General features: G+C 62.8%; 45 protein-coding genes (1 of these 45 cut by a window edge). 23 read left to right on the forward strand and 22 right to left on the reverse strand.

Annotation, left to right across the window (positions count from 1 at the left end; translation table 11 throughout):
- The 6 genes from AC3WLP_RS09210 to AC3WLP_RS09235 form a co-directional block, all read right to left on the reverse strand.
- On the reverse strand, positions 1–571 hold the 5' end (the start) of the coding sequence (locus AC3WLP_RS09210; RefSeq protein ID WP_012053390.1) for an EAL domain-containing protein. 1,886 nt of this gene lie to the left of the window's left edge; 571 of the gene's 2,457 nt are visible here — the first part of the coding sequence; its start codon is at positions 569–571; the stop codon falls past the left edge of the window.
- Between the two features lie 288 nt (positions 572–859).
- On the reverse strand, positions 860–2,692 hold the full coding sequence (locus AC3WLP_RS09215) for an ABC transporter ATP-binding protein (protein ID WP_003252650.1): 1,833 nt from the start codon (positions 2,690–2,692) through the stop codon (positions 860–862).
- Positions 2,685–3,317, reverse strand: a complete 633-nt coding sequence (locus tag AC3WLP_RS09220; protein ID WP_003252648.1) for a DsbA family protein — start codon at positions 3,315–3,317, stop codon at positions 2,685–2,687. Before AC3WLP_RS09220 ends, AC3WLP_RS09215 begins: the two co-directional genes overlap by 8 nt.
- A 3-nt stretch (positions 3,318–3,320) precedes the next feature.
- Positions 3,321–4,253: an oxygen-dependent tRNA uridine(34) hydroxylase TrhO gene (trhO, locus tag AC3WLP_RS09225; protein WP_088513603.1), complete on the reverse strand. Its 933-nt coding sequence runs from the start codon at positions 4,251–4,253 to the stop codon at positions 3,321–3,323.
- Positions 4,254–4,479: 226 nt separating this feature from the next.
- Positions 4,480–4,776, reverse strand: a complete 297-nt coding sequence (locus tag AC3WLP_RS09230) for a BolA family protein (RefSeq protein ID WP_010952797.1) — start codon at positions 4,774–4,776, stop codon at positions 4,480–4,482.
- Positions 4,777–4,786: 10 nt separating this feature from the next.
- A complete protein-coding gene (locus AC3WLP_RS09235; RefSeq protein ID WP_010952796.1) occupies positions 4,787–5,311 on the reverse strand; it encodes a DUF2059 domain-containing protein in 525 nt (174 codons plus the stop codon).
- 154 nt (positions 5,312–5,465) lie between these two features.
- Between AC3WLP_RS09235 and AC3WLP_RS09240 the strand changes: the two genes are divergently transcribed.
- On the forward strand, positions 5,466–6,860 hold the full coding sequence (locus AC3WLP_RS09240) for a class II fumarate hydratase (protein WP_012053394.1): 1,395 nt from the start codon (positions 5,466–5,468) through the stop codon (positions 6,858–6,860).
- Positions 6,861–7,046: 186 nt separating this feature from the next.
- On the opposite strand, the gene AC3WLP_RS09245 is transcribed toward AC3WLP_RS09240, so the two are convergent.
- Together AC3WLP_RS09245 and pap are read right to left on the reverse strand one after the other, a co-directional pair.
- The gene (locus AC3WLP_RS09245; RefSeq protein ID WP_088513602.1) at positions 7,047–8,000 is read right to left on the reverse strand and encodes a DMT family transporter; all 954 of its coding nucleotides are present in this window, start codon (positions 7,998–8,000) and stop codon (positions 7,047–7,049) included.
- 236 nt (positions 8,001–8,236) lie between these two features.
- On the reverse strand, positions 8,237–9,730 hold the full coding sequence (gene pap / locus AC3WLP_RS09250) for a polyphosphate:AMP phosphotransferase (RefSeq protein WP_014754195.1): 1,494 nt from the start codon (positions 9,728–9,730) through the stop codon (positions 8,237–8,239).
- A gap of 136 nt (positions 9,731–9,866) precedes the next feature.
- Between pap and mnmC the strand changes: the two genes are divergently transcribed.
- The 5 genes from mnmC (at position 9,867) to AC3WLP_RS09275 (ending at position 17,164) form a co-directional block, all read left to right on the forward strand.
- Positions 9,867–11,831, forward strand: coding sequence for a bifunctional tRNA (5-methylaminomethyl-2-thiouridine)(34)-methyltransferase MnmC2/FAD-dependent 5-carboxymethylaminomethyl-2-thiouridine(34) oxidoreductase MnmC1 (mnmC, locus tag AC3WLP_RS09255; RefSeq protein WP_088513601.1), 1,965 nt, complete (start codon positions 9,867–9,869; stop codon positions 11,829–11,831).
- Between the two features lie 130 nt (positions 11,832–11,961).
- Positions 11,962–13,749: an N-acetylglutaminylglutamine amidotransferase gene (locus AC3WLP_RS09260; RefSeq protein ID WP_088513600.1), complete on the forward strand. Its 1,788-nt coding sequence runs from the start codon at positions 11,962–11,964 to the stop codon at positions 13,747–13,749.
- A gap of 3 nt (positions 13,750–13,752) precedes the next feature.
- The gene (gene ngg, locus AC3WLP_RS09265) at positions 13,753–15,498 is read left to right on the forward strand and encodes an N-acetylglutaminylglutamine synthetase (protein WP_088513599.1); all 1,746 of its coding nucleotides are present in this window, start codon (positions 13,753–13,755) and stop codon (positions 15,496–15,498) included.
- Between the two features lie 170 nt (positions 15,499–15,668).
- Positions 15,669–16,853 (forward strand): osmoprotectant NAGGN system M42 family peptidase, encoded by a 1,185-nt coding sequence (locus AC3WLP_RS09270; protein ID WP_088513598.1) that lies wholly within the window; start codon positions 15,669–15,671, stop codon positions 16,851–16,853.
- Positions 16,854–16,936: 83 nt separating this feature from the next.
- Complete coding sequence (locus AC3WLP_RS09275; RefSeq protein WP_004575803.1) at positions 16,937–17,164, forward strand: YheU family protein; 228 nt, start codon at positions 16,937–16,939, stop codon at positions 17,162–17,164.
- 14 nt (positions 17,165–17,178) lie between these two features.
- On the opposite strand, the gene csrA is transcribed toward AC3WLP_RS09275, so the two are convergent.
- Together csrA and AC3WLP_RS09285 are read right to left on the reverse strand one after the other, a co-directional pair.
- On the reverse strand, positions 17,179–17,358 hold the full coding sequence (gene csrA / locus AC3WLP_RS09280) for a carbon storage regulator CsrA (protein ID WP_004575804.1): 180 nt from the start codon (positions 17,356–17,358) through the stop codon (positions 17,179–17,181).
- A gap of 120 nt (positions 17,359–17,478) precedes the next feature.
- On the reverse strand, positions 17,479–18,288 hold the full coding sequence (locus tag AC3WLP_RS09285; RefSeq protein ID WP_004575805.1) for an SDR family oxidoreductase: 810 nt from the start codon (positions 18,286–18,288) through the stop codon (positions 17,479–17,481).
- A 206-nt stretch (positions 18,289–18,494) separates the two neighbouring features.
- Between AC3WLP_RS09285 and AC3WLP_RS09290 the strand changes: the two genes are divergently transcribed.
- Complete coding sequence (locus AC3WLP_RS09290; protein WP_003252624.1) at positions 18,495–18,647, forward strand: DUF3309 family protein; 153 nt, start codon at positions 18,495–18,497, stop codon at positions 18,645–18,647.
- Positions 18,648–18,720: 73 nt separating this feature from the next.
- Here the strand turns inward: AC3WLP_RS09290 and AC3WLP_RS09295 are convergent, their stop codons facing one another.
- From AC3WLP_RS09295 to AC3WLP_RS09330, 8 genes are all read right to left on the reverse strand, one after another.
- Positions 18,721–19,884, reverse strand: a complete 1,164-nt coding sequence (locus AC3WLP_RS09295) for a hypothetical protein (protein ID WP_012053402.1) — start codon at positions 19,882–19,884, stop codon at positions 18,721–18,723.
- Positions 19,885–19,895: 11 nt separating this feature from the next.
- Complete coding sequence (locus AC3WLP_RS09300; protein ID WP_492576143.1) at positions 19,896–20,645, reverse strand: fimbrial biogenesis chaperone; 750 nt, start codon at positions 20,643–20,645, stop codon at positions 19,896–19,898.
- Positions 20,646–20,723: 78 nt separating this feature from the next.
- Entirely contained in the window at positions 20,724–23,192 is a 2,469-nt protein-coding gene (locus AC3WLP_RS09305) for a CS1-pili formation C-terminal domain-containing protein (RefSeq protein ID WP_012053404.1), read from the reverse strand.
- Between the two features lie 74 nt (positions 23,193–23,266).
- Positions 23,267–23,758 carry a CS1 type fimbrial major subunit gene (locus AC3WLP_RS09310; protein ID WP_004575809.1) on the reverse strand — a complete coding sequence of 164 codons (492 nt, stop codon included), beginning with the start codon at positions 23,756–23,758 and terminating at the stop codon, positions 23,267–23,269.
- 68 nt (positions 23,759–23,826) lie between these two features.
- Positions 23,827–24,312: a CS1 type fimbrial major subunit gene (locus tag AC3WLP_RS09315; RefSeq protein ID WP_004575810.1), complete on the reverse strand. Its 486-nt coding sequence runs from the start codon at positions 24,310–24,312 to the stop codon at positions 23,827–23,829.
- 153 nt (positions 24,313–24,465) lie between these two features.
- A complete protein-coding gene (locus AC3WLP_RS09320; RefSeq protein ID WP_003252593.1) occupies positions 24,466–26,130 on the reverse strand; it encodes a cation acetate symporter in 1,665 nt (554 codons plus the stop codon).
- Entirely contained in the window at positions 26,127–26,438 is a 312-nt protein-coding gene (locus AC3WLP_RS09325; RefSeq protein WP_010952786.1) for a DUF485 domain-containing protein, read from the reverse strand. The genes AC3WLP_RS09320 and AC3WLP_RS09325 overlap by 4 nt, the downstream gene beginning before the upstream one ends.
- 204 nt (positions 26,439–26,642) lie before the next feature.
- Positions 26,643–27,503 (reverse strand): glycine betaine ABC transporter substrate-binding protein, encoded by an 861-nt coding sequence (locus tag AC3WLP_RS09330; protein ID WP_003252589.1) that lies wholly within the window; start codon positions 27,501–27,503, stop codon positions 26,643–26,645.
- A gap of 197 nt (positions 27,504–27,700) precedes the next feature.
- On the opposite strand from AC3WLP_RS09330, the gene AC3WLP_RS09335 reads away from it, so the two are divergent.
- On the forward strand, positions 27,701–29,266 hold the full coding sequence (locus tag AC3WLP_RS09335; RefSeq protein ID WP_088513597.1) for a glycoside hydrolase family 17 protein: 1,566 nt from the start codon (positions 27,701–27,703) through the stop codon (positions 29,264–29,266).
- A 75-nt stretch (positions 29,267–29,341) separates the two neighbouring features.
- On the opposite strand, the gene AC3WLP_RS09340 is transcribed toward AC3WLP_RS09335, so the two are convergent.
- Positions 29,342–29,707: a hypothetical protein gene (locus AC3WLP_RS09340; protein ID WP_054888726.1), complete on the reverse strand. Its 366-nt coding sequence runs from the start codon at positions 29,705–29,707 to the stop codon at positions 29,342–29,344.
- 190 nt (positions 29,708–29,897) lie between these two features.
- Here AC3WLP_RS09340 and AC3WLP_RS09345 point away from each other — a divergent pair, with 190 nt between their 5' ends.
- Together AC3WLP_RS09345 and AC3WLP_RS09350 are read left to right on the forward strand one after the other, a co-directional pair.
- The gene (locus AC3WLP_RS09345; RefSeq protein ID WP_003252583.1) at positions 29,898–31,196 is read left to right on the forward strand and encodes a serine protein kinase PrkA; all 1,299 of its coding nucleotides are present in this window, start codon (positions 29,898–29,900) and stop codon (positions 31,194–31,196) included.
- A 73-nt stretch (positions 31,197–31,269) separates the two neighbouring features.
- Positions 31,270–32,016 carry an MlaA family lipoprotein gene (locus tag AC3WLP_RS09350; protein WP_049806385.1) on the forward strand — a complete coding sequence of 249 codons (747 nt, stop codon included), beginning with the start codon at positions 31,270–31,272 and terminating at the stop codon, positions 32,014–32,016.
- Between the two features lie 89 nt (positions 32,017–32,105).
- Here the strand turns inward: AC3WLP_RS09350 and AC3WLP_RS09355 are convergent, their stop codons facing one another.
- Together AC3WLP_RS09355 and AC3WLP_RS09360 are read right to left on the reverse strand one after the other, a co-directional pair.
- Positions 32,106–33,254: a patatin-like phospholipase family protein gene (locus AC3WLP_RS09355; RefSeq protein WP_014754205.1), complete on the reverse strand. Its 1,149-nt coding sequence runs from the start codon at positions 33,252–33,254 to the stop codon at positions 32,106–32,108.
- Positions 33,255–33,399: 145 nt separating this feature from the next.
- Positions 33,400–34,335, reverse strand: a complete 936-nt coding sequence (locus tag AC3WLP_RS09360; protein WP_088513596.1) for a lipid A biosynthesis lauroyl acyltransferase — start codon at positions 34,333–34,335, stop codon at positions 33,400–33,402.
- A gap of 111 nt (positions 34,336–34,446) precedes the next feature.
- On the opposite strand from AC3WLP_RS09360, the gene minC reads away from it, so the two are divergent.
- The 7 genes from minC to AC3WLP_RS09395 all read left to right on the forward strand — a co-directional run bounded on the left by minC (position 34,447) and on the right by AC3WLP_RS09395 (position 41,130).
- On the forward strand, positions 34,447–35,208 hold the full coding sequence (minC, locus tag AC3WLP_RS09365; RefSeq protein ID WP_088513595.1) for a septum site-determining protein MinC: 762 nt from the start codon (positions 34,447–34,449) through the stop codon (positions 35,206–35,208).
- A 109-nt stretch (positions 35,209–35,317) separates the two neighbouring features.
- Positions 35,318–36,130: a septum site-determining protein MinD gene (gene minD / locus AC3WLP_RS09370; RefSeq protein WP_003252574.1), complete on the forward strand. Its 813-nt coding sequence runs from the start codon at positions 35,318–35,320 to the stop codon at positions 36,128–36,130.
- 3 nt (positions 36,131–36,133) lie between these two features.
- A complete protein-coding gene (gene minE, locus AC3WLP_RS09375; RefSeq protein WP_003252572.1) occupies positions 36,134–36,388 on the forward strand; it encodes a cell division topological specificity factor MinE in 255 nt (84 codons plus the stop codon).
- Between the two features lie 151 nt (positions 36,389–36,539).
- Positions 36,540–37,175 (forward strand): RluA family pseudouridine synthase, encoded by a 636-nt coding sequence (locus AC3WLP_RS09380; RefSeq protein WP_019436776.1) that lies wholly within the window; start codon positions 36,540–36,542, stop codon positions 37,173–37,175.
- Between the two features lie 168 nt (positions 37,176–37,343).
- Positions 37,344–38,633, forward strand: coding sequence for a M18 family aminopeptidase (locus AC3WLP_RS09385; RefSeq protein ID WP_012053413.1), 1,290 nt, complete (start codon positions 37,344–37,346; stop codon positions 38,631–38,633).
- Between the two features lie 137 nt (positions 38,634–38,770).
- The gene (locus tag AC3WLP_RS09390; protein WP_003252566.1) at positions 38,771–38,938 is read left to right on the forward strand and encodes a hypothetical protein; all 168 of its coding nucleotides are present in this window, start codon (positions 38,771–38,773) and stop codon (positions 38,936–38,938) included.
- Between the two features lie 44 nt (positions 38,939–38,982).
- Positions 38,983–41,130, forward strand: coding sequence for a mechanosensitive ion channel family protein (locus tag AC3WLP_RS09395; RefSeq protein ID WP_088513594.1), 2,148 nt, complete (start codon positions 38,983–38,985; stop codon positions 41,128–41,130).
- Positions 41,131–41,161: 31 nt separating this feature from the next.
- Here AC3WLP_RS09395 and AC3WLP_RS09400 read toward each other — a convergent pair whose 3' ends face one another.
- Positions 41,162–41,875, reverse strand: coding sequence for a UTRA domain-containing protein (locus AC3WLP_RS09400; protein ID WP_003252562.1), 714 nt, complete (start codon positions 41,873–41,875; stop codon positions 41,162–41,164).
- A 327-nt stretch (positions 41,876–42,202) separates the two neighbouring features.
- Here AC3WLP_RS09400 and AC3WLP_RS09405 point away from each other — a divergent pair, with 327 nt between their 5' ends.
- From AC3WLP_RS09405 to AC3WLP_RS09430, 6 genes are all read left to right on the forward strand, one after another.
- Positions 42,203–43,267 (forward strand): ABC transporter substrate-binding protein, encoded by a 1,065-nt coding sequence (locus AC3WLP_RS09405; protein ID WP_003252561.1) that lies wholly within the window; start codon positions 42,203–42,205, stop codon positions 43,265–43,267.
- Between the two features lie 129 nt (positions 43,268–43,396).
- Positions 43,397–44,203, forward strand: coding sequence for an alkaline phosphatase family protein (locus AC3WLP_RS09410; RefSeq protein WP_003252558.1), 807 nt, complete (start codon positions 43,397–43,399; stop codon positions 44,201–44,203).
- 8 nt (positions 44,204–44,211) lie between these two features.
- Positions 44,212–45,039, forward strand: coding sequence for an ABC transporter permease (locus AC3WLP_RS09415; protein ID WP_178085895.1), 828 nt, complete (start codon positions 44,212–44,214; stop codon positions 45,037–45,039).
- Positions 45,029–45,823 (forward strand): ABC transporter permease, encoded by a 795-nt coding sequence (locus AC3WLP_RS09420; RefSeq protein ID WP_003252553.1) that lies wholly within the window; start codon positions 45,029–45,031, stop codon positions 45,821–45,823. The genes AC3WLP_RS09415 and AC3WLP_RS09420 overlap by 11 nt, the downstream gene beginning before the upstream one ends.
- 1 nt (position 45,824) lies before the next feature.
- Entirely contained in the window at positions 45,825–46,814 is a 990-nt protein-coding gene (locus AC3WLP_RS09425; RefSeq protein ID WP_088513592.1) for an ABC transporter ATP-binding protein, read from the forward strand.
- A 14-nt stretch (positions 46,815–46,828) separates the two neighbouring features.
- Positions 46,829–47,482, forward strand: a complete 654-nt coding sequence (locus AC3WLP_RS09430; RefSeq protein ID WP_003252546.1) for an HAD family hydrolase — start codon at positions 46,829–46,831, stop codon at positions 47,480–47,482.
- Positions 47,483–47,517 lie beyond the last annotated feature (35 nt).

A 47,517-nucleotide genomic window follows, 5' to 3' on the forward strand; every position in this document is an offset into this window, starting at 1 on the left:
CCTTGGCGGCCGGGGTCACGCCTTCGTTGATGGCGACAATGCGGGCCTTCCAGTCGCTGACGGTGTCGGCATCCACCGGGCCATCGGCAAAACGCTGACGCATTTCACCGGCCAGTACATCCAGCTTGGCCAGATAGTCGTCACCGATGTCCCAGTAATCGATGGCTGTCTGCATATAGCTGACATGGCGAAAGTTGCGGTAGAACCAGATGATCCGCTCGACATCGTCAGGGTGGTTGCCACCTTGCAGAACCGCCTGTCGTGCGGCGTCCAGATCAGGGCTGGGGTGGTCGAGCACTTCGCGCAGACGATAGTCACCCTGCGGTACGGTAATGGCCTGGCGATAGCGTTGGTAGGTGCTGTCGTCGCGCGTCTCGCCGTACAGACTCAGGTAGTAGATGGCATCTTTCTGCGCCTTGGACCACAGGCTTTCGCCCGCGACATAGGCGCGCACGGCCGAGAGCGTATAAAGGCTGAGGCTGCCCAACGCCACCTGAAGGACCACAACGGCGATGAAAGGCCATGTGATGCCGAGCAACTTTGGCGCTTCGAGTGTGCGATTTCCCTTCATGGAGTCCCTGTCACAGAGCAGATAAGGCGTAAATCGACCCAGACAAGCACAGCGTAGGCCATTTGCCATCGCTGTGGAGGGGATTTTTATGACAAGGAATCGGGGAATTTGTACAGCGTATGCGCTGGCCATTGTAGGAGCGGGTTTACCCGCGAAGAAGACACCGCGGTGGATGGCACGGGCTTCGCCCGTGTTCGCGGGCAAGCCCGCTCCCACAGGGATCGCACCAGCTTTTAGAAATTGAGCAAGACAGTTGCTCCCACAAGCCCGGTGAAGGCAGCCAGATAATCAGCTCTGCTGCAGATGCCCGTAAAGCTTGGCGTATAACCCACCCTCGGCAATCAGCTGCTGATGGTCGCCGTCTTCGGCCACGTGCCCGCCATCGAACACCAGCACCCGGTCGGCCTGTTTCACCGCCGACAACCGATGGGCGATGATCAGCGTGGTGCGGCCGCTGAGGAAGCACGCCAAGGCCTGATGCAGGTTGTACTCGGTGGCGGCATCCAGGGCTGAGGTGGCCTCGTCGAGGATCACTACCTTGGGCTCAGCCAGTACCATGCGGGCAATGGCCAGGCGCTGGCGCTGGCCACCGGACAAGCGCACGCCTGAACGCCCCACCACACTGTCCAGGCCTTGCGGCAAGGCGGCGATGGTGGCATCCAGCTGAGCGATGCGCAGCGCCTGCCAGCACGCATCATCGCTGCAGTCGCGGCCCATGGTCAGGTTGGCACGCACGCTGTCGTTGAACAGCGACGGGTGCTGCAACACCACCGCGACGTTCTCGCGCAGGGTTTCCAGGCCGATTTCCTGCAGGCTGGCCCCGCCAAAGCGGATGGTCCCGGCCTGGGCGCTGTATAGGCCCAGCAGTAGCTGCACCAGCGTGCTCTTGCCGCCGCCGCTGGCACCGACAATCGCCACCTTCTCACCCGCGGCGATCGACAGGTCGAGGTGGTCGAGCACCGGCTCGTCGGCATAGGCAAAGCGCAGGTCGCGCACGTCAATGCCCACCGTTTCGCGGCCGGCGAACGGGTCGCTGGCGGCCGGGTATTGCGGCTCGTCGGCACGCGCCAGCAGCTCGTTGAGGCGACTCAGCGCACCGCCGGCGGCGTAGTAGGCATATTGCAGATTAAGCAGTTGCTCCACCGGACCGATCATGAACCACAGGTAGCTGAACACCGCCAGCATCTGGCCGATCGACAGGTCAGAAAACAGCACGGTCAGCATGGCCGCCGCGCGGAAGATGTCGATGCCGAACTGGAACAGCAAGCCGCTGGCACGGCCACTGGCATCGCTTTTCCATTGCGAGTCCACGGCGTAATCGCGCACCTCGCGGGCACGCAGGCCAAGGCGGCCAAGGAAGTAGCCCTGGCGGTTGCCAGCGCGGATTTCCTGGATGGCATCGAGGGTTTCCGCCAGCGCCTGGGTAAAGCGCGCGGTGCTGTCGTTTTCGAGCTTTTTCAGGTGTTTGACCCGCTTGCCCAACTGCACGGTGAAGTAGATCACCAGCGGGTTGAACAGCAAGATCAGCAAGGCCAGCTGCCAGTGCATCCAGATCAGGATGGCCGCCGTGCCGGTCAGTGTCAGCATGGCCACCAGGAAGCGGCTGAGGGTTTCGCCAACGAACTTGTCGAGGGTGTCCAGGTCGGTGACCAGGTGGGTGGTCACCGTACCGCTGCCCAAACTTTCGTATTCTTTCAGCGAAATACGTTTGAGGCGCTCGATCAGGCGGATGCGCAGGCGGTATACGATGTCCTTGGCCAGCCCGGCGAACAGCTTGGACTGGATCACGTTGAAGGCCAGCGCAGCCAGGCGCAGGCACAGGGTGAGCGCCAGCATCAGGCCGATGTAGCCTGCTGCTACCTGCCAGTTGGACGGCAGCAGGTGGTTCATCCACTTCAGCGCGGCATCACCATGGCCGAGCAGTACTTCGTCCACCAACAGCGGCAGCAGCAGCGGAATGGGCACACTGCAACACGCCGCCAGTAACGCAATGAGGTTGGCGGACCAGAGGTTTTTCTTGTGATGCAGGGCCAGGCGGCGGATTTCCGCCCAGCTCAGTCGATCGCCCGCAGTGTATGGCTTGCCCGGTACCGGGTCGGGTGACCCTGGTACATCAAGCACAGGCGGCCTGCTGCAGCCAGCGGCCGAGCAAGGGTTGCAGGCGCTCCAGCGGCTGGTAGCCGTTGGTCAGCAAAGCCAGTTGGCCATTGCGCTCGGCCAGCAAGGTCGGGAAACCGGCAATACCCAGATCCTGGGCCCAGGCGAAGTCGGCCGCGGTGGCGGCGCGGGTATCGGCACGGGCGAAGGTTTCGGCGAACGCGGCACGGTCGAAGCCACTCTGGGAGGCCAGCTCGACCAGCTGCGGCGCGGTGGTCACATCGGTACCCTGCTCGTAGAACGAACGCTGGATCAACGCCAGCAGCGGCCAGACGCGCTCGGCATCCAGCTCGCGTGCCGCGACCAGGGCGCGACAGGCCGGCTCGGTGTCGTAGACGAAGCCGTCAGGCATGGCCCCCTCGAAGCGGAACGGCTGGCCGGTAGCATCAGCCACCGCCTGCCAGTGTTCCAGGATGTACTTGCGAGTGGAGCTGTCCAGGGCGCTGCCGCCCGTACGCAGCCCGCCCGTTACCAAGCGGGCAGGCACGCCTGCCTCACGCGCCTGGGCGATCAGGGCCGCGGCCACTGGCGCAAACCCCCAGCACCAGGAGCACATCGGGTCCATCACATAGATCAGGCGTGCAGACATGCTTCAAGCCTCGGCTTTGTAGTTGTAACCGATCGGGTGCGGCAGGTTGCGGGCCTTGGCCAGCTCGATCTGCTTCTGCCGGTCGATGGCACTGCGCCGGGTCTTCTCGCTCAGGCTGTCCCAGCAATGCGGGCAGCTGACACCTGGCGAATAGTGCTCGGACGCGCGCTCCTCTGCATTGATCGGATGGCGGCAGGCGTGGCACTGGTCGTACTCGCCTTCGCTCAGGTCATGGCGCACCGTAACCCGGTTGTCGAAGACGAAGCAGTCGCCGTCCCACAGGCTTTCTTCCTGAGGCACTTCCTCGAAGTATTTCAGGATGCCGCCCTTAAGATGATAGACCGACTCGAAGCCTTCACCGAGCATGTAGCTGGAGGCCTTTTCGCAACGGATGCCGCCGGTGCAGAACATGGCGACCTTCTTGTGCTTGCTCGGGTCGAAATTGGCCTTGATGTACTCCGGGAACTCACGGAACGTTTCGGTCTTCGGGTCGATGGCGCCCTTGAACGTACCGATGGCCACTTCGTAGTCGTTGCGGGTGTCGATCAACAGCACTTCCGGGTCGCTGATCAGGGCGTTCCAGTCCTTGGGCTCGACATAGGTGCCAACGGCCTGGTTGGGGTCTACGCCCGGCACGCCGAGGGTGACGATCTCTTTCTTGAGCTTGACCTTGGTGCGGTAGAACGGCTGTTCGTCGCAGTACGACTCTTTATGGTCGACATCGACCAGGCGCTGGTCGCTGCGCAGCCAGGCCAGCAGGCCATCAATGCCTTCGCGGGTGCCCGACACGGTGCCGTTGATGCCCTCCTGGGCCAGCAGCAGGGTGCCTTTGACGTTGTTGTCGAGCATGGTCTTGAGCAGCGGCTCGCGCAGCTCGACGTAGTCTTCCAGGGTGACGAACTTGTACAGCGCCGCGACGACGATGGCTTGAGACATGTAACGGAATCTCCAGGTGGCTGCCCTCGTAAGGGGCGGACCGGGTTTGACGGTATAGAAAAGCATGGGGGCGCTTTGCGCCCCTTTCGCGACACAAGGCCGCTCCCACAGGGGACCGCGTAACCTGATGGCTAGTGCGGTTTTTGTGGGAGCGGCCTTGTGTCGCGAAAGGGCCGCAAAGCGGCCCCCGGATTTTGCAGGATTCTACCAGAACAACAGAAAGGTTTCAGTGCCCGCCGCCCGCACACACGGGCGAGGCCGGTGCAACGCCGACCTTGGCCCACTCTTCGGCGGTGTAGGTGTGGATGGCCAGGGCGTGGATCTCGCCCATCAGCTCACCCATGGTGGCGTACACCTTCTGGTGGCGCTTGACGCTGTTCAACCCGGCGAACTGCTCGCTGACGATCACGGCCTTGTAGTGGGTCTCCTGACCACGACTGTGCATGTGACTTTCGTTGAGCACTTCCAGGTGTTGCGGCGCCAGCGCGGCCAGTTGCTGTTCGATACGTTGTTGCATGGTCATTGCTGCGTACTCACTTCTTCGCTGGGGCGGCGGCCTTGCCTGCGTTCGGGTCCAGCTCTTTGGTCATGTCTTCCAGCAGCTTGTTCACCACCGGTACTGCGGGCTCCAGGCTCTGCTGGGTCAGCTGTGCCGACTGCTGGGTGACCTTGGGCATTTCACGTAGCACTTTCTTGCCCAGCGGCGATTCGTAGAACTTGACCAGGTCCTTCAGCTCCTGCTCGGTAAAGGTCCGGGTGTACAGGTCGACCATCTTCGGCTTCAGCTTGTTCCAGCCGATGGCGTTGTCCAGCGCGGCATTGGCCTTAGCCTGGTAGCTTTCCAGCACCGGCTGCTTGGCGGCCGGGGCCTTGGTCTGGGCGAAACGCTGGGCGAACATCTGCTGCACTTGCATGTACACCGGGGTGCCCAGCTTGTCGGCGTTGGCCAGGGTCAGGAATTTCTCGGCAGCAGCGTTGTGGCTGGCGGTGGCAGCGAGTACCTGGCCGCTGGCGCAAACCAGGGCAACGGCGGCACAAAGGACACGGAGACGGGTCATTGCATTTCCTTCAAAGAGAGGGAGGCGGGCACCTCAGAGTAGAGCATTCTGCGCCGTGGTGGCGATGTGCTCAAGTGGCACGACGAGCGACGGAACCGCTCGGTCGAATCAGGGCCTAAACTGCGATTTCGAACTACACAGGAGTGAGTACAGAATGAGCCGTATCGAGACAGACAGCCTGGGCCCGGTCGAAGTTCCGGAGAACGCCTACTGGGGTGCGCAGACCCAGCGTTCGCTGATCAACTTCGCCATTGGCAAGGAACGCATGCCCCTCGCGGTGTTGCACGCCCTGGCACTGATCAAGAAGGCCGCGGCGCGCGTCAACGACCGCAATGGCGACCTGCCGGCCGATATCGCTCGGCTGATCGAACAGGCTGCCGATGAAGTGCTGGCTGGCCAGCACGACGATCAGTTCCCGCTCGTCGTCTGGCAGACGGGCAGTGGCACCCAGAGCAACATGAACGTCAACGAGGTGATTGCCGGACGCGCCAACGAACTGGCCGGCAAAGGCCGTGGCGGCAAGGCGCCGGTGCACCCCAATGACCACGTCAACCGCTCGCAGAGCTCCAACGACTGCTTCCCCACCGCCATGCACATTGCGGCAGCCCAGGCGGTGCAGGAAAAGCTGTTGCCGGCCGTCACCGAACTGTCTTCAGGGCTGGCCGAGCTGTCGATGCGTCACCACCAGCTGGTGAAAACCGGTCGCACACACATGATGGACGCCACGCCGATTACCTTCGGCCAGGAAGTGTCGGCCTTCGTCGCCCAGCTCGATTACGCCCAGCGCGCCATCCGCGCTACCCTGCCGGCGGTGTGCGAACTGGCCCAAGGCGGCACTGCCGTGGGTACCGGGCTGAACGCCCCGCAGGGGTTTGCCGAGGCCATCGCTGCCGAGCTGGCGGCGCTGTCCGGCCTGCCGTTCATCACCGCGCCGAACAAGTTCGCCGCCCTCGCCGGCCACGAACCGCTGACCAGCCTGGCGGGCGCCCTGAAAACCCTGGCCGTGGCCTTGATGAAAATTGCCAACGACCTGCGCCTGCTGGGTTCCGGCCCGCGCGCCGGCCTGGCCGAGGTGCGCCTGCCGGCCAACGAGCCCGGCAGCTCGATCATGCCGGGCAAGGTCAACCCCACCCAGTGCGAGGCGCTGTCGATGCTGGCCTGCCAGGTGCTGGGCAATGACGCGGCCATCGGCTTTGCCGCCAGCCAGGGGCACTTGCAGCTGAATGTGTTCAAGCCGGTGATCATCCATAACCTGCTGCAATCCATCGAGTTGCTGGCCGATGGTTGCCGCAACTTCCAGCAGCATTGCGTGGCGGGTATCGAGCCGGATGCCGAGCAGATGGCCGCGCACCTGGAGCGCGGGTTGATGCTGGTGACGGCGCTGAACCCGCATATTGGCTATGACAAGGCGGCGGAAATTGCCAAGAAGGCTTACAGCGAGGGCACGACCTTGCGCGAGGCGGCCTTGGCGTTGAAGTACCTGACCAATGAGCAGTTCGACCAGTGGGTGCGGCCGGAGAACATGCTGGCGCCGGGCGGCAAGGGCTGACTGCTCTGTAGCCTGTACCGGCCCTTTCGCGGGTGAACCCGCGCCTACGACGAGCGGCCATCCATGGTAGGAGCGGGTTCACCCGCGAAAGGGCCGGTACAGGCAATCGACAGACCTAGTGTGGTGTTTTGCAAATACGGCCAATAACTCGCCGCGCGTTATGGTCGTTATTTGTGAAACACCACACTAGGCCAACCGCGCCCGGCGGGCCCGCCAACCCGCCACCAGCGACGGCCCAAGCGCCACCAGCGCCGAACCGAACACCACCGTGACCGCCCCCAAATAGCCCAGGGCATTGATGTCCTCGGCATGCACATACTCAGGCCAAACCAACGCCGCCAGCGCCACCGCAACGAAGGTTACCAGCGGGGTAAGCGCCAGCGTGGCACTTACCCGTGAGGCCTCCCAGTGCGCCAGTGCTTCGGCAAACGCGCCGTATGCCACCAGGGTATTCAGGCAACAGGCCAGCAGCAGCCAGCCTTGCACAGGGGTCAGTTGCAAGGCCTCCAGCGGGTGCACCCAAGGTGTCAGCAACGCAGCGCAGCTGAGGTAGATCACCATCATCACCTGCTGCGAGTGCCACACGGTCAGCAACTGCTTCTGGCTCAGGGCGTAGAACACCCAGATGCTGGTCGCCAGCAAAATGGTCAACACGCCGGTGGTGTAGGTACCCAGCGAAGTCAGCAGCTCTTCCAGGCGCTGGTTGAAGAACAGGCCAAACCCTGCCAGCAGCACCAACAGGCCCACGCCCTGCCCCACACTGAAGCGCTCGCGGAACACGAACACGCTGGCCACCAGCAACAGCACCGGGCCGATCTGTACCACCAGTTGTGCGGTGCCTGGGCTAAGCAGTTTGAGACCGATCAGGTAGAGCACGTAGTTGCCCATCAGGCCGAGCACGGCCACCAGCACCAGGCCCTTGCCCTTGGGCGCCAGTTTACGCATGGACGGCAAACGCCGCTGAGCCGCCAGCCAGGCGAACAGCAGGCTGCCGGAGACCAGCAGGCGGTACCAGGTGACAGTGATCGGGTCGACCACTTGCAATACCTGCTTGAGCTTGATCGGCAAGATGCCCCAGAGCAGCGCCGTCAGAAGTGCCAGGAACAGCCCATAGCCCCAGCGGCCAGAAGTGGTGTGCATAAAATCCTCGATCAAGCCCGTGGTGGGGGTTGTTGAATTCTACGGGGTTGGAGGACGGGGACGGTGGAGAGTGCCGAGAAAAGAATTCATCAGGTCATTCTTTTGGGGCATGGCTGGGGGGAGGTGTTGCCTGTTCTGGCCCTTTCGCGGGTAAACCCGCTCCTACAAGGGATCGCGTACCCCTGTAGGAGCGGGTTCACCCGCGAAAGGGCCAGAACAGGCAACATCACCGTCGGCTATTTTTTGTGCTTGGCAAACGCCGCTTCCAGCGCTTGATTGATGGTGCGCACCACCTTCACCCGCGCCCAGCGCTTGTCATTGGCCTCCACCAGCGTCCAAGGGGCAATCTCGCTGCTGGTGCGGTCGACCATGTCGCCCACCGCCTGGGAGTATTCGTCCCACTTGTCGCGGTTGCGCCAGTCATCCTCGGTGATCTTGTAGCGTTTGAACGGAATTTGCTCACGCTCTTCGAAGCGCTCCAGTTGGGTCTGCTGGTCGATCGCCAGCCAGAACTTGACCACCACCACGCCGGCATCCACCAACTGCTCTTCAAAGTCGTTGATCTCGCTGTAGGCACGCATCCAGTCAGCGGGGCTGCAGAAGCCTTCCACCCGCTCCACCAGCACCCGGCCATACCAGGAACGGTCGAAGATGGTGAACTTGCCCCGTGCCGGGATGTGCCGCCAGAACCGCCACAGGTACGGCTGGGCGCGCTCTTCTTCGGTCGGCGCGGCAATCGGCACGATACGGTACTGCCGCGGGTCCAGCGCTGCCGCCACGCGGCGGATGGCGCCCCCCTTGCCGGCGGCGTCGTTACCTTCGAACACCGCCACCAGGGCGTGCCGGCGCATGCGCTTGTCACGCAGCAGGCCGGCCAGACGGGCCTGTTCGGTGATCAACTGTTCCTGATAGTCGGCCTTGTCCAGGCGCAAGGTCATGTCCAGGGCGCCCAGCAGGCTGCGGTCGTCGATGCTGTGGCCCAGCGGGGCCACGTTGCCCTGGTGCTTGCCCTTGGGATTATTGGCCAGCGCGGCTTGCAGGCTTTCCAGCAGAATGCGCCCCACCGCCAGGCTGCGGTAATTCGGGTCTACCCCTTCGATGATGTGCCATGGCGCGTAGTCGCGGCTGGTGCGACGCAGCACGCGCTCACCAAAGCGCACGAAGCGGTCGTAGGTTTGCGACTGCTGCCAATCCAGCGGGCTGATCTTCCAGCTGTGCAGCGGGTCGTCCTTGAGCGATTTCAGCCGTGCCTTCATCTGCTTCTTGGACAGGTGGAACCAGAACTTGATGATCAGCGCACCTTCATCGCACAGCATCTCCTCCAGGCGCTCGGCACCGGTAATGGCCTGATCGAGCACGGCATCCTTGAACACCCCGTGCACCCGTCCCTGCAGCATCTGGCTGTACCAGTTGCCAAAGAACACACCCATCCGCCCCTTGGGTGGCAAGGCCCGCCAATAGCGCCAGGCGGGGGGGCGGGCCAGCTCTTCGTCGGTCTGCTGGTCGAAGGTGAGCACATCGATCATGCGCGGGTCCATCCACTCGTTGAGCAGTTTTACCGTCTCACCCTTGCCGGCGCCTTCAATGCCGTTGATCAGCACGATCACCGGAAACCGCGCCTGCTGCTTGAGTTCGTACTGGGCTTCGAGCAGGGCCTCGCGTAAAGCGGGTACCTCGGCGTCGTAAGCCTCCTTGTCGATGCTGTGGCCGATTTCGGCAGATTCGAACATGCACTGGCTCCTTCAATGGATAAACAAGACTAGCGGATTTCATTTCGGGCTGTGCGGGCCTCTTCACCAATGAACGCGCTCCCACAGCTCAGCCGGATGGCATAAAATCCCGCCATCCGCTGCAACCGAGCCCACCATGCCCACCCTCCTCCAGCACGCCCAGATCGACTGGGACGACCAGGGCCGCCCCCATTCGCGGCACTATGACGACGTCTATTTCGCAGTCAACGAAGGCATCGAAGAAACCAAGCACGTGTTCCTCGGCCAGACCCGCCTGGCCGAACGTTTTGCCCACCTGGCGCCGCATGCCTGCACGGTGATCGGCGAAACCGGTTTTGGCACCGGCATGAATTTTTTCTGCGCCTGGCAGCTGTTCGACCAGCACGCACACAGCGACGCGCGCCTGCACTTCGTCAGCGTCGAGAAGTACCCCCTCGACCAGGCCGACATGGCCCGCGCAGTGCGCCTGTGGCCTGAACTGGCCGCCTATACCGAGCCACTGCTGGAGCAATACGTGGCGGTGCACCCGGGTTTTCAGCAGTTCACCTTCGCCGGTGGCAGGGTCACCCTGACCCTGTTGATAGGCGATGTGCTGGAACAGCTGCCGCAACTCGATGCGCAGATCGATGTGTGGTTCCTCGACGGCTTCGCCCCCGCCAAGAACCCCGACATGTGGACCCCGGAGCTGTTTGCGCAACTGGCGCGGCTATCGCATCCGGGCACGGTGCTGGGCACCTTCACCACCACCGGCTGGGTACGCCGCAGCCTGGTGGAAGCCGGCTTCGCCATGAAGAAGGTGCCAGGCATCGGCAAGAAGTGGGAGGTGATGAGCGGCGCCTACGTCGGCCCCCTGTCCGGCCCATGCGCGCCTTGGTACGCGCGCCCCGCGGTGACACAGGGGCCGCGCGAGGCGCTGGTGATCGGTGCCGGACTTGCCGGCAGCAGCAGCGCCGCCAGCCTGGCCCGGCGCGGCTGGCAGGTTACCGTGCTGGAGCGCCACGAAGCCCCCGCCCAGGAGGCTTCGGGCAACCCGCAAGGGGTGCTGTACCTCAAGCTGTCTGCCCATGGCACCGCGCTCTCGCAGATGATCCTGTCCGGGTTCGGCTACACCCGGCGTCAGCTGCAGCGCTTGCAGCGTGGCCGTGACTGGGATGCCTGCGGGGTGCTGCAACTGGCCTTCGACAGCAAGGAGGCCGAACGCCAGGGCAAGCTGGCTGCCGCCTTCGACCCCGGCTTGCTGCACTGCCTGGCGCGCGCCGAGGCCGAAGCCATCGCCGGCGTGGCGTTGCCTGGCGGCGGGTTGTTCTACCCCGAAGGTGGCTGGGTGCACCCGCCAGCGCTGTGCCAACAGCAGTTGCAGCACCCTGGTATTCGCGTGGTGACCCACCAGGACGTGCTCGAACTGCGCAAAGTGGATGAGCATTGGCAAGCCTGGGCTGGCGACCAGCTGTTAGCCCGCGCTCCAGTGGTGGTCCTGGCCGGTGCGGCGGATGTGCTGCGCTTCGAACCTTGCGCGCAGTTACCACTCAAGCGCATCCGTGGGCAGATCACCCGCTTGCCGGCCACCGCCAGCAGCCAGGCACTGCGCACCGTGGTGTGCGCGGAAGGCTATGTGGCACCGCCACGCGAGGGTGAACATACACTGGGCGCCAGTTTTGACTTCCATAGCGAAGACCTTGCACCGACGGTGGCCGAGCACCAGGGCAACCTGGCGCTGCTGGACGAAATTTCCGTCGATCTGGCGCAACGGCTGGCTGTGGCTGAACTGGACCCCGAGCAATTGCAGGGACGTGCTGCGTTCCGTTGCACCAGCCCGGATTACCTGCCGATCGTCGGGCCCATCGCCGACGCGCAGGCGTTTGCCGAAGCCTATGCAGTACTGGGCCGGGATGCGCGGCAAGTACCGGATGTGCCCTGCCCTTGGCTGGGCGGGTTGTATGTGAACAGCGGGCATGGCTCACGCGGGTTGATAACAGCGCCCTTGAGCGGCGAGCTGGTGGCGGCCTGGGTATGTGGCGAACCGCTGCCATTGCCGCGGGCAGTGGCGCAGGCGTGTCATCCGAACCGGTTTGGATTGCGCCGGTTGATCCGGGGGAAATGATTGCATCGGGTTGCCTGCCCGTCCACATATAACCAAACATTCTAAAACTCTCGAAAAGCACATAGGTCAGTTCCTTAAGGTGCCCTAATCCGGGGCATCACCTCCCCAACGGAAAAACCGGTAAGGACTTATGTGCGGATTAGCAGGAGAGTTACGTTTCACCCCCATCGACCAAGCCCCTCGCCCAGCCGACCTGGCTGCGGTAGAGCGCATTACCCATCACCTGGCCCCGCGTGGCCCGGATGCCTGGGGCTTCCATAGCCAGGGGCCGATTGCCCTTGGCCACCGGCGGTTGAAGATCATGGACCTGTCCGACGGCTCGGCGCAGCCGATGGTCGACAATACGCTGGGCCTGTCGCTGGCCTTCAACGGTGCCATCTACAACTTCCCCGAACTGCGCGAGGAATTGCAGGCGCTGGGCTACAGCTTCTGGTCCGACGGCGACACTGAGGTGCTGCTCAAGGGCTACCACGCCTGGGGCGCGGCGCTGCTGCCCAAGCTCAACGGCATGTTTGCCCTGGCCATCTGGGAGCGCGACAACCAGCGCCTGTTCCTGGCCCGCGACCGCCTGGGCGTCAAACCCCTGTACCTGTCGCGCAACGGCGAGCGCCTGCGCTTTGCCTCGACCCTGCCGGCACTGCTCAAGGGCGGCGACATCGACCCGATGCTCGACCCCGTGGCCCTCAACCACTACCTGAACTTCCACGCCGTGGTACCGGCACCGCGCACCCTGCTGGCCAACGTGCAGAAGCTGGAGCCCGGCACCTGGATGCGCATCGACCGCCATGGCGAAGTGGAACGCCAGACCTGGTGGCAGCTGAAGTACGGCCCCCACCCCGACGAGCGTGAACTTGATCTGGAAGGCTGGACCACCCGCGTACTCGACGCCACCCGCGACGCCGTAGCCATCCGCCAGCGGGCAGCCGTCGATGTGGGTGTGTTGCTGTCCGGCGGTGTCGATTCCAGCCTGCTGGTCGGCTTGCTGCGCGAAGTGGGCGTTGACGACCTGTCGACCTTCTCCATCGGCTTTGAAGATGCCGGCGGCGAGCGTGGCGACGAGTTCCAGTATTCGGACCTGATCGCCAAACACTACGGCACCCGTCACCACCAGTTGCGCATTGCCGAACACGAAATCATCGACCAACTGCCGGCCGCCTTCCGCGCCATGAGCGAGCCGATGGTCAGCCACGACTGCATCGCGTTCTACCTGCTGTCGCGGGAAGTGGCCAAACACTGCAAAGGCGTACAGAGCGGCCAGGGTGCCGATGAGCTGTTCGCCGGTTACCACTGGTACCCGCAGGTGGACGGCGCCGACGATGCCTATGCGGCCTACCGTGACGCCTTCTTCGACCGCAGCCATGCCGAATACCGCGAAACCGTGCAGGCGCCCTGGCTGCTGGAAACCGACGCTGCCGGCGACTTCGTGCGCGAACACTTCGCGCGCCCCGGCGCACCGGCTGCCGTGGACAAGGCGCTGCGCCTGGACAGCACCGTGATGCTGGTCGACGACCCGGTCAAGCGGGTGGACAACATGACCATGGCCTGGGGCCTGGAGGCGCGTACGCCGTTCCTTGATTACCGCCTGGTGGAACTGTCGGCACGCATTCCCGCACGCTTCAAGCTGCCCGACGGCGGCAAGCAGGTGCTCAAGCAGGCAGCGCGACGGGTGATCCCGCATGAGGTGATTGACCGCAAGAAGGGTTACTTCCCGGTACCGGGCCTGAAGCATCTGGAAGGTGCCACCTTGGGCTGGGTACGCGAACTGTTGACCGACCCCAGCCAGGACCGAGGGTTGTTCAACCCGGCCATGCTCGACCGCCTGCTGAGCAACCCACACGGCCAGCTGACGCCATTGCGCGGTTCCAAGCTGTGGCAACTGGCGGCGCTGAACCTGTGGCTGAGCGAACAAGGAATCTGACCGATGAAAGCCCATGAAATCGCTTATGGTCAGCGCCTGCTGCGCGGCCAAGCGCCGTCCTACGAGCGCCTGCAAGCGCGCCTGGCCGGCGACGGCAGCCAGCCCCACGACCAGCCGCGTGCCGTGCACTGCGGCTGGGGCCGGCTGTTGATAGGCCACACCTACCCCGACCCGGCTTCCCTGGCCGAGGATCTGCTCGACGAGCACCCGGGCGAACGCGACATCGCCCTGTACGTGGCCGCACCGCAGCAGGTGCTGGCCCAGGCCCCCCAGCAGCTGTTCCTCGACCCGTCCGACACCCTGCGCCTGTGGTTCACCGACTACCGCCCGGCGCAGCGGGTATTTCGCGGCTTCCGCGTGCGCCGGGCACAGAACCCCGCCGACTGGCAGGCGATCAACACGCTGTACCAGGCGCGCGGGATGCTCCCCGTCGACGCCGCGCTGCTTACCCCCCGGCACTTGGGTGGCCCGGTGTACTGGCTGGCAGAGGACGAAGACAGCGGCGCGATTATCGGCAGCGTCATGGGCCTGAACCACACCAAGGCGTTCGATGACCCCGAGCATGGCAGCAGCCTGTGGTGCCTGGCGGTGGACCCACACTGCACCCGCCCCGGCGTGGGTGAAGTGCTGGTGCGCCACCTGATCGAACACTTCATGAGCCGTGGCCTGGCCTACCTGGACCTGTCGGTGCTGCACGACAACCGCCAGGCCAAGCGCCTTTACCAGAAACTGGGTTTTCGCAACCTGCCCACCTTCGCAGTCAAGCGCAAGAACGGTATCAACGAGCAACTGTTCCTCGGGCCTGGCCCGCAAGCCGACCTCAACCCCTACGCTCGCATCATCGTCGACGAGGCGCTACGCCGGGGCATCGAAGTACAGGTCGATGACGCCGCTGGCGGCCTGTTCACCCTGAGCCTGGGCGGACGGCGCATTCGCTGCCGGGAATCGCTCAGCGACCTGACCAGTGCCGTGACCATGACCCTGTGCCAGGACAAACGCCTGACCCAGCACGCCCTGCACAACGCTGGGCTGCAGGTGCCCGCACAACAGCTGGCGGGCAATGCCGATGACAACCTGGCGTTTCTCGAAGAGCATGGCGCGGTGGTGGTCAAGCCGGTCGATGGCGAGCAAGGCCAGGGCGTGGCGGTGAACCTGACCTGCATCGACGACATCACCCGTGCCGTGGCGCATGCCCGCCAGTTCGACAGCCGCGTGCTGCTGGAAAGCTTCCATGCCGGGTTCGACCTGCGCATCGTGGTGATCGGCTACGAGGTGGTGGCCGCGGCCATCCGCCACCCAGCGCAGGTGCTGGGCGACGGTAAGCACAGTGTGCGCCAGTTGATCGAAGCCCAGAGCCGTCGCCGCCAGGCCGCCACCGGTGGCGAAAGCCGCATTCCGCTGGACGACGAAACCGAGCGCACCTTGCGCGCAGCGGGCGTTGGCTATGACGACGTGTTGCCGACCGGCCAGCGCCTGGCCGTGCGGCGCACGGCCAACCTGCACACCGGCGGCACCCTGGAAGATGTCACCGAACGCCTGCACCCGGTGCTGGCCGATGCTGCCGTGCGGGCGGCACGGGCACTGGAAATTCCGGTGGTTGGGCTGGACTTCATGGTGCGCGATGCCGGGCAGCCGGAGTACGTGATCATCGAGGCCAACGAACGTGCTGGCCTGGCCAACCATGAACCGCAGCCCACGGCCGAGCGCTTTATCGACCTGCTGTTTCCCCATAGCCGGCCGTTGGCCTGACAACTGCTCGGCTTTTTGTGGGAGCGGCCTTGTGTCGCGAATGGGGTGCGAAGCGCCCCTAGGATCTCAGCTTCGCTGCCGATATTGCCGGGGCCGCTTTGCGGCCCTTTCGCGACACAAGGCCGCTCCCACAAGGACTGCGAAATTTTACCCCGACCGGAGGCCTGGACATGTCCGAACGACTCCCCGAACCCGATCTCGACTACCTCAAACGCGTGCTGCTGGAAATGCTCGCCATCCCCAGCCCCACCGGCTTCACCGACACCATCGTGCGCTACGTGGCCGAGCGCCTTGACGAACTGGGCATCCCCTTCGAGCTGACCCGCCGCGGCACCATCCGCGCCACGCTGAAGGGCCGGCAGACCTCGCCCGACCGCGCCGTCTCTGCCCACCTGGATACCATCGGCGCCAGCGTGCGCCAATTGCAGGACAATGGCCGCCTGGCCTTGGCGCCCGTCGGCTGCTGGTCCAGCCGCTTTGCCGAAGGTAGCCGGGTCAGCGTATTCACCGACACCGGCGTATTCCGTGGCAGCGTGCTGCCGCTGATGGCCAGCGGGCATGCCTTCAACACGGCCATCGACCAAATGCCGATCAGCTGGGACCACGTGGAAGTGCGCCTGGATGCCTACTGCGCCACGCGCGCCGACTGTGAGGCACTGGGCGTGAGCATTGGTGACTTCGTGGCCTTCGACCCATTGCCCGAGTTCACCGAAAGCGGCCACATCAGCGCCCGTCACCTGGACGACAAGGCCGGCGTAGCCGCATTGCTGGCGGCATTGAAGGCCGTGGTGGAAAGCGGTCGCCAGCCGCTGATCGACTGCCACCCGCTGTTCACCATCACCGAGGAAACCGGCTCGGGCGCAGCCGGCGCCCTGCCTTGGGATGTCAGCGAGTTCGTCGGCATCGACATTGCCCCGGTGGCACCCGGCCAGGCGTCAAGCGAGCATGCGGTGAGTGTGGCCATGCAGGACTCGTCGGGGCCTTACGACTACCACCTGTCCCGACACCTGCTGAAACTGGCCGGCGACCATGACTTGCCGGTGCGGCGCGACCTGTTCCGCTACTACTTCAGCGATGCCCATTCGGCGGTGACTGCCGGGCACGATATTCGTACCGCGCTGGTGGCGTTCGGTTGCGATGCCACCCATGGTTACGAGCGCACCCATATCGACAGCCTGGCAGCGCTGAGCCGGTTGTTGTCAGCCTACCTGCTGAGCCCGCCCGTGTTTGCCAGTGACTCACAGCCCGCCAATGCGTCACTCGAGCGCTTCAGCCACCAGTTGGAGCATGATGCGCAGATGGAGAGCGACACGCGGGTACCGGCCGTGGACAGCCTGGTCGGAAACAAAGGCTAAACGCCCTTGGGGCTGCAAAGCGGCCCCAACACCTCGAATGTTTCGCGTAGCATGCCCATACCTATTTCAGACACCGCCCGACCATGCTGATCCCCTACGACCAATTGCAAGCCGAAACCCTGACCCGCCTGATCGAGGACTTCGTCACCCGCGACGGCACTGACAACGGCGACGACACCCCGCTGGAAACCCGCGTGCTGCGGGTACGCCAGGCATTGGCCAAAGGCCAGGCTTTCATCCTGTTCGACCTGGAAAGCCAGCAATGCCAGTTGCTGGCCAAGCATGATGTGCCCCGCGAGCTGCTCGAATAGCAGGTCAGGCCTCTTCAGGCCTTGCTCTGCTTGGACGCCTTGATGCGCTTGTAAACTTCGGCTCGATGCACCGGCACCTCACGCGGAGCAGCCACACCAAAGCGCACCACGCCGTCCCGGGTCTCTACCACCATGATCCGGATATCATCGCCAATCACGATGACCTCCCCTACTTCGCGCCCTATTACCAGCATGTTCCGATCCTCCTGCGAAAGGGAAAACCGGAGCCTGCCTCGTAGGTATTCAGCTACTCAATAGCGCCACTACGATTCAGAAGCTTCTTACACTTTTGAGTAACTTCTCCTACAGACCAATCATCGCGACGGGGCTTTTGCCCGCATTTTCACCGCCATTTCGGCCATCTCGTCATACAGCCGCTCAGGGGCCTGGCGTTTCAGTTGCCAGGCCTGGCGCCCTGCTTCATGCGGCAGGATGAGAAACTCGCCTGCAGCGACCTGCTGATGGATATAGTCGGCAATGTCTGCCGCACTGATCGGCGAACCTTCGAGCAGCTTGCCCACCTGCGCCTTCATCGCCGGGTTCGGGCCGCGGAACGAGTCCAGCAGGTTGGTCTGGAAGAACGACGGGCACACCACGTGCACTGCCACCTCTACCTGACGCAACTCCACCAGCAGGCTTTCAGACAAGGCCAGCACACCGGCCTTGGCCACGTTGTAGTTGCTCATGCCCGGGCCCTGCATCAGTGCGGCCATCGAGGCGACGTTGATAATGCGCCCCTTGCTGCGCTCCAGCAGCGGCAGGAAGGCCTTGCAGCCCTTGACCACGCCCATCAGGTTGACCGCGATCTGCCAGTCCCAGTCTTCCAGTGACAGTTCGGCAAAGAAGCCGCCCGAAGCGACGCCCGCGTTGTTGACGATCACATCGACGCCACCGAACTTCTCTTCGCAGGCCTGGGCAAGGGCCGTCAGCTGGCTGTAGTCGCGCACGTCGCAGCGCTGGACGAAGCCGTCGCCACCGGCCTGGCGAGCCTGCTCCAGCGTTTCGCGCAGGCCGGTTTCGTTGACATCGGCCAATGCCAGGCGCCAGCCCTCACGCGCCCAGCGCAGGGCGATCTCGCGACCGAGGCCGGACCCGGCGCCGGTGATCATGATGCGTTTTTGCATGGTCGCAGGCCTTGTTCTGTCAGGTAGTCCGACGAGTGTAATCAAGGCGTCGCCGTCCGGGAGGATTCATCAGGGCAGTGAATGGGCGGGCATGATTGGGTAGAGGGCTGCACGGGAATGGAATCTTTACCAACCCGCACCGGTCCGAATTATCGAGAGGCCAGCAATCTCAGGCTCTTGCCCCCTAATCACGCAAGGACTTTGACATGACCACGATCCTTATCATCATCCTGATTCTGCTGCTGATCGGTGGCTTACCGGTCTTCCCCCACTCGCGCAGCTGGGGCTATGGCCCTTCCGGCATAATCGGCGTGGTGTTGGTGATTCTGTTGGTATTACTGTTGCTTGGGATGATATGACGCGCTGCGGATAGCCACTTCAAACAGTCACGTGAGGTGAATGGCAAGCGGGTCACACCACCCGGTTGCCATTCTACAGGTTCGCATCAAACACCATTGTCACGACGGCCTGATACTCGATACCAGGCAACATGTCCTGTTTCTGGGTGTGGCCGCGAGGGTATACATGGAAATGCAACTGCCCTTCGCTGCCGGTCACACCCTCTGGCGGGACTTCCAGGCTCATGGCGTTCTCAGCTCCGCCAAAGGACATGGCCTGCCGATAGAGCGAACGGCCATTGTAGGAAACCCCTGGTAAGGTCATGGCCAGGTACAGCGGTATGCCATGGCCCTTGGCCGACCGTAGATTGCACGTGCTATCCAGCCCGGTGCTGCACAGCGCCCAGACGTTGAATGGCCCACTGGCAGTCAGGCTGAAGCCCACGTCTTTTTCCAGTTTCTCTGCCACACCCCGCCCTCGGCTCCCATGCCCGTGCGCCTGCTGCGGCACCAGGACCACCTGCTCGGAACCCGGCTCAAAACGCACCTCAAGGTCATGCACCACCTCCAGTTCGACGTTGATCGCCACTGAATCGGCCGTGAGCCCAGCGACTGTTCGGCTCGAGCCCAGGCCTATATCCCTGTCGGGGCCTATCGAATAGACCACGCGCCCTCGGTACACGCCCGACTTCAAGCTCGCTGGCAAAGGCGTCTTCAGCTTGTAGCCCAGCGTAAGGTGACTCACATGGTAAGTGCTCGCATTCGCCGCGTTGAGGTTGGCCCAGCACCCGTTGCTGGCTGGCGACCACAGAAACAGGCGATGGGCCGCGCTCGCCAACGCAACCTGGCAACCACTCGAGTCCAGGCCCGTGCGCGCCGCAAGCGTCGGTGCCCCATCGTCCGAAGCTACCGCGCCGCCCAGGTGGGTAATGGCAAAGTCCATGCTGACTTGCTCGCCGGTCTTGTCACGGACCATCAGTAGCGCAGTTGGCTGGACAGGGGCCGAGAGGTAGAAGCCATCGGTGCCTTCGCCATCGACTGTTTTCGAGTATTCGACCCCCACATCCAGCAGATCCTGCAACGGATCGCCACAAAGCTGCGGCAACTGAGTACAGACAGGTGACGACCGGGGTGTCAGGTTTTCAAATTGCCGGGTCTCGCCGCGGTAACGCAGCTTGAGCGTAATGTCGGCCGCTTGCGCCCACGACGAACCCAACACGCCCGACAGCAGTACCAGCATTGCACACTTGCGAAACATGCCTCTACCTCTCACTCTGCCTTGAAGTTCATGGCTTTGCGCGCATCGCCTTCCACCAGTTCGAAGCGATATTCAAGCCCGGGCTTCTCGACGAATTCGCGCGTACGCCCGGGGCGAAGATGGTACTTGGCCGGAGGATCACACTCGTCCTGGACCAACACACAGGCCTCGACGTTGTCGAGCAGCACCGTTGCATTGCCCTCGTTGCGCACGGTCCATTTCCCACCGACGCGCTCGATCGAGGTCTGGTACCGCGTGGCAGCAGGCTTGGTAATCAAAATGGTGCCGTAGCCGGCCAGAAACTGCACACCGGCACTGAGTTCTTTGCGGTAAGCGTCAAGCTCCGTTTTATCCAGTGCGAAGCTGTCATCCTGTTCCGGCACCACCGGGACGAAGCGCAGCCGGTAGTAACGCTCCTGGTTCCGTTCACCGCGATACAGCAACCGCACGGCCTGCATGCCGCGTGCCGGGATGATCATCCGCGCCGGGCTGGCAACAACGCTGCGCTGGTCGAAGGGCAGCTCCTCGATGTCCACCTCACGGGGTTCTGCCTGGCCGTCGTAGACCAACTCCACCACGCTGACTTTGACGAAGGCGGTACTGTCCCCCCGGTTGTAGACGCGTTTGGCATAGGTGCCCTTGCCAGGCTCGAGGTAGTCGTAGAGCGTGCCAACATCCAACTGTGGCCCGGCCTGGGCAAACCACGGCAACATCAGCGCAACGAACAACAAGGGTGACAAGTGAAATGTGAACCTGTGCATCTTCAACCTCTGTTTACTCAACATCCAATCCATCGACCCGGGAATCGGGCCCTCTACAGCTTCATGCCGAAAGCCGGCTCAGCCCACACTGGGCACACACCGCTGATCACCCACGATCAGCAGGTCATCCTCGCGATCAAAGTTGTCCGGCGTTAATGTCAGAAGGCAGTTGCCTGCCGTGCCATGGCGAATTTCCAGGGTGGGCCGTGACTCACTCATTTCCACGTTGAAATAGCCATCCGCCTCGACAACCGTGCGCCCGGCGTCATTGACCACATGCGCGCCGTGCAGTGGCTGGCCTTGCCCGTCGAGCAGCCGGCCAAACACAGTCACCGTTCGCATGACTTTCACTGCGTGGTACCCCACCCCACCGCGGTTGAGGTGATAGTCCACAGCGAGGGGTTGGATCTGTGCTGGCGGCACGTCCTTCGTGTCGAAGTCGAAACGCACATGGCCAGATTTGAACGCCGTCACCGGCACGATATTGCGCCCGGGGTGCAGCACTGCACTCATGCCCTGGCCATCGTTGGCGCGCAGCTTCACACCGTGCAGATCGCTTTCGACATCGATGATCAAGCCGGCTTCGAGCGGCAGGTTGCTGCCCCCCATGGCCAGCTTCCCGGCGCCCAGCGCCAGGGTGCTTTCCAGGTTGAGGCCACCGCTGAGGTTATTGTTGAAAGAGGAACTCTGGGCATAGGCATCGCCCTGCAGCGCCTGGCTATGGAACCGCCCATTGGCCGCCAGGCTGGTGCCATAGCCGTCGAGCGTCGCGCTGCCCCCCAGGCTGTGCACGGGGCCCAGGTCGACGTTCTGCCGATACCACAGCGAAGCGTAGGGGTCATTACCCCCCTCACGCGAGGCGCGGCTACCCACATCGACCCCAAGCTGCCTGCCATCGCGCTCAAGCTTCATGCTTACAGCAACGTTGACGCCGCGGCTGCGGACACCGGCGCTGCTGCGCGTTCCAGGCCTGTCGAAAAGTGACAGGCGAACACTGCTCTGATGCCCCCGCAGTTTCCCGTAGAACGCCCAGCTCAGGTCGGCACCCAGGCCGCTTGCCGAGCCCGCACTGTGTTCCAGGCGCAGCGTCGCTGAACTGCGCGAGGTTACCCGCTGGTTGATCGAAAAGGCGGTGCGGCTGCGCACTTGACGCTGTGACGTATCGTCGCGACCGTTACTGCCAGGCTCCAGCCAGGTCTGGTTGTGGCTCAGCAACAACGAGCCCCAAGGGTGGGTATAGGTCAACTGCAGATCGCCGCCGTTGCCCAGGCCCTGGGTCTGATTGAGGCTGGCGTAAAGCTTGAACCGTTCATGCACGTCCCAGTCCAGCGAGGTACCCAACTGCAGGTCAGCATCGACCTGTTGCACTGACAACCCCAGCACCGCAGAAGGATGCATCAGGTAGTTGGAAAGGGCACCGAACACCGGGCTCTGTTCACGATTGCCATCCGAGTTGCTCAGCAGCTCGACCTGCTGGCCCAGGTACAGGTTGTAGCGCCAGCGGTTATCCATGTTCTGCCACCGGCTGGGCTTGTAGATGGACACTTCGCTGCGCGAGGTCTCCAGGCCGTCTTCGAGCAAACGCAGTTCCACATCGTAGATGCCGCCGGGCAATACCCGCGTGTCGATCGCCTGCAAACCCGGCTGTACCGGCTGACTGTTGATCAGCGAGCCATTGCGGTAGATCTCCACGATACCGGGGCGGTTCGGCGTGACATAGACGGGGACAGCGCTGGCCTGGCCATTGTCGACCAGCAGGCTGTCACTGCTGCCCAGCATCAAGCCAAGCGTGCTATCAGGGCGGCGCCCGAGTAGCGCAGGCTGGCGCACCAGGCCTTGTGAGTCAGTGGAGAAGTAACCCAGCCGAAAGAAATGCGCTTCATGCAGGCTCTGCGCGTAAAGCTGGTTCATGCGGTAACGCATATCGCCTTGCTCAGCTGGGGTGCGTTCCACGCGTGCATCGGCAAGCGTCGTCCAGTTATGCAGGTTGCCCTGACCGAGCAGGCCGATTCTGCCCGTGGTCTGATTGCCATCATTGACCAGGTTGAGCTGGTTACGCAGCAGCAACCCCGCGTCGCTCTGCTCCGGAAGGTGGTGGAAGAGCGCGTCCTGCTCCCGCTTCTCGGCATTGGATGTAAGCAGTGACAACTGGGAATTGGCCAGGCTGTAATGGATAGCCTGCAACCCGTCCGGGCAGTTTTGCAGGCAGTCGCCCAGCATGCGCCCGCCCTCCAGGCGCTGTTGCCATAACTGCCTGAGTGTGGCCGGCTCTGCGCTCTGCTCAGTGTCGGTAAACGCCAGCAACTGCACACGGTTATCACGGCTCAGCACCACCATGGCATCGCCGAGGTAGCGCTGATCCAGTTCCACTCGCACGGCAAGTGGCACATCGAAAAAGTGCGCCTCGAAGTCTTCAGGCAAACGCCCGAATGTATTCAGGTCAATGGCACTGGACGCGCGCTCGGCCAACACTTCGAGGGGCAAAAGGCAGGCAGCACCCAGCAGCCAGACAGCGAGTGCACGGCCGGGTGCAGCAAACTGGAACATGATTCAATCCACTTCAACACCTGCCCCTACACTGGTAAATATCCAGTAAGCTGAGGCAGGCGGCACTGCTTCAATCAAAGGCTGGTGGAGGAAGTCTCAAACAACACGCTCACTGTCCCGGCATACTCACCCTTTACATAACCTTTCTCAGGCTTTATGGCGTTAAACGTAATGGGAAGATCGTTGCCGACTTTAGCATCTTCCGCGCTCATGACCTCCGTGGGCGTCAACGCCAACTTTTTACCCCCAACAGAGATGACAAGATCAATCCTCTGGTCGGTTTGTGGGTCTTGCAGCGCCGCTGTGTTCAGCAGGTGGGCCTGAATAGCGCCGACATCACTCTGTGCCGTGAACTTTTCATTGACCGCCTTGAAGTCTTCGCGCTCCGGTTCATATTCAAGGGTCACGCCTTTCTCCAGCCAGTCCCCTACGGGGGCCACTGAAAAATCATTCCCGGGAATGATCGCCGTCACTGAAATATTCTGGCTGATCGGCTCAGGGGCGGACGCGACAGCGGCACCGGCAAACAATGCAAGGAACGGGACAGCCAATACATAGGGTTTCACATCAAACTTCCTTTAACGGTTGCACATAAAATAGCGGGCACCCGGGGGCACCCGAATGAAATTGCGGTTCAGGGCGCCCCTGTTTCAAACATCAAGGTGGCTTGCGTGACGTAGGTGCCGGGCATGCGAGTCGACGACGCTTCCGCCATCGGATAGAACCTGAATTGAATGTTTTTTCCCTGAGCGGCTTCAGCAGCACTGACGATTTCAACCGGTGCTGTGCCCATTTTTTTGCGATTCAACATGATGTGGTATCGACGGGGCGCTTCTGCACCGCCTACCCGGGTGAACCGATAATCCGAACGGTCTGTTTTCGCGTAAATTGGGCCGTAGGTACTTTTTACAAACACCTCTTTTTCAATTTGCTTGAAGACGCCCCGGTCCGGGTCATATTCAGCCTGAAGTACGCCCTCCCACCAACTGTCAACCGAGCTCACCTGAAACTCTGGTACCGACACGACAGCCTGGACACTGATATCCTGCGGTATTTCCTTCGCCCCGGCAGCGCCCGCCACGCCAAGGAGAGCGAAGGTGATCAAACAGCGTAACTTCATTGAACATTCCCCAAATGTGCCGGCATCTATAGAGCCCTTACGACATGAGGAAACTTTATGGGCAGAGCCTCACTCTGTATGTAGGTTGTTTCTGACGGCATAAAATAAAAACGCCCCGACAGGCGGGGCGTTTTTCAGTGCAGGGGATTGACGTTAGTGCGAGACCGCCCCGCTGGCACCCAGGCCAGTCTGCGAACGCACGAACTGCGGGAAGAACAGCGCGCGCTCATCCTCAGCCGCCTTGGACTTGTCGGTGACCGAGAAGAACCAGATGCTGACGAAGGCAATGGCCATCGAGAACAGCGCCGGGTACTCGTACGGGTAGATGGCCTTCTCGTGGCCGAGAATCTGTACCCAGATGGTCGGGCCAAGGATCATCAGCGTCACCGCACTCACCAGGCCCAGCCAGCCGCCGATCATGGCACCGCGGGTGGTCAGCTTCTTCCAGTACATCGAAAGCAGCAGCACCGGGAAGTTGCAGCTGGCCGCAATGGAGAACGCCAGGCCGACCATGAAGGCGATGTTCTGCTTCTCGAACAGAATCCCCAGGCCGATCGCCAGCACACCCAGGGCAACAGTGGTGATCTTCGATACGCGGATCTCGTCCTTGTCGTTGGCTTTGCCCTTGCGCCAGACGCTGGCGTACAGGTCGTGGGACACCGCCGAGGCACCGGCCAGGGTCAGGCCAGCCACCACCGCCAGGATGGTGGCAAAGGCCACCGCCGAGATGAAGCCGAGGAACACACTGCCACCCACCGCATTGGCCAGGTGCACCGCAGCCATGTTGTTGCCACCCAGCAGAGCGCCTGCGGCGTCCTTGAATTCCGGGTTGGTGCTGACCAGCAGGATTGCGCCAAAGCCAATGATGAAGGTGAGGATGTAGAAGTAGCCGATGAAGCCGGTGGCATACAGCACGCTCTTGCGCGCTTCCTTGGCGTCACTGACGGTGAAGAAGCGCATCAGGATGTGCGGCAGGCCGGCAGTACCGAACATCAGTGCCAGGCCCAGGGAGAATGCCGAGATCGGGTCCTTGACCAGGCCGCCAGGGCTCATGATCGCCTCGCCCTTGGCGTGTACCTTGATGGCTTCGGAGAACAGCGTGTTGAAGTCAAAGCCCACGTGCTTCATGACCATCAGCGCCATGAAACTGGCACCGGACAGCAGCAGTACAGCCTTGATGATCTGTACCCAGGTGGTGGCCAGCATGCCGCCGAACAGCACGTACAGGCACATCAGGATACCCACCAGGATCACCGCCACATGGTAGTCCAGACCGAACAGCAGCTCGATCAGCTTGCCGGCGCCGACCATCTGCGCGATCAGGTAGAACGCCACCACCACCAGCGAACCGGAGGCCGACAGGGTGCGAATTTCCTTTTGCCCGAGGCGGTACGAGGCCACGTCGGCAAAAGTGTACTTGCCCAGGTTGCGCAGGCGTTCGGCGATCAGGAAAAGAATGATCGGCCAGCCAACCAGGAAGCCGATCGAGTAGATCAGGCCGTCATAACCCGAGGTGAACACCAGCGCGGAAATACCCAGGAACGAGGCGGCCGACATGTAGTCGCCAGCAATCGCCAGGCCGTTCTGGAAGCCGGTGATCTTGCCGCCGGCAGCGTAGTAGTCCGATGCCGACTTGTTGCGTTTGGAGGCCCAGTAGGTGATGCCGAGGGTGAAGGCGACGAAGGCCACGAACATGGCGATGGCGGAAACGTTCAGCGGTTGTTTCTGCACCTCGCCGGTCAGGGCATCGGCGGCCCACACGGCGGGTGCGAAGGCTCCGCAGGCCAATACGGCCAGGGCTTTGACTTGGCGAATCATTGTTGCGCCTCCTTCAGGATTTCCTTGTTCAGCTCATCGAATTCGCCGTTGGCGCGGCGCACGTAGATGGCGGTCAGGACGAATGCCGAAACGATCAGGCCGACGCCCAGGGGAATGCCCCAGGTAATCGATGACTCAGGGCTGAGCTTGGCGCCCAGCACATGAGGACCGTAGGCGATCAGGAGGATGAAGGCGCAGTACAGGCCGAGCATGATCGCCGAGAGAATCCAGGCGAACCGTTCGCGTTTGGTGACCAGCTCCTTGAAACGGGGGCTGTTTTGTATCGAGAGGTAAATGCTGTCGTTCATTGTTTTTGTCCTAGCAGCACAGATACGGGATGGAACCCACACCCTTACTTTATGCTGCCGATGAACGCCAACCAGACGACCTTAGTCTTAGATGCAACGGTGTTTTACCGATTGCGTAACAAAGTGATGAGCCGTTCGCGGGTGTACCCGCTCCTGTAGGAGCGGGTACACCCGCGAAGAAACCCTATTGGCCCTGGAAGGTGATTACTTGCCAGTCCACTCCTTCACACGATCAGGGTGCTTGGCAACCCAGTCCTTGGCGGCCGCTTCAGGCTTGGCCCCTTCCTGGATCGCCAGCATCACCTCGCCAATCTCGTCCTTGGACTGCCAGTTGAACTTCTTCAGGAACTCCGCCACTTCCGGTGCCTTGGTGGCCAGTTCCTTGCTGCCGATGCTGTTCACGGTTTCTGCCGCGCCATAGACGCCTTTCGGGTCTTCGAGGAACTTCAGCTTCCACTTGGCGAACATCCAGTGCGGAACCCAACCGGTCACCGCAATCGACTGCTGCTTGGCATAGGCGCGGCCCAGTTCCGCCGTCATCGCCGCACCCGAGCTGGCCTGCAACTTGTAACTGGTCAGGCCATAGTCCTTGATCGCCTGGTCGGTCTTGAGCATCACACCGGAGCCTGCGTCGATGCCGACAATCCTGTCCTTGAAGCTGTTATCGGTCTTGAGGTCGGCAATGCTCACTGCCTTGACGTACTCGGGGACGATCAGGCCGATCTTGGCATCCTTGAAGTTCGGGCCGTAGTCGACCACGTTGTCCTTGTTCTTGGCCCAGTACTCACCATGGGTCACCGGCAACCAGGCCGACAACATGGCATCGAGCTTGCCAGTTGCCACACCCTGCCACATGATCCCCGTGGCCACGGCCTGCAACTTCACGTCATAGCCGAGTTTTTGCTTGATTACTTCGGCGGCCACGTTGGTGGTCGCCACGCTGTCGGCCCAACCATCCACGTAACCAATGCTTACTTCTTTGGCCATAGCCTGTGCAGCGCTCATGGCCATTACCAGGGCGGTGCCCACACCCAGGAAACGTCGCATTTTCTTCAAAGTTGCCATCAAAGCATCCCCTCGTCAGGTCTTGGAGATTGCATCATCTTCCTGCAACACAAGTCGACCTGATCCAGCTGCGACCTGCACCCGCCCCATATGCGACAGCACTATGCCATTAGCGCCATCGGCCTACCTCGGCCTGCGCGATCCTTGCATGCCAAAGGTTTGGCGCCGGGCTACTATCTAACCTTTTGTGCCAGACGATGGACCGCCACATGCCCAGTTGTAGCCGCTTGTCATTGCCGTTGTACCTGCTTGCCTGCCTGCTGGCCCTGCTCGGGCTGGGGGGGCTCTGGTACGGGCTGGGCAAGCCTGTGCACCTGCCCGATGCGGCCAGCCCTGCGCACAAGCTGCAATGCGCTTCGTACACGCCGTTCGACAAAGACCAGTCGCCTTACGACCAGCCGTTTCGCCTGCGCCCAGCGCGGATGGACGCCGACCTGGCGTTACTGGCCGAGCGGTTCCAGTGCATCCGTACCTACTCCATGAGCGGTCTTGAGGCAATCCCCGCGCTGGCGCGCAAGCATGGGCTGAAGGTAATGCTGGGCGCCTGGGTGAACGCTCACCCGGCCGACACCGAGAAGGAAATCAGCTTGCTGATCGCTGCTGCCAACGCCAACCCGGACGTGGTCAGCGCGGTGATCGTCGGCAATGAGACACTGTTGCGCAAGGAGGTGACCGGTGCCCACCTGGCCAAATTGATCGCGCGGGTGAAGCGCCAGGTCAAGGTGCCCGTAACCTACGCCGATGTCTGGGAGTTCTGGCTGCAGCACCCGCAGGTGGCCCCGGCCGTGGATTTCCTGACCATCCATCTGCTGCCCTACTGGGAGGACGACCCGCGTGGCATCGACGATGCCTTGGCCCACGTTGCCGATGTGCGCCGGGTGTTCGGCACACGCTTCGCGCCCAAGGACATACTGATTGGCGAAACCGGCTGGCCCAGCGAAGGCCGCCAACGCGAAACGGCGGTGCCCAGCCGGGTCAATGAGGCGCGCTTCATCCGTGGCTTCGTGGCCATGGCCGAGCGCAATGGCTGGCACTACAACCTGATCGAAGCCTTCGATCAGCCCTGGAAACGCGCCAATGAGGGCGCAGTGGGTGGCTACTGGGGGCTGTACGACGCGGACCGGCAGGACAAGGGCGTGCTTGAAGGGCCCGTGAGCAACCTGCATGACTGGCCGCAGTGGTTGCTGGCCAGCACCGTGCTGATGGTGATCATGCTGGTGCTGGCCGGGCGCCCCGCTACCCCGATGGCCGCCTTGCTGCTGCCACTGCTGGCAGCGTTTGGCGCCGCTTGCCTGGGCCTGTGGGGCGAGTTGATGCGTACCCATGCGCGCTTTGCCGGGGAATGGTTGTGGGCACTGATGCTGGCCGGGCTGAACCTGCTGGTACTGGCCCACGCGCTGTTGGCGCTGGCGCGGCGGGCAGGCTGGCGTGAGCGCTTGTTCGCCTGGCTGCAGGTGCGAGCCGGCTGGCTGTTGCTGGCGGCGGGCTTTGCTGCGGCGGTAAGCATGCTGGCAATGGTGTTCGACCCGCGATACCGCAGCTTCCCCAGCGCGGCGCTGGCGTTGCCGGCGCTGGTGTATGCGCTGTGGCCGGTGCGGGCGCGGCGGGCGGAGGTAGCGTTGCTGGCGTTCATCGTCGGCGCCGGGGTGGCGCCGCAGTTGTTCGTGGAAGGTCTGGAGAACCAGCAGGCCTGGGGCTGGGCGGTGGTCAGTGTGCTGATGACAGCGGCGTTGTGGCGAAGCTTGCGGATGCGACAGGCTTGATACTGCATATCCCTCGAGCCCGGCGCGTACCTTGTGTGAGCAAGACAGTTGCTCCTACAAGGTACGCGCAGCTGCTTACATTGGGGGTTGCCTGACCAGGCGCAACCCCGCCAGTACCAGCGCAAACACCGCAATGCTGGCGGTGTACAGCACCAGCGCCGGCACCGCGAACACCAGTGCCAACACTGCCAGCCACCAGCCGGCACGCGCGGAAACGAACTGGGCCAGAAGCGCCAGGCCCAATCCGCCCCAGGCCATGATTTGATGGTGAATGCCCAACCCCAGCAGCGAACGCACCTCGCACTGCCAGTACGCCGTCGGCACTGCGCACAGCCCTACCCACTGGCCATCCTCCATCAGGCCGTAACGCACACCATAGCTGGCCGCGAGCCAAAGCCCCAGAAACAGCACCAGCAGCACCGTCGGCAGCGAACGAGACATCCTGTTCTCCAATAGCGGTAATCGAAAGCATCCATGATCGCTTATGCCCGTTTCTAAGGCAAAATCACACCCCGGCGGCTATGTTGCAGATAGCAAGTACGCCAAAGGCCACCGCAGCGGGCAACTTTGCCCGCCTGGCTGTGGTCCTAGCCTGCACACTGCTCGACCTTGCGTTCTTTTGGGGGATTACATGCTTCGATCTTTGCGCCTCGCTGCCCTGCTCGGCAGCTTGCTCATGGCTGTGGCCGCTTCAGCGCGGGACATCGACGCTGCCAGCTATGGCTACCCTCTTACCAACCCGTTCGAGGCCACCATCGCCACCACGCCGCCGGACAAGCGCCCTGAGCTGCCCAGCGACGATGACATCAATCAGTCCGACTACAGCCTGAACTTGCGCCCGGAACGTGAGTTCACGTTGCCCGACAACTTCTGGGCAGTGAAGAAGCTCAAGTACCGCCTGGCCCGCCAGGATCGCGAAGCGCCGCTGATCTTCATCATCGCCGGCACCGGTGCGCCCTACAGCAGCAGCATCAATGAATACCTGAAAAAGCTGTTCTACCAGGCCGGCTTCCACGTGGTGCAACTGTCATCGCCCACCAGCTATGACTTCATGAGTGCAGCCTCGCGCTTTGCTACCCCCGGCATCAGCCAGGAAGACGCCGAAGACATGTACCGGGTCATGCAGGCCGTGCGCGCCCAGCATCCACGCCTGCCAGTCAGTGATTTCTACCTCACCGGTTACAGCCTGGGTGCGCTCGACGCCGCCTTCGTCAGCCACCTGGACGAAACCCGCCGCAGCTTCAACTTCAAACGTGTGCTGCTGCTCAACCCACCGGTCAACCTCTACACCTCGATCAACAACCTCGACAAGCTGGTGCAAACCCAGGTCAAGGGCATCGACCGCAGCACCACGTTCTACGAGCTGATGCTGGAAAAGCTCACCCGCTACTTCCAGGACAAGGGCTACATCGACCTGAACGACGCCCTGCTGTACGACTTCCAGCAGTCGCGCCAGCACCTGTCCAACGAACAGATGGCCATGCTGATCGGCACTTCGTTCCGTTTCTCGGCAGCCGACATCGCCTTCACGTCCGACCTGATCAACCGCCGTGGCCTGATCATTCCGCCGAAGTTCCCGATCACCGAAGGCAGCAGCCTGACACCGTTCTTCAAGCGCGCCCTGCAGTGCGACTTCGACTGCTACATGACCGAGCAGGTGATTCCGATGTGGCGCGCCCGCACCGACGGCAACAGCATCCTGCAGTTGGTCAACCAGGTCAGCCTGTATGCCCTGGAAGACTACCTGCGCAGCAGTGACAAGATCGCTGTGATGCACAACGCCGACGACGTCATTCTCGGCCCGGGCGACATTGGCTTTTTGCGCAAGGTGTTCGGCGAACGGCTGACCCTCTACCCCCATGGCGGCCATTGCGGCAACCTCAACTACCGCGTCAACAGTGACGCCATGCTGGAGTTCTTCCGTGGTTAACAAACTCCTCTTCGCCACTGCCCTGCTTGCCGCTGGCCACACCCTGGCCGCCGAAACCGCACCCCGAGCCAGCGTGGTCGAGGCCGACCCGCAGGTGATCGGTACCGCGCCACTGGTGCCCGAAGCCGATGGTTTCCTCGACCCGCTGCGTGAGCTGAAATTCAACCCGGGGCTGGACCAGCGCGAGTTCGAGCGCTCAACCCTGCAGGCGCTGAACGTGTACGACCCGCTGGAGTCGATCAACCGGCGCATCTACCACTTCAACTACCGATTGGACCAATGGGTGCTGCTGCCGCTGGTGAATGGCTATCAGTATGTAACCCCAAAGTTCGTGCGCACGGGGGTGAGCAACTTCTTCAACAACCTTGGCGATGTGCCGAACCTGTTCAACAGCGTGTTGCAGCTCAAAGCCAAGCGCTCGGCAGAAATCACTGCGCGACTGATGTTCAACACGATTATCGGCGTGGGTGGGCTGTGGGACCCGGCGACCAGCATGGGCCTGCCGCGCCAGAGCGAGGACTTTGGTCAGACCCTGGGCTTCTATGGCGTGCCGGATGGGCCGTACCTGATGCTGCCGGTGCTAGGCCCATCGAACCTGCGCGATACCACCGGGCTGGTGGTGGACTATGCGGGAGAGCAGGCGGTCAACTACCTGAACGTGGCCGAAGCCAGCACCGATCACCCGGAAATCTTCGCCCTGCGTGTGGTGGACAAGCGCTACACCACCAACTTCCGTTACGGCCAGCTGAATTCGCCGTTCGAGTATGAAAAGGTGCGGTATGTGTATACCCAGGCGCGCAAGTTGCAGATAGCCGAATAAGCCTGCCGCGGCCCTTTCGCGCCTTCACAGGTATTGCACAACCCCTTGTAGGAGCGGGTTCACCCGCGAAAGGGCCCGCACAGGCACCATCAAATCCCCAGGAATTCGCAAAGCTCGCGCTTCTTGGCAAGGGCATCGCGCCGCCCCAGCTCGATCAGTTCACTGCAATAGCTGGCCTCGAACAGCAAATAGCTCAACACCCCCGCCCCGCTGGTGCGCGTCGCCCCCGGCCCCCGCAAAAACAGGCGTAACGCCGCCGGCAACTCGCGGCGGTGCCGAGCGGCAATCTCATCCAGCGGCTGGCTGGGCGCCACCACCAGCACGTCGATCGGTGCCAGCCCCAGGCGCCGGGCATCCAGGTGCGGCGGCAACAGCCCGCTCAAGTGGTTGAGGCGCTGCAGCAGTTCGATATCGCCTTCCAGGCTGTCAATGAACGTACTGTTGAGCAGGTGCCCGCCGATCTGCGCCAGGCTCGGCTGCTGCCCGCTGAACACGCGCTGGGGCGGCACCGGTGGCGCTGGCCGCTGCGGGTTTCCGCTGACCCCGACCACCAGCACCCGGCTGGCGCCCAGGTGCAAGGCCGGGCTGATCGGCGCCGACTGGCGCACTGCACCGTCGCCGTAATACTCGCCGCCCAGTTGCACCGGGGCGAACAACAGCGGGATCGCCGCACTGGCCAGCAGGTGGTCGATGGTCAACGGTGCGGGTACGCCGATACGCCGGTGGCGCAGCCATGCCTCGATGGTGCCACGGCCCTGGTAGAAGGTCACCGCCTGGCCAGACTCGTAGCCAAAGGCGGTTACTGCCACGGCGCGCAATTGCTCGGCGGCCAAGGCATGGCCAATGCCATCCAGGTTCAGGTGCGTTTGCAGCAGGCTGCGCAAAGGGCTGCTGTCGAGCAACGCCACGGGGGCCTGGCCGCCCAGCCCCAGCAGGCTGTGGCCGACGAAGCGGCTAGCCTGGCGCACGACCCCGGGCCAGTCGCTGCGGATGACCAGATGGCTGCGGAAGTTCTGCCAGAAGGCAGTGAGCCGTTGCACGGCCTCATTGAAGTGCACGGCACCACTGGCCAGGGTGACGGCGTTGATGGCCCCGGCGGAGGTGCCGACAATGACCGGGAACGGGTTGTGCGCGCCGGCGGGCAGCAACTCGGCGATGCCCGCCAGCACGCCGACCTGGTAGGCAGCGCGGGCGCCGCCGCCAGAAAGGATGAGACCGGTTACCGGGGGTGGAGCCATGGAGTCCTTCCTGGGGTCAAGGTGCTTTCATGCCCGGCCTCTTCGCGGGTGGCCCCGCTCCCACAGGGCCCCGCAATATGCAGAACCTGTGGTAATCCTGCAGGAGCGGGTTTACCCGCGAAGAGGCCAGGCCTGCTTACAAGGTTCAGCGCTTTTTCTTGTCATACAGCCGCGGCGCCCCTTCGGGCCGCGACTTGAACCGCCGGTGCGCCCACAGGTATTGCTCGGGGCACTCGCGCAACACACGTTCAACCCACTGGTTGATGCGCAGGCAGTCGGCTTCCTCGCTCTCGCCGGGGAAGTCCGCCAGCGGCGGGTGGATGACCAGACGATAGCCGCTGCCATCCTCCAGGCGCTTCTGGGTGAACGGAATCACCTGCGCCTTGCCCAGCCGGGCAAACTTGGTGGTAGCGGTGACCGTCGCTGCGGGGATGCCAAACAACGGTACGAAGAGGCTCTGTTTGGCGCCGTAGTCCTGGTCCGGTGCGTACCAGATCGCCCGGCCCGAACGCAGCAGTTTGAGCATGCCACGCACGTCCTCGCGCTCCACCGCCAGCGAATCAAGGTTGTGACGCTCGCGGCCGCTGCGCTGGATGAAGTCGAACAGTGCATTGCCGTGTTCGCGGTACATGCCGTCGATCGTATGCTGCTGGCCGAGCAGTGCGGCACCGATTTCCAGGGTAGTGAAGTGCACCGCCATGAGGATCGCGCCCTGCCCCGCCTGCTGGGCGGCCTGCAGGTGCTCAAGGCCCTCGATATGGGCCAGGCGCGCCAGCCTGGCCTTGGGCCACCACCAGCTCATGGCCATTTCGAAGAAGGCGATGCCGGTAGAGGCGAAGTTGGCCTTGAGCAAACGCTGCCGTTCGTCGATCGACAGCTCCGGGAAGCACAGCTCCAGGTTGCGCGCGGCGATGCGCCGACGTTCACCGGCAAAGCAATACATGACGGCGCCCAGCGCGGCACCGATCTTCAGCAGCACCCGGTACGGCAACTGAACCACCAGCCACAGCAGGCCCAGGCCCAGCCAAAGGCCCCAGAACTTGGGGTGAAGGTAATAGGGACGAAAACGCGGGCGTTCCATTGAAGCATCCGGAAAGACAAAGGCCGCGCATTCTACAACGGATCAGCGCATGTTGCGGGCAACCGGTGTTCTCGTTATAAGTCAGGGCACTTTTTTCGCAACAAGCCGTCTATGCAGACCATGAGCCCAAACCACACACCCGACACCGCCTCCGTGTTCCAGCTCAAGGGCAGCATGCTCGCCATTACGGTACTGGAACTGGCGCGCAATGACCTTGAAGCCCTCGACCGCCAATTGGCGGCCAAAGTCGCCCAGGCCCCGAACTTCTTCAGCAATACACCGCTGGTGCTGGCGCTGGACAAGCTGCCGGCCGACGAAGGGGCAATCGACCTGCCCGGCTTGATGCGGATCTGCCGACACCACGGCCTGCGTACCCTGGCCATCCGCGCCAACCGCATCGAGGACATCGCCGCCGCCATCGCCATCGACCTGCCGGTGCTGCCGCCCTCGGGGGCCCGCGAACGGCCGCTGGAGCCCGAGCCCGAGGTGGTCAAAAAGCCCGAGCCGGCCCCGGCGCCACCACCGCCCCCCGAACCCGAGGTGCGCCCGACCCGCATCATTACTTCGCCAGTACGCGGCGGCCAACAGATCTATGCTCAGGGCGGTGATCTGGTTGTGACGGGTTCGGTCAGCCCAGGTGCGGAACTTCTGGCCGATGGCAACATCCATGTGTACGGCGCCATGCGCGGCCGCGCCCTGGCCGGCATCAAAGGCAACACCAAGGCGCGTATCTTCTGCCAGCAGATGACCGCCGAAATGGTCTCGATCGCCGGCCAGTACAAAGTCTGCGAAGACCTGCGCCGGGATCCGCTGTGGGGGACCAGCGTGCAAGTCAGCCTGTCTGGTGACGTGTTGAACATCACCCGTCTTTAACGGATACTTGCCAGCATTTTTAGAGCAACTTTTTTACCGTTGCCTTTATTTAGCTATTTCAGTTTTTTGCAGGGACAAGTGTCCCGACTATTTTTAGGGGTGAAACACCTTGGCCAAGATTCTCGTGGTTACTTCCGGCAAGGGGGGTGTGGGCAAGACCACTACCAGCGCCGCCATTGGTACCGGCCTCGCACTGCGCGGCCACAAGACCGTCATTGTCGACTTCGACGTGGGCCTGCGTAACCTCGACCTGATCATGGGCTGCGAACGCCGCGTGGTGTACGACTTCGTCAACGTGGTCAACGGCGAAGCCAACCTGCAACAGGCCCTGATCAAGGACAAGCGCCTCGAGAACCTGTACGTGCTGGCCGCCAGCCAGACCCGTGACAAGGACGCGCTGACCCAGGAAGGCGTGGAAAAGGTACTGATGGACCTGAAGAAGGACTTCGAGTACGTCATCTGCGACTCGCCGGCCGGTATCGAAAAAGGTGCTCACCTGGCCATGTACTTCGCTGACGAAGCCATCGTGGTGACCAACCCGGAAGTTTCGTCGGTACGTGACTCCGACCGCATGCTGGGTATTCTGTCGAGCAAGTCGCGCCGCTCCGAAAACGGTGAAGAGCCGATCAAGGAGCATTTGCTGATCACCCGCTACCACCCGGAGCGCGTCGTCAAAGGCGAAATGCTGAGCGTGGCCGACGTGGAAGAAATCCTGTCGATCAAACTCAAGGGTGTGATCCCGGAATCGCAGGCCGTCCTCAAGGCGTCCAACCAAGGTATCCCGGTCATTCTCGATGACCAGAGCGATGCCGGCCAGGCCTACAGTGATGCGGTCGACCGCCTGCTGGGCAAAGAGAAGCCGATGCGCTTCATCGATGTACAGAAGAAGGGATTCTTCGAGCGCATTTTCGGGAGCAAATAAACCATGAACCTTTTTGACTTCTTTCGTGGCAGACAGAAACAGACCAGCGCGTCGGTAGCGAAAGAGCGTCTACAGATCATCGTGGCGCACGAGCGCGGCCAACGCAGCGAACCGGACTACCTGCCCGCGCTGCAGAAAGAACTGCTGGAAGTGATCCGCAAATATGTGAACATCGGCAACGATGATGTGCATATCGAGCTGGAAAACCAGGGCAGCTGCTCGATTCTGGAGCTGAACATCACCCTGCCGGATCGCTGATCCGCGTAGTCGACAATTTGGGGCTGCCTTGCAGCCCTTCGCGGGCAAGCCCGCTCCTACAGGGGAATGCATAGCCTTTGTAGGAGCGGGCTTGCCCGCGAAGGGCCGCAAAGCGGCCCCAGCGTTTACTGCTATTTTCGTGAGACCTGTAATGCCGCTGTCGAATGTCCAGATCCTCTTCGAAGACGCCGCCATCCTGGTGATCAACAAACCGACCCTGCTGCTGTCGGTACCTGGCCGTGCCGAGGACAACAAGGACTGCCTGATCACCCGCCTGCAGGAAAACGGCTACCCCGATGCGCTGATCGTGCACCGTCTGGACTGGGAAACCTCCGGCATCATCCTGCTGGCCCGCGATGCCGATAGCCACCGCGAGCTGTCGCGCCAGTTTCACGACCGTGAAACCGAAAAAGCCTACACCGCGCTGTGCTGGGGCCAGCCGGCGCTGGACAGCGGCAGCATCGACCTGCCACTGCGCTACGACCCACCGACCAAACCACGGCATGTGGTGGACCACGAGCAGGGCAAACACGCCCTGACCTTCTGGCGTATCGTCGAACGCTGCGGCGATCACTGTCGGGTGGAGCTGACGCCGATTACCGGGCGTTCGCACCAGCTGCGCGTGCATATGCTGTCGATCGGGCACCCGCTGCTGGGTGATCGGCTGTACGCCAACCCGCAAGCCCTGGCGGCCCATGAGCGGCTGTGCCTGCATGCCTCGATGCTGAGCTTTACCCACCCGGTGTCCGGGCAGCGGTTGAAGTTCGAGTGCCCGGCACCGTTCTGATTTCGCAGGGCCTGTACCGGCCTCTTCGCGGCTGAAGCCGCCCCCACAGGGACCGCGCTGCGCTCAGGGGCTGTGTAATACCTGTGGTAGCGGCGTTAGCCGCGAGATGCAGACACAAATTGTCGACATTCTGCGTTAAACTCGCGCCACTGCTGTCTGGAGTGAGCTATGCGCGACGCACTGAATACCGGCCTCATCGAATTTCTCAAGGCCTCCCCCACGCCCTTCCATGCCACCGCCAGCCTGGTCCAGCGCCTTGAGGCGGCCGGCTACAAGCGCCTGGACGAGCGCGACAGTTGGGACCCCGAGACTGGCGGCCGCTACTACGTCACCCGCAACGATTCTTCAATTATCGCCATCAAACTGGGCAAGCAGTCGCCGCTGCTCAATGGCATCCGTATGGTCGGCGCCCACACTGACAGCCCGTGCTTGCGGGTCAAGCCTCAGCCCGAGCTGCAGCGCCAGGGTTTCCTGCAACTGGGCGTGGAAGTGTATGGCGGCGCGTTGCTGGCACCCTGGTTCGACCGCGACCTGTCGCTGGCCGGCCGCGTCACCTACCGCCGTGACGGCAAGGTCGAAAGCCAGCTGATCGACTTCAAGCTGCCAATCGCGATCATCCCCAACCTGGCGATCCACCTGAACCGTACCGCCAACGAAGGCTGGGCGATCAACCCGCAGAACGAACTGCCCCCTATCCTCGCCCAAGTGGCCGGTGACGAACGCATCGACTTCCGCGCCCTGCTCACCGAGCAACTGGCCCGCGAGCACGAGCTGATCGCCGACGTGGTGCTGGACTACGAGCTGAGCTTCTATGACACGCAGGACGCCGCGCTGATCGGTCTGAATGGCGACTTCATCGCCGGCGCCCGCCTGGACAATCTGCTGTCGTGCTACGCCGGTTTGCAGGCCCTGCTGGCCGCCGACAGCGACGAGACCTGTGTGCTGGTGTGCAACGACCACGAAGAAGTCGGCAGTTGCTCGGCCTGTGGTGCCGATGGCCCGATGCTGGAGCAGACCCTGCAGCGCCTGCTACCCGATGGCGACACCTATGTGCGCACCCTCCAGCGCTCGCTGATGGTATCGGCCGACAACGCCCACGGCGTGCACCCCAACTACGCCGACAAGCATGACGGCAACCACGGGCCGAAGCTCAACGCCGGGCCCGTGATCAAAGTGAACAACAACCAGCGTTACGCCACCAACAGCGAGACTGCCGGGTTCTTCCGCCACTTGTGCATGGCCGAGGAAGTACCGGTGCAGAGCTTTGTGGTGCGCAGCGACATGGGCTGTGGCTCGACCATCGGGCCGATCACCGCCAGCCACCTGGGTGTGCGCACGGTAGATATCGGTTTGCCGACATTTGCCATGCACTCCATTCGCGAGCTGTGCGGCAGCCATGACCTGGCGCACCTGGTGAAGGTACTGACCGCGTTCTACCGTAGCCGCGAACTGCCCTGATGTAAGCAGGCCCGGCCTATTCGCGGCGGTTCGACGCGAACAGGCCGAGCCTGCTTACACATGCTCAAGGTCAATCACGCCTCGTTTGCCAAGCGCTATGCTTGTTACATGGCCCCACTGCAAAAGGATTGCTGTCCATGTCCCCGTTCCTGTCACTGTTCGTCCCGGTGTTCCTGTTCCTGATGCTGCTGACCATCGGCTTCAGCATGCGCGAACGCAACATCGGTGTACTGATGATGTGGGTCGGCACCTTGGGTATTTTCGGCCTCACCTGCTGGAAGATCCTCGAGAAACTGCCGACATAAACCTCTACACTCGGTCAATCGTTTGACCTGAGGTAGATTTGCCAGTGCCTGCCCTCCTGCGTTACCTGTTCCTGTTGCTCTTGCTGTTCATCGCCCCGGTACAAGCGGCGGGCTTGCCTGGCCTGCTGGGCGGCAGTGCGCCCGCGCAGCCTGAAGCCACCGAGCCGCTGGGCAAGTCGCTGGACGAGGTGATCAAGAACCTCGAAAACGACCAGCAACGGGCCAAGCTGCTGGCCGACCTGAAAAAACTGCGCGACGCCACCCGGCAATCGCAACCCAGCGTTGAACAGGGCGTGCTCGGCCTGATCGGCGGTGCCCTGCATGACTTTGAAAAACAGTTCAGCGGCGATGCCAGTCCATTCCACCGCTGGGCCGCAGAAATCGAACAAGCCCAGGCCGAACTGACCGAACTGGTGGTGCCCGTGCACCAGTGGCCGCCAATCCTGTTCGGTTTTGCTGCAGTGATTGTCGTGTGGAGTGTGCTGGCCTACGCCTTCAACTGGGTCGGCCATCGGGTACGCCTGCGCTTTGGCCTGAGCGAAGAACTGCCACAGCACCCGCGTACCTGGGACCTGGTGCGCTTTGCCTTGCGCAAGCTCGGCCCCTGGCTGGTAGCGCTGGTGTTCACGGTGTACCTGAGTTTCGTGCTGCCGCCATCGCTGGGCAAATCCCTGGCCATGGTGCTGGCCTACGCACTGGTGGTCGGTACCTGCTTTTCGGCCATTTGCGTCATCGCCTTTTCCTTGCTGGACGGCCCACACCGCCACCGCGCCCTGCACATCCTGCGGCGCCAGGCGTTTCGCCCGTTGTGGCTGATCGGCAGCTTCGCCGCGTTTGGCGAGGCGATGAGCGATCCACGCATGCTGGTTGCCCTCGGTACCCACCTGGCCCACGCCCTGGCTACCCTGGCCAATGTGATTGCCGCACTGTGCACCGGGCTGTTCATCCTGCGCTTTCGCAGGCCGATCGCCCACCTGATCCGCAACCAGCCACTGTCGCGGCGCCTGACCCGACGCACCCTCAGCGATACCATCGAGATCCTCGGCAGCTTCTGGTTCATTCCGGCGCTGATCCTGGTGGCCATTTCGCTGTTCGCCACCTTCGTCTCCGCTGGCGACACCAGCACCGCACTGCGGCAGTCGCTGATGTGCACGGTGCTGGTGGTGGTGTGCATGGTGCTCAACGGCCTGGTGCGCCGCCATGCCGCCAACCCCAAGCGGGCCAGCAAGCGCCAGGCGGTGTACACCGAGCGCCTGCGCAACTTCGGCTACCTGCTGGTGCACCTGTTCATCTGGCTGGTGTTCATCGAGTTGGGCCTGCGCGTGTGGGGCGTGTCGATGATCAGCTTCGCCGAGGGCGACGGCCATGACATCAGCCTGCGCCTGCTGGGCCTGGCCGGCACGCTGCTCGTGGCCTGGCTGGTGTGGATCCTTGCCGACACCGCCGTACACCATGCCCTGGTGCGCTCGCGCCGGGGGCTGGCCAACGCCCGTGCGCAAACCATGATGCCGTTGATCCGCAACGTGATGTTCGTGGTCATCTTCATCATCGCGGTCATCGTCGCCCTGGCCAACATGGGCATGAACGTCACCCCGCTGCTGGCCGGTGCCGGTGTGATCGGCCTGGCCATCGGTTTTGGCGCGCAGTCGCTGGTGGCCGACCTGATCACCGGCCTGTTCATCATCATCGAAGATTCGCTGGCCATCGACGACTACGTGGATGTCGGCGGCCACCTGGGCACGGTGGAAGGGTTGACCATTCGTACCGTGCGCCTGCGCGACATCGACGGCATTGTGCATACCATCCCGTTCAGCGAAATCAAGAGCATCAAGAACTACTCGCGGGAGTTCGGCTACGCGATCTTCCGCGTGGCAATCCCGCACAGCATGAACATCGACCAGGCGATCACGCTGGTTCGCGAAGTGGGGCAGAAGCTGCGCAATGACCCGCTGATGCGCCGCAATATCTGGTCGCCGCTGGAGCTACAGGGGGTGGAGAGCTTCGAGTCAGGGTCGGCGATCTTGCGGGCGCGGTTCAAGACCGCGCCGATCAAGCAGTGGGAGGTGTCGCGGGCGTTCAACCTGGCCTTGAAGCGGCAGCTGGATGAAGCCGGGCTGGACCTGGCGACGCCGCGGTTGTCGGTGCAGGTGGTGACAGCCGGTGGGGGTGGGATGACAGAGGCCGGCTCGTAGGAGCGGGTTTACCCGCCAAGAAGGCAACACCTCATCCCGCCTGGGCCCGAATGCGGATCGCATCATGCCGCCAATACTCGAGGTCACAGTCGATCAAGTGCCCATGCTGGTCGCTGTTGACCCGGGTAATGTGCAACCCCGGGCTGCCCGCCGACACTTTCAAAGCGCTTGCCGCCTCCACCGGCAACGCTGTCGGCAGGATCTCGAAGCACACCTGCCCGTACTCGATGCCATACACCCGCCCATAAATCTCGGTCAGTGACTGCGCCAGGTCGTGTTCGAGAATGCCTGGAAAGTACCGGGGGTTCAGGTAATGCTCGGCATACAGCACCGCCCGCCCGTCAATCCGCCGTAACCGGCAGACGCGCACCACGCTGGACAACGCCGGCAGCTGCAAGCGTGCACAGATGGCCGCCGAAGCCGGCTGCAGCCTCGCCGACAGCAGTTCGGTACTGGCCACCCGCCCCTGATCGCGCACCATGGCATGGAAATGGCTGCGCTCGATGAGGTCGTAGGTCAAGCGTTGCGGCGCAACGAACCAGCCTCGGCGCTCTTCGCGGTAAATCAAGCCTTGGGCCTCCAGCTGCACCAACGCCTCACGCAGGGTAATGCGCGTGGTGTCGAACACCTCGCTGAGCCGCCGCTCGGCCGGCAGCTTGCCGCCCGGCGCCAGCAGGCCATGCTCGATCTGCTCCTGCAGGGCATGGCAGATGGCTGTTACCGCACGCGGGGGCGTCGACTGCATCGAAAGGTTACCTATCTGGACTAGTCCAGCCCCATCACAGGGCAGGTTGAGAATAGTGCAAGCCTAGGCAGGGCTGATGAACATCCTGTGACAAAGCGTGGGCCAGGCACTGCCAGAAACGCGCCAAGCCAGCAGAACCGGGGCGATTACCTGGTCTACGCTGTAGCTTCAGGGCCCTTGCCGGCCCCCTCCCTACATCAAACTGTCACGCAAGCGGCCTACCTTGGCTCAAGGTTTGCTGACCTAGACCAAAGGTGCCAGTCAAAGGCTTGCAACGGCTTTACCCAGAACAACGATCGCAAAGGCACCCACCCAAAGGAGCTTCGGATGAAAAAGTTCTTCATGGCGTCACTGCTTGGTTCGGCCATCGCGTTGTGCACCACGGCCATGGCCGCCGGCACTGACCTCAAGGCCCTGGAAGACGCCGCCCGCAAGGAAGGCACTGTCAACAGCGTGGGCATGCCCGACGCCTGGGCCAACTGGAAAGGCACCTGGGAAGACCTGGCCAGCAAGTACGGCCTCAAACACAGCGACACCGACATGAGCTCGGCCCAGGAACTGGCCAAGTTCGAAGCCGAGAAGGACAACGCCAGCGCCGACATCGGTGACGTGGGTGCGGCCTTCGGCCCGATCGCGGTGACCAAGGGCGTCAGCCAGCCTTACAAGCCAAGCACCTGGGACCAGGTGCCGGAATGGGCCAAGGACAAGGACGGCCACTGGGCGCTGGCCTATACCGGCACCATCGCTTTCATCATCAACAAGGACCTGGTCAAGGAAGGCGACCGGCCGAAAACCTGGCATGACCTGGAAAAAGGCAAGTACAAGGTCGCTATTGGCGACGTCGGCACAGCAGCCCAGGCCGCCAACGGTGTGCTGGCTGCGGCCATCGCCTACAAAGGTGACGAGACCAACGTGGCGCCAGGCCTGCAACTGTTTACCAAGCTGGCGCAGCAGAAGCGCCTGTCGCTGGCCAACCCGACCATCCAGACGCTGGAGAAGGGCGAGGTGGAAGTTGGCGTGGTGTGGGACTTCAACGGCCTGAGCTACCGTGAACAGATCGACCCAAAACGTTTTGAAGTGCTGATTCCCTCGGACGGCTCGGTGATTTCCGGCTATACCACGGTCATCAACAAGTACGCCAAGCACCCCAACGCGGCCAAGCTGACCCGTGAATACATCTTCAGCGACGCCGGACAGATCAACCTGGCCAAGGGCCATGCACGGCCGATCCGGGCCGAGCACCTGAAGCTGCCGGCGGATGTGCAGGCCAAGCTGCTGCCCAACGACCAGTACGGTGCCGCCCAGCCGATCAAGAATGCCGAAGCCTGGGAAGCCACCTCGAAGAAACTGCCGCAGATGTGGCAGGAGCAGGTGATCATCGAGATGGAGTAAGGGGCTGGGCTTTGTAGCGACTGATCCGGCCCTTTCGCGGGTAAACCCGCTCCTACACAGGGATACGCGATACCTGTAGGAGCGGGTTTACCCGCGAAGGTGCCAACGCGGTTCATGACTGGAGAAAACATGCAACACAACGTCATCCTGGTCCTGCTTGACGGCCTCAACTACCAGGTCGCCCACCATGCGATGGGCCACCTGCACGCCTACGTCGAAGCAGATCGCGCCGCGCTGTACCGCGTGGAATGCGAGCTGCCCTCGCTGTCGCGGCCGCTGTACGAATGCATCCTCACCGGCGTGCCACCGATCGACAGCGGCATCGTGCACAACAACATCAACCGCCTGTCCAACCAACGCAGCGTGTTTCACTACGCCCGCGAGGCCAACCTGGGCACCGCAGCGGCCGCCTACCACTGGATGAGCGAGCTGTACAACCGCTCGCCCTTCGATCCGCAGCGCGACCGCCATACCCACGCGCCGAAGCTGCCGATCCAGCACGGGCTGTTCTACTGGGACGACCGCTACCCTGATTCGCACCTTCTGGCCGATGGCGAGTACCTGCGCCGCCGTCACGCCCCCAACTTCCTGCTGGTGCACCCGATGAGCGTTGACGACGTGGGTCACCGCCACGGCCTGGACAGCAGCCAGTATCGCAACGCTGCGCGCAGCGTTGACATTCTGCTGGCCGACTACCTGCCTGGCTGGCTCGAAGAGGGCTATCAGGTATTGGTCACCGCCGACCACGGCATGAACAACGACCGCTCGCACAACGGCCTGCTGGCTGAAGAACGTGAAGTGCCGCTGTTCGTCTTCGGCGACGCCTTCAGCCTGGACCCGGCCGCCAAGCCGCTGCAAACCGAACTGTGCGGCACCATCTGCGAGCTGCTGGGCGCCGCGCACGACAAGACGGTTTGCCGGGAGTTGCTGAAGTGAATGGCGGCATGCGTGGCCGCTACCTTGCCCTGCTCTGCCTGTTGCCGTTCGCCGTGTTTTTCGTCATTTTCCAGGTCGCCCCGCTGGCCTGGGTGGCGATCAACAGCCTGCAATCGGAGGCCGGCTGGGGCATCGACAACTTCAGCAAGGTGTTCGCCTCCAAGTTCTACCTGCAGGCGTTGCAACGCAGCCTGGAAATCAGCTTCTGGTCGAGCGTGTTCGGCATCGTCATCGCTACCCTCGGCGCCTACTCGCTGCGCCAGGTGGACTCGAAGCTGCGCGACTTCGTCAGCGCCTTCGCCAACATGACCAGCAACTTTGCCGGCGTACCGCTGGCCTTTGCCTTCATCATCCTGCTTGGCTTCAACGGCGCGCTGACGCTGCTGCTGAAGCAGGTCGGCCTGCTGGAAGACTTCAGTATCTATTCCAAAAGCGGGTTGATCCTGGTGTACACCTACTTCCAGATCCCGCTGGGCGTATTGCTGCTGTACCCCGCCTTCGACGCCCTGCGCGAAGACTGGCGCGAGTCAGCCGCGCTGCTGGGCGCCAACCACTGGCAGTACTGGCGACACATCGGCCTGCCGGTGCTGGCCCCGGCACTGCTGGGCACCTTCATCATCCTGCTGGCCAACGCCCTGGGCGCCTACGCCACCGTGTACGCACTGACCACCGGCAACTTCAACGTACTGCCGATCCGCATCGCCGGCCTGGTGGCAGGCGAAATCAGCCTCGATCCGAACCTGGCCAGCGCCCTGGCGATGGTGCTGGTGGGGCTGATGACGCTGGTCACGGTGGTGCATCAATGGCTGCTGAAAAGGAGCTACCATGCGCGCTGACATCCGCTCCGGCGGCTGGTACCACCGCCTCGTGGTCTACCTGCTGTTCCTGATCCTGCTGCTGCCCCTGGCCGGCACCCTGCTCTACTCGCTGGCCACCAGCTGGTCGGCGAGCCTGCTGCCCAGTGGCCTGACCCTGAAATGGTATGCGGCGCTGTGGAGCGAGCCGCGTTTCCTCGCCGCGTTCGGCCAGTCGCTGCTGGTGTGCGTAGGCGCACTGTTGCTATCGGTGGTGCTGATCTTGCCACTGCTGTTCGTGGTGCATTACCACTTCCCACGGCTCGACGCGCTGATGAACATCCTCATCCTGCTGCCATTCGCGGTCCCGCCGGTGGTGTCGTCGGTGGGGCTGCTGCAGCTGTATGGCAGCGGGCCGATGGCCATGGTCGGCACACCGTGGATCCTGATCGGCTGCTACTTCACCATCGCCCTGCCGTTCATGTACCGGGCCATCACCAACAACCTGCAGGCCATCAACCTGCGCGACCTGATGGACGCCGCGCAGCTGCTCGGCGCCAGCACCTGGCAGGCCGCACTGCTGGTGGTGCTGCCGAACCTGCGCCAGGGCCTGATGGTGGCAGTGCTGCTGTCGTTCTCGTTCCTGTTCGGCGAATTCGTGTTTGCCAACCTGCTGGTCGGCACCCGCTACGAGACCCTGCAGGTGTACCTGAACAACATGCGCAACAGCAGCGGCCACTTCAACAGCGCGCTGGTTATCTCCTACTTCGCCTTCGTGCTGGTACTGACCTGGGTCGCCAACCGCCTGAACAAGGACAAGACCTGACATGAGCTTCGTCAGTGTACAGAAACTGCAGAAAAGCTACGCCGGCAGCCCGGTGTTCGAGCGCATCGACTGCCACATCGAACGTGGCGAATTCGTCACGCTGCTCGGCCCGTCTGGCTGCGGCAAGTCCACCCTGCTGCGCTGCATTGCCGGGCTAACCTCGGTGGACAGCGGGCAGATACTGCTCGACGGCCAGGACATCGTGCCGCTAAGCCCGCAAAAGCGTGGCATCGGCATGGTGTTCCAGAGCTACGCGCTGTTCCCTAACATGACCGTGGAGCAGAATGTCGCCTTCGGCCTGCGCATGCAGAAGGTCAAGGCCGATGAAAGCCAGCTGCGGGTACGCGAGGTGCTGGAGCTGGTGGAGCTGGGCAAGTTCGCTGAGCGCTACCCGCACCAGCTTTCCGGTGGCCAGTGCCAGCGCGTGGCCCTGGCACGCTCACTGGTCACCCGCCCGCGCCTGCTGCTGCTCGACGAACCGTTGTCGGCGCTGGATGCACGTATCCGCAAGCACCTGCGCGAGCAGATTCGCGCCATCCAGCGCGAACTGGGGCTGACCACCATATTCGTCACTCACGATCAGGAGGAAGCGCTGACCATGTCCGACCGCATCTTCCTGATGAACCAGGGGCGCATCGTCCAGAGCGGCGATGCCGAAACCCTCTACACCGCCCCCGTGGACCTGTTTGCCGCCGGCTTCATCGGCAACTACAACCTGCTCGACGCCGACAGCGCCAGCCGCCTGCTGCAGCGCCCGGTGGCCAGCCGCCTGGCGATCCGCCCAGAGTCGATCACCCTAGGCGTGCACGGCGAGCTGGACGCCGAGGTGCGCAGCCACAGCCTGCTGGGCAACGTGATCCGCTACCGGGTGCGGGTGCGCGACGTGGAGCTGGTGGTCGATGTGCTCAACCGCTCGCCGGCCGACTTGCATGCGGACGGAAAACGGGTAAGCGTGTCGATCGACCCCACTGCGCTGCGGGAAGTGGCTTAAGGAGACTCAACACAATGGCACTGGCAATTTTCGATCTGGATGAAACCCTGATCCACGGCGACTGCGCATCACTGTGGAGCGAGCAGATGGCCCGGCTGGGCTGGGTCGACGGCAAGGATTTCCTGCGCCGCGACCATGAACTGATGGAAGCCTATGGCAGGGGCCACCTGCAGATGGAGGACTACATGGCCTTCAGCCTGGAGCCGATTGCCGGGCGTACCCTGGAAGAAGTCGAGCACCTGGTGGCACCGTGGGTCGAAGAAGTGATCGAGCCGATCATCTACGGTGACGCCTGCCGCTGCATTGCCGAGCACCGCAAGCGTGGGGATCGCATCCTGATCATTTCCGCTTCGGGAACGCACCTGGTCGGGCCGATTGCCGCGAGACTGGGCGTGGATGAATACCTGGCCATCGAGCTTGAGGCTGTGAACGGGGTGTACACCGGCAAGACCCACGGGGTGCTGACCTATCGTGAGGGCAAGATCACGCGGTTGCTGGAATGGCTGGATCAGGAGCAGGAGAACCTGGAGGGCGCGAGTTTCTATTCCGATTCGAGGAATGACTTGCCGTTGTTGTTGAGAGTGGATCACCCGCATGTGGTGAACCCGGATGCGGTGTTGCGCGAGCATGCCGAGATCAATGGGTGGCCGATTCTGAGCTGGAGCTGAAGGTTTTTATGGGCTGTGCCGGCCCCTTCGCGGGT

This window comes from Pseudomonas sp. FW305-E2 (assembly GCF_058782925.1).

Excerpts from the sequence above, each read along its gene's own strand:
- AC3WLP_RS09325 (WP_010952786.1), bottom strand. The coding sequence starts at position 26,438 with ATGAACGACAGCATTTACCTCTCGATACAAAACAGCCCCCGTTTCAAG.
- AC3WLP_RS09320 (WP_003252593.1), bottom strand. The coding sequence starts at position 26,130 with ATGATTCGCCAAGTCAAAGCCCTGGCCGTATTGGCCTGCGGAGCCTTC.
- AC3WLP_RS09345 (WP_003252583.1), top strand. The coding sequence starts at position 29,898 with ATGCTTCGATCTTTGCGCCTCGCTGCCCTGCTCGGCAGCTTGCTCATG.
- AC3WLP_RS09425 (WP_088513592.1), top strand. The coding sequence starts at position 45,825 with ATGAGCTTCGTCAGTGTACAGAAACTGCAGAAAAGCTACGCCGGCAGC.
- mnmC (WP_088513601.1), top strand. The coding sequence starts at position 9,867 with ATGCCCACCCTCCTCCAGCACGCCCAGATCGACTGGGACGACCAGGGC.
- AC3WLP_RS09420 (WP_003252553.1), top strand. The coding sequence starts at position 45,029 with ATGCGCGCTGACATCCGCTCCGGCGGCTGGTACCACCGCCTCGTGGTC.
- AC3WLP_RS09335 (WP_088513597.1), top strand. The coding sequence starts at position 27,701 with ATGGACCGCCACATGCCCAGTTGTAGCCGCTTGTCATTGCCGTTGTAC.
- AC3WLP_RS09400 (WP_003252562.1), bottom strand. The coding sequence starts at position 41,875 with ATGCAGTCGACGCCCCCGCGTGCGGTAACAGCCATCTGCCATGCCCTG.
- AC3WLP_RS09315 (WP_004575810.1), bottom strand. The coding sequence starts at position 24,312 with ATGAAGTTACGCTGTTTGATCACCTTCGCTCTCCTTGGCGTGGCGGGC.
- AC3WLP_RS09260 (WP_088513600.1), top strand. The coding sequence starts at position 11,962 with ATGTGCGGATTAGCAGGAGAGTTACGTTTCACCCCCATCGACCAAGCC.
- AC3WLP_RS09410 (WP_003252558.1), top strand. The coding sequence starts at position 43,397 with ATGCAACACAACGTCATCCTGGTCCTGCTTGACGGCCTCAACTACCAG.
- AC3WLP_RS09305 (WP_012053404.1), bottom strand. The coding sequence starts at position 23,192 with ATGTTCCAGTTTGCTGCACCCGGCCGTGCACTCGCTGTCTGGCTGCTG.
- AC3WLP_RS09415 (WP_178085895.1), top strand. The coding sequence starts at position 44,212 with ATGCGTGGCCGCTACCTTGCCCTGCTCTGCCTGTTGCCGTTCGCCGTG.
- AC3WLP_RS09405 (WP_003252561.1), top strand. The coding sequence starts at position 42,203 with ATGAAAAAGTTCTTCATGGCGTCACTGCTTGGTTCGGCCATCGCGTTG.
- AC3WLP_RS09240 (WP_012053394.1), top strand. The coding sequence starts at position 5,466 with ATGAGCCGTATCGAGACAGACAGCCTGGGCCCGGTCGAAGTTCCGGAG.
- AC3WLP_RS09340 (WP_054888726.1), bottom strand. The coding sequence starts at position 29,707 with ATGTCTCGTTCGCTGCCGACGGTGCTGCTGGTGCTGTTTCTGGGGCTT.
- AC3WLP_RS09360 (WP_088513596.1), bottom strand. The coding sequence starts at position 34,335 with ATGGAACGCCCGCGTTTTCGTCCCTATTACCTTCACCCCAAGTTCTGG.
- AC3WLP_RS09430 (WP_003252546.1), top strand. The coding sequence starts at position 46,829 with ATGGCACTGGCAATTTTCGATCTGGATGAAACCCTGATCCACGGCGAC.
- AC3WLP_RS09300 (WP_492576143.1), bottom strand. The coding sequence starts at position 20,645 with ATGCACAGGTTCACATTTCACTTGTCACCCTTGTTGTTCGTTGCGCTG.
- AC3WLP_RS09285 (WP_004575805.1), bottom strand. The coding sequence starts at position 18,288 with ATGCAAAAACGCATCATGATCACCGGCGCCGGGTCCGGCCTCGGTCGC.
- trhO (WP_088513603.1), bottom strand. The coding sequence starts at position 4,253 with ATGTCTCAAGCCATCGTCGTCGCGGCGCTGTACAAGTTCGTCACCCTG.
- ngg (WP_088513599.1), top strand. The coding sequence starts at position 13,753 with ATGAAAGCCCATGAAATCGCTTATGGTCAGCGCCTGCTGCGCGGCCAA.
- csrA (WP_004575804.1), bottom strand. The coding sequence starts at position 17,358 with ATGCTGGTAATAGGGCGCGAAGTAGGGGAGGTCATCGTGATTGGCGAT.
- AC3WLP_RS09220 (WP_003252648.1), bottom strand. The coding sequence starts at position 3,317 with ATGTCTGCACGCCTGATCTATGTGATGGACCCGATGTGCTCCTGGTGC.
- AC3WLP_RS09235 (WP_010952796.1), bottom strand. The coding sequence starts at position 5,311 with ATGACCCGTCTCCGTGTCCTTTGTGCCGCCGTTGCCCTGGTTTGCGCC.
- AC3WLP_RS09385 (WP_012053413.1), top strand. The coding sequence starts at position 37,344 with ATGCGCGACGCACTGAATACCGGCCTCATCGAATTTCTCAAGGCCTCC.
- AC3WLP_RS09295 (WP_012053402.1), bottom strand. The coding sequence starts at position 19,884 with ATGTTTCGCAAGTGTGCAATGCTGGTACTGCTGTCGGGCGTGTTGGGT.
- AC3WLP_RS09230 (WP_010952797.1), bottom strand. The coding sequence starts at position 4,776 with ATGACCATGCAACAACGTATCGAACAGCAACTGGCCGCGCTGGCGCCG.
- AC3WLP_RS09390 (WP_003252566.1), top strand. The coding sequence starts at position 38,771 with ATGTCCCCGTTCCTGTCACTGTTCGTCCCGGTGTTCCTGTTCCTGATG.
- AC3WLP_RS09380 (WP_019436776.1), top strand. The coding sequence starts at position 36,540 with ATGCCGCTGTCGAATGTCCAGATCCTCTTCGAAGACGCCGCCATCCTG.
- pap (WP_014754195.1), bottom strand. The coding sequence starts at position 9,730 with ATGTTCGAATCTGCCGAAATCGGCCACAGCATCGACAAGGAGGCTTAC.
- AC3WLP_RS09270 (WP_088513598.1), top strand. The coding sequence starts at position 15,669 with ATGTCCGAACGACTCCCCGAACCCGATCTCGACTACCTCAAACGCGTG.
- AC3WLP_RS09355 (WP_014754205.1), bottom strand. The coding sequence starts at position 33,254 with ATGGCTCCACCCCCGGTAACCGGTCTCATCCTTTCTGGCGGCGGCGCC.
- AC3WLP_RS09245 (WP_088513602.1), bottom strand. The coding sequence starts at position 8,000 with ATGCACACCACTTCTGGCCGCTGGGGCTATGGGCTGTTCCTGGCACTT.
- minC (WP_088513595.1), top strand. The coding sequence starts at position 34,447 with ATGCAGACCATGAGCCCAAACCACACACCCGACACCGCCTCCGTGTTC.
- AC3WLP_RS09330 (WP_003252589.1), bottom strand. The coding sequence starts at position 27,503 with ATGGCAACTTTGAAGAAAATGCGACGTTTCCTGGGTGTGGGCACCGCC.
- minE (WP_003252572.1), top strand. The coding sequence starts at position 36,134 with ATGAACCTTTTTGACTTCTTTCGTGGCAGACAGAAACAGACCAGCGCG.
- AC3WLP_RS09290 (WP_003252624.1), top strand. The coding sequence starts at position 18,495 with ATGACCACGATCCTTATCATCATCCTGATTCTGCTGCTGATCGGTGGC.
- AC3WLP_RS09275 (WP_004575803.1), top strand. The coding sequence starts at position 16,937 with ATGCTGATCCCCTACGACCAATTGCAAGCCGAAACCCTGACCCGCCTG.